The sequence below is a fragment of the Vibrio lentus genome (assembly GCF_002875945.1).
Lineage (GTDB): Bacteria > Pseudomonadota > Gammaproteobacteria > Enterobacterales > Vibrionaceae > Vibrio > Vibrio apostichopi.
Genome location: NZ_MCZK01000002.1, coordinates 1 through 44,415 on the forward strand (window position 1 = coordinate 1; position 44,415 = coordinate 44,415).

Annotated in this window: 59 protein-coding genes; 43 read left to right on the forward strand and 16 right to left on the reverse strand. The window is 46.3% G+C overall.

Features of this window, described 5'->3' with window-relative positions; translation table 11 throughout:
• Positions 1-400 precede the first annotated feature (400 nt).
• The 4 genes from BCT49_RS00030 to BCT49_RS00045 form a co-directional block, all read right to left on the reverse strand.
• A complete protein-coding gene (locus BCT49_RS00030; RefSeq protein ID WP_076653013.1) occupies positions 401-559 on the reverse strand; it encodes a Hok/Gef family protein in 159 nt (52 codons plus the stop codon).
• 179 nt (positions 560-738) lie between these two features.
• Positions 739-1,155 carry a PH domain-containing protein gene (locus BCT49_RS00035; RefSeq protein ID WP_102433649.1) on the reverse strand — a complete coding sequence of 139 codons (417 nt, stop codon included), beginning with the start codon at positions 1,153-1,155 and terminating at the stop codon, positions 739-741.
• A gap of 644 nt (positions 1,156-1,799) precedes the next feature.
• Positions 1,800-2,318, reverse strand: coding sequence for a hypothetical protein (locus BCT49_RS00040; protein WP_102433650.1), 519 nt, complete (start codon positions 2,316-2,318; stop codon positions 1,800-1,802).
• Between the two features lie 409 nt (positions 2,319-2,727).
• Positions 2,728-3,357 (reverse strand): XRE family transcriptional regulator, encoded by a 630-nt coding sequence (locus BCT49_RS00045; RefSeq protein ID WP_102433651.1) that lies wholly within the window; start codon positions 3,355-3,357, stop codon positions 2,728-2,730.
• Positions 3,358-3,506: 149 nt separating this feature from the next.
• Here BCT49_RS00045 and BCT49_RS00050 point away from each other — a divergent pair, with 149 nt between their 5' ends.
• From BCT49_RS00050 to BCT49_RS00075, 7 genes are all read left to right on the forward strand, one after another.
• Positions 3,507-3,689, forward strand: a complete 183-nt coding sequence (locus tag BCT49_RS00050; protein ID WP_102433652.1) for a TraY domain-containing protein — start codon at positions 3,507-3,509, stop codon at positions 3,687-3,689.
• 363 nt (positions 3,690-4,052) lie between these two features.
• A complete protein-coding gene (locus BCT49_RS25740) occupies positions 4,053-4,196 on the forward strand; it encodes a hypothetical protein (protein ID WP_198595795.1) in 144 nt (47 codons plus the stop codon).
• A complete protein-coding gene (locus BCT49_RS00055; protein WP_102433653.1) occupies positions 4,189-4,536 on the forward strand; it encodes a hypothetical protein in 348 nt (115 codons plus the stop codon). Before BCT49_RS25740 ends, BCT49_RS00055 begins: the two co-directional genes overlap by 8 nt.
• 128 nt (positions 4,537-4,664) lie before the next feature.
• Positions 4,665-4,850: a hypothetical protein gene (locus tag BCT49_RS00060; protein WP_241907995.1), complete on the forward strand. Its 186-nt coding sequence runs from the start codon at positions 4,665-4,667 to the stop codon at positions 4,848-4,850.
• A 1-nt stretch (position 4,851) separates the two neighbouring features.
• A complete protein-coding gene (locus BCT49_RS00065) occupies positions 4,852-7,356 on the forward strand; it encodes a VirB4 family type IV secretion system protein (RefSeq protein ID WP_102433654.1) in 2,505 nt (834 codons plus the stop codon).
• A gap of 55 nt (positions 7,357-7,411) precedes the next feature.
• On the forward strand, positions 7,412-7,870 hold the full coding sequence (locus tag BCT49_RS00070) for a hypothetical protein (protein ID WP_102433655.1): 459 nt from the start codon (positions 7,412-7,414) through the stop codon (positions 7,868-7,870).
• 20 nt (positions 7,871-7,890) lie between these two features.
• A complete protein-coding gene (locus tag BCT49_RS00075) occupies positions 7,891-8,379 on the forward strand; it encodes a hypothetical protein (RefSeq protein ID WP_102433656.1) in 489 nt (162 codons plus the stop codon).
• On the opposite strand, the gene BCT49_RS25585 is transcribed toward BCT49_RS00075, so the two are convergent.
• Positions 8,321-8,839: a hypothetical protein gene (locus tag BCT49_RS25585; RefSeq protein WP_133151620.1), complete on the reverse strand. Its 519-nt coding sequence runs from the start codon at positions 8,837-8,839 to the stop codon at positions 8,321-8,323. The two genes, BCT49_RS00075 and BCT49_RS25585, sit on opposite strands and share 59 nt — an antisense overlap.
• Positions 8,840-8,892: 53 nt before the next feature.
• Here BCT49_RS25585 and BCT49_RS00080 point away from each other — a divergent pair, with 53 nt between their 5' ends.
• The 19 genes from BCT49_RS00080 (at position 8,893) to BCT49_RS00170 (ending at position 24,418) form a co-directional block, all read left to right on the forward strand.
• Positions 8,893-9,687 (forward strand): hypothetical protein, encoded by a 795-nt coding sequence (locus BCT49_RS00080; protein ID WP_102433657.1) that lies wholly within the window; start codon positions 8,893-8,895, stop codon positions 9,685-9,687.
• The gene (locus tag BCT49_RS00085) at positions 9,684-10,679 is read left to right on the forward strand and encodes a type IV secretion system protein (RefSeq protein ID WP_102433658.1); all 996 of its coding nucleotides are present in this window, start codon (positions 9,684-9,686) and stop codon (positions 10,677-10,679) included. The genes BCT49_RS00080 and BCT49_RS00085 overlap by 4 nt, the downstream gene beginning before the upstream one ends.
• Before the next feature lie 13 nt (positions 10,680-10,692).
• Complete coding sequence (locus tag BCT49_RS00090) at positions 10,693-11,409, forward strand: VirB8/TrbF family protein (protein WP_102433659.1); 717 nt, start codon at positions 10,693-10,695, stop codon at positions 11,407-11,409.
• Positions 11,402-12,247: a hypothetical protein gene (locus BCT49_RS00095; RefSeq protein ID WP_241907996.1), complete on the forward strand. Its 846-nt coding sequence runs from the start codon at positions 11,402-11,404 to the stop codon at positions 12,245-12,247. Before BCT49_RS00090 ends, BCT49_RS00095 begins: the two co-directional genes overlap by 8 nt.
• 9 nt (positions 12,248-12,256) lie before the next feature.
• Complete coding sequence (locus BCT49_RS00100; RefSeq protein ID WP_102433660.1) at positions 12,257-13,474, forward strand: TrbI/VirB10 family protein; 1,218 nt, start codon at positions 12,257-12,259, stop codon at positions 13,472-13,474.
• Positions 13,471-13,836, forward strand: coding sequence for a hypothetical protein (locus tag BCT49_RS00105; protein ID WP_102433661.1), 366 nt, complete (start codon positions 13,471-13,473; stop codon positions 13,834-13,836). The genes BCT49_RS00100 and BCT49_RS00105 overlap by 4 nt, the downstream gene beginning before the upstream one ends.
• Positions 13,833-14,573 (forward strand): hypothetical protein, encoded by a 741-nt coding sequence (locus BCT49_RS00110; RefSeq protein WP_133151621.1) that lies wholly within the window; start codon positions 13,833-13,835, stop codon positions 14,571-14,573. Before BCT49_RS00105 ends, BCT49_RS00110 begins: the two co-directional genes overlap by 4 nt.
• Positions 14,573-16,021 (forward strand): type II secretion system protein GspD, encoded by a 1,449-nt coding sequence (locus tag BCT49_RS00115; RefSeq protein ID WP_339375358.1) that lies wholly within the window; start codon positions 14,573-14,575, stop codon positions 16,019-16,021. The genes BCT49_RS00110 and BCT49_RS00115 overlap by 1 nt, the downstream gene beginning before the upstream one ends.
• 9 nt (positions 16,022-16,030) lie before the next feature.
• On the forward strand, positions 16,031-17,236 hold the full coding sequence (locus BCT49_RS00120) for a hypothetical protein (protein WP_102433663.1): 1,206 nt from the start codon (positions 16,031-16,033) through the stop codon (positions 17,234-17,236).
• A complete protein-coding gene (locus BCT49_RS00125; RefSeq protein WP_102433664.1) occupies positions 17,229-18,011 on the forward strand; it encodes a hypothetical protein in 783 nt (260 codons plus the stop codon). The genes BCT49_RS00120 and BCT49_RS00125 overlap by 8 nt, the downstream gene beginning before the upstream one ends.
• A complete protein-coding gene (locus BCT49_RS00130) occupies positions 17,995-19,551 on the forward strand; it encodes a GspE/PulE family protein (RefSeq protein ID WP_102433665.1) in 1,557 nt (518 codons plus the stop codon). The genes BCT49_RS00125 and BCT49_RS00130 overlap by 17 nt, the downstream gene beginning before the upstream one ends.
• Positions 19,532-20,542 (forward strand): hypothetical protein, encoded by a 1,011-nt coding sequence (locus BCT49_RS00135; protein WP_102433666.1) that lies wholly within the window; start codon positions 19,532-19,534, stop codon positions 20,540-20,542. The genes BCT49_RS00130 and BCT49_RS00135 overlap by 20 nt, the downstream gene beginning before the upstream one ends.
• A 98-nt stretch (positions 20,543-20,640) precedes the next feature.
• A complete protein-coding gene (locus BCT49_RS00140) occupies positions 20,641-21,090 on the forward strand; it encodes a hypothetical protein (RefSeq protein WP_241907997.1) in 450 nt (149 codons plus the stop codon).
• 22 nt (positions 21,091-21,112) lie between these two features.
• On the forward strand, positions 21,113-21,580 hold the full coding sequence (locus BCT49_RS00145) for a hypothetical protein (RefSeq protein ID WP_102433667.1): 468 nt from the start codon (positions 21,113-21,115) through the stop codon (positions 21,578-21,580).
• Complete coding sequence (locus tag BCT49_RS00150; protein ID WP_102433668.1) at positions 21,580-22,545, forward strand: hypothetical protein; 966 nt, start codon at positions 21,580-21,582, stop codon at positions 22,543-22,545. The genes BCT49_RS00145 and BCT49_RS00150 overlap by 1 nt, the downstream gene beginning before the upstream one ends.
• Before the next feature lie 12 nt (positions 22,546-22,557).
• Positions 22,558-22,962 carry a hypothetical protein gene (locus BCT49_RS00155; protein WP_102433669.1) on the forward strand — a complete coding sequence of 135 codons (405 nt, stop codon included), beginning with the start codon at positions 22,558-22,560 and terminating at the stop codon, positions 22,960-22,962.
• Positions 22,963-23,065: 103 nt separating this feature from the next.
• On the forward strand, positions 23,066-23,251 hold the full coding sequence (locus BCT49_RS25630; RefSeq protein WP_102433670.1) for a hypothetical protein: 186 nt from the start codon (positions 23,066-23,068) through the stop codon (positions 23,249-23,251).
• Between the two features lie 10 nt (positions 23,252-23,261).
• On the forward strand, positions 23,262-24,239 hold the full coding sequence (locus BCT49_RS00165) for a trypsin-like serine peptidase (RefSeq protein WP_102433671.1): 978 nt from the start codon (positions 23,262-23,264) through the stop codon (positions 24,237-24,239).
• The gene (locus BCT49_RS00170; protein WP_102433672.1) at positions 24,239-24,418 is read left to right on the forward strand and encodes a hypothetical protein; all 180 of its coding nucleotides are present in this window, start codon (positions 24,239-24,241) and stop codon (positions 24,416-24,418) included. The genes BCT49_RS00165 and BCT49_RS00170 overlap by 1 nt, the downstream gene beginning before the upstream one ends.
• 3 nt (positions 24,419-24,421) lie before the next feature.
• Here BCT49_RS00170 and BCT49_RS00175 read toward each other — a convergent pair whose 3' ends face one another.
• Entirely contained in the window at positions 24,422-24,751 is a 330-nt protein-coding gene (locus BCT49_RS00175; protein ID WP_102433673.1) for a hypothetical protein, read from the reverse strand.
• A 197-nt stretch (positions 24,752-24,948) separates the two neighbouring features.
• Entirely contained in the window at positions 24,949-25,080 is a 132-nt protein-coding gene (locus tag BCT49_RS26235) for a hypothetical protein (RefSeq protein WP_277869400.1), read from the reverse strand.
• 568 nt (positions 25,081-25,648) lie between these two features.
• On the opposite strand from BCT49_RS26235, the gene BCT49_RS25590 reads away from it, so the two are divergent.
• Positions 25,649-25,858, forward strand: a complete 210-nt coding sequence (locus tag BCT49_RS25590; RefSeq protein ID WP_133151622.1) for a hypothetical protein — start codon at positions 25,649-25,651, stop codon at positions 25,856-25,858.
• Positions 25,858-26,094 carry a hypothetical protein gene (locus tag BCT49_RS00185; protein ID WP_102433674.1) on the forward strand — a complete coding sequence of 79 codons (237 nt, stop codon included), beginning with the start codon at positions 25,858-25,860 and terminating at the stop codon, positions 26,092-26,094. Before BCT49_RS25590 ends, BCT49_RS00185 begins: the two co-directional genes overlap by 1 nt.
• 54 nt (positions 26,095-26,148) lie before the next feature.
• On the opposite strand, the gene BCT49_RS00190 is transcribed toward BCT49_RS00185, so the two are convergent.
• Positions 26,149-26,754 (reverse strand): DUF2913 family protein, encoded by a 606-nt coding sequence (locus BCT49_RS00190; protein ID WP_102433675.1) that lies wholly within the window; start codon positions 26,752-26,754, stop codon positions 26,149-26,151.
• A 74-nt stretch (positions 26,755-26,828) separates the two neighbouring features.
• On the opposite strand from BCT49_RS00190, the gene BCT49_RS00195 reads away from it, so the two are divergent.
• The gene (locus BCT49_RS00195) at positions 26,829-27,311 is read left to right on the forward strand and encodes a lytic transglycosylase domain-containing protein (protein WP_241907998.1); all 483 of its coding nucleotides are present in this window, start codon (positions 26,829-26,831) and stop codon (positions 27,309-27,311) included.
• A gap of 348 nt (positions 27,312-27,659) precedes the next feature.
• Here BCT49_RS00195 and BCT49_RS00200 read toward each other — a convergent pair whose 3' ends face one another.
• Positions 27,660-27,884, reverse strand: coding sequence for a hypothetical protein (locus BCT49_RS00200; protein WP_102433677.1), 225 nt, complete (start codon positions 27,882-27,884; stop codon positions 27,660-27,662).
• 77 nt (positions 27,885-27,961) lie between these two features.
• On the opposite strand from BCT49_RS00200, the gene BCT49_RS00205 reads away from it, so the two are divergent.
• Positions 27,962-28,501 carry a hypothetical protein gene (locus BCT49_RS00205; protein ID WP_102433678.1) on the forward strand — a complete coding sequence of 180 codons (540 nt, stop codon included), beginning with the start codon at positions 27,962-27,964 and terminating at the stop codon, positions 28,499-28,501.
• A 90-nt stretch (positions 28,502-28,591) separates the two neighbouring features.
• On the opposite strand, the gene BCT49_RS00210 is transcribed toward BCT49_RS00205, so the two are convergent.
• Positions 28,592-28,936 carry a hypothetical protein gene (locus BCT49_RS00210; protein ID WP_102433679.1) on the reverse strand — a complete coding sequence of 115 codons (345 nt, stop codon included), beginning with the start codon at positions 28,934-28,936 and terminating at the stop codon, positions 28,592-28,594.
• A gap of 29 nt (positions 28,937-28,965) precedes the next feature.
• Between BCT49_RS00210 and BCT49_RS00215 the strand changes: the two genes are divergently transcribed.
• From BCT49_RS00215 to mobC, 9 genes are all read left to right on the forward strand, one after another.
• Positions 28,966-29,997 carry a CpaF family protein gene (locus BCT49_RS00215; RefSeq protein ID WP_102433680.1) on the forward strand — a complete coding sequence of 344 codons (1,032 nt, stop codon included), beginning with the start codon at positions 28,966-28,968 and terminating at the stop codon, positions 29,995-29,997.
• A gap of 10 nt (positions 29,998-30,007) precedes the next feature.
• Positions 30,008-30,307: a hypothetical protein gene (locus BCT49_RS00220; protein WP_102433681.1), complete on the forward strand. Its 300-nt coding sequence runs from the start codon at positions 30,008-30,010 to the stop codon at positions 30,305-30,307.
• On the forward strand, positions 30,304-31,059 hold the full coding sequence (locus tag BCT49_RS00225) for a hypothetical protein (protein ID WP_241907999.1): 756 nt from the start codon (positions 30,304-30,306) through the stop codon (positions 31,057-31,059). Before BCT49_RS00220 ends, BCT49_RS00225 begins: the two co-directional genes overlap by 4 nt.
• Complete coding sequence (locus BCT49_RS00230) at positions 31,052-31,699, forward strand: hypothetical protein (RefSeq protein WP_102433682.1); 648 nt, start codon at positions 31,052-31,054, stop codon at positions 31,697-31,699. The genes BCT49_RS00225 and BCT49_RS00230 overlap by 8 nt, the downstream gene beginning before the upstream one ends.
• A complete protein-coding gene (locus tag BCT49_RS00235; RefSeq protein WP_102433683.1) occupies positions 31,689-31,937 on the forward strand; it encodes a hypothetical protein in 249 nt (82 codons plus the stop codon). Before BCT49_RS00230 ends, BCT49_RS00235 begins: the two co-directional genes overlap by 11 nt.
• A gap of 26 nt (positions 31,938-31,963) precedes the next feature.
• The gene (locus tag BCT49_RS00240; protein ID WP_102433684.1) at positions 31,964-32,371 is read left to right on the forward strand and encodes an H-NS family nucleoid-associated regulatory protein; all 408 of its coding nucleotides are present in this window, start codon (positions 31,964-31,966) and stop codon (positions 32,369-32,371) included.
• 979 nt (positions 32,372-33,350) lie between these two features.
• Positions 33,351-35,378, forward strand: a complete 2,028-nt coding sequence (locus BCT49_RS00245; RefSeq protein ID WP_102433685.1) for a type IV secretory system conjugative DNA transfer family protein — start codon at positions 33,351-33,353, stop codon at positions 35,376-35,378.
• An 11-nt stretch (positions 35,379-35,389) separates the two neighbouring features.
• On the forward strand, positions 35,390-35,929 hold the full coding sequence (locus tag BCT49_RS00250) for a hypothetical protein (RefSeq protein ID WP_102433686.1): 540 nt from the start codon (positions 35,390-35,392) through the stop codon (positions 35,927-35,929).
• Positions 35,926-36,657, forward strand: a complete 732-nt coding sequence (gene mobC / locus BCT49_RS00255) for a MobC family replication-relaxation protein (RefSeq protein WP_102433687.1) — start codon at positions 35,926-35,928, stop codon at positions 36,655-36,657. Before BCT49_RS00250 ends, mobC begins: the two co-directional genes overlap by 4 nt.
• Before the next feature lie 7 nt (positions 36,658-36,664).
• On the opposite strand, the gene BCT49_RS00260 is transcribed toward mobC, so the two are convergent.
• Positions 36,665-36,889 carry a hypothetical protein gene (locus BCT49_RS00260; protein WP_102433688.1) on the reverse strand — a complete coding sequence of 75 codons (225 nt, stop codon included), beginning with the start codon at positions 36,887-36,889 and terminating at the stop codon, positions 36,665-36,667.
• A 146-nt stretch (positions 36,890-37,035) separates the two neighbouring features.
• On the opposite strand from BCT49_RS00260, the gene BCT49_RS00265 reads away from it, so the two are divergent.
• Complete coding sequence (locus tag BCT49_RS00265) at positions 37,036-39,213, forward strand: DNA topoisomerase (RefSeq protein ID WP_241908001.1); 2,178 nt, start codon at positions 37,036-37,038, stop codon at positions 39,211-39,213.
• A 202-nt stretch (positions 39,214-39,415) separates the two neighbouring features.
• Positions 39,416-39,742, forward strand: a complete 327-nt coding sequence (locus BCT49_RS00270) for an HU family DNA-binding protein (protein ID WP_157938592.1) — start codon at positions 39,416-39,418, stop codon at positions 39,740-39,742.
• A 54-nt stretch (positions 39,743-39,796) separates the two neighbouring features.
• Here BCT49_RS00270 and BCT49_RS00275 read toward each other — a convergent pair whose 3' ends face one another.
• From BCT49_RS00275 to BCT49_RS00295, 5 genes are all read right to left on the reverse strand, one after another.
• The gene (locus BCT49_RS00275) at positions 39,797-40,048 is read right to left on the reverse strand and encodes a hypothetical protein (protein ID WP_102433689.1); all 252 of its coding nucleotides are present in this window, start codon (positions 40,046-40,048) and stop codon (positions 39,797-39,799) included.
• On the reverse strand, positions 40,038-40,961 hold the full coding sequence (gene parM, locus BCT49_RS00280; protein ID WP_102433690.1) for a plasmid segregation protein ParM domain-containing protein: 924 nt from the start codon (positions 40,959-40,961) through the stop codon (positions 40,038-40,040). Before parM ends, BCT49_RS00275 begins: the two co-directional genes overlap by 11 nt.
• A gap of 306 nt (positions 40,962-41,267) precedes the next feature.
• Positions 41,268-42,179, reverse strand: coding sequence for an ArdC family protein (locus BCT49_RS00285; protein ID WP_102433691.1), 912 nt, complete (start codon positions 42,177-42,179; stop codon positions 41,268-41,270).
• A gap of 114 nt (positions 42,180-42,293) precedes the next feature.
• Positions 42,294-42,506 carry a hypothetical protein gene (locus BCT49_RS00290; protein WP_102433692.1) on the reverse strand — a complete coding sequence of 71 codons (213 nt, stop codon included), beginning with the start codon at positions 42,504-42,506 and terminating at the stop codon, positions 42,294-42,296.
• A 79-nt stretch (positions 42,507-42,585) separates the two neighbouring features.
• Positions 42,586-42,975, reverse strand: a complete 390-nt coding sequence (locus BCT49_RS00295; protein ID WP_102433693.1) for a hypothetical protein — start codon at positions 42,973-42,975, stop codon at positions 42,586-42,588.
• A 528-nt stretch (positions 42,976-43,503) separates the two neighbouring features.
• On the opposite strand from BCT49_RS00295, the gene BCT49_RS00300 reads away from it, so the two are divergent.
• Both BCT49_RS00300 and BCT49_RS00305 read left to right on the forward strand, forming a co-directional pair.
• Positions 43,504-43,824: a hypothetical protein gene (locus tag BCT49_RS00300; protein WP_198595796.1), complete on the forward strand. Its 321-nt coding sequence runs from the start codon at positions 43,504-43,506 to the stop codon at positions 43,822-43,824.
• A 9-nt stretch (positions 43,825-43,833) separates the two neighbouring features.
• A partial coding sequence (locus BCT49_RS00305; protein ID WP_133151623.1) for an Rpn family recombination-promoting nuclease/putative transposase occupies positions 43,834-44,415 on the forward strand: 582 nt, incomplete at its 3' end.

A 44,415-nucleotide genomic window follows, 5' to 3' on the forward strand; every position in this document is an offset into this window, starting at 1 on the left:
ACAAGGTGAGCAGCGTGGACGCCAAGAAGCCCTAAAGGAGATGGCGATTAAAATGATGCTAAATGGCATCGAACCACAATCCATTGCCGACGTTACAGGCCTGACTAAAGACGAAATAGCCCAGCTTTCTCATTAGTCCGCAAAATTAAGATATCAGTCTTTTCAGTTTGATGGGAAGGCTGATTCATCCCCCCACTCCTTGTTACTCCTGTCACAACCACTCATCAGCTTAACCATACACAGCAAGAGCTAATAGGTCTATTTAACATATGATACATAACACGCCGTGAAAATAGACATGAAGAAAAAGATTTGAGTGTTCAGAAGGAAGGATTTGGGTGCGCCTTGGCATGAATCACAACACTGAATCAGGAAGAGGCTTACGCCTCTTCCTGCTCAGCTACCTTACCATTTCGTAGACAACAAAGCGTGCTAGGAAATCTGTACTTCCATCTTTATATCGAACCTCGCAGAGCGAGTCTCGAACAATAAAAAGTCCACACAGAACGGTGAAACAAATCACCACCAAGCCCATCAGGGCTATTTTACTCTTGGGCATTTTTTGTTGCCTCCTAGTGATAAAGAGGCTAATATTTGTAGTGTTTGGATACATACATTGCCTCGTAAGTTTTAATTAACTTTCGGGGCTTTTGTCTATCTGCCACAAACAAAAATGTTTAAATGATTGCTCATGGCAAACAGCCAAGAGCACCCGTAAACACTATATCACGACTCAGGTTAAGTTAAGCTATCTTCCTGAATTTTTAAGAATTCATTCCTAAATACCAAAGGCTGAGAAATCCCTGGAATAGGTGCTTGAGCATTACCAGCACCTCCAACAACAATACTTCCAAAATTAAAAATACGACCGATAATTCCCTGCTCTACCTGTACACTCTCCGTTTTTACTAGGCTAAGTTCAATTGTACTACGCCTGATAAGACCAAATTTAGCAATAACCCGCTTATCAGTAATAGCTAACTCTGTTGTGTAATATTTAACTAATCCAGATAGCCAAAAAATCAAGCCAAAACCATAAAATTGAAGTAAGAGTAACCCAATGACAAAGTTAGGTAGTAAGCTCCAAATGCTTACTCTCCCTTCATACTTAATATTTTCATTATTGATTAGGTTTGCTTTTACAAAAGACCCCATAAAAATTCAAATCCTGTTTAATTAAAGTTAATAGTGAGTCATCAATCATACCCCATCGATGGCATAATCACTAAATCCGCATACCCAAAGTTTTTACTGGGAAATACCAAGTAAGCTTTCCAATTCAACCGCTCGGCGCAATCCCGTAGCTGGCGTAGCCAGTCGGAGGGTGAGCAAGCGGAATATCGCTCTAACCTGAACTATGGCACGGTCACTGAAAAACCTAATTTGAGAGCTAAAGAGGGGATCGATCAAGTTAGCCGTGGGGGATGAGACTGACGCGCTTCGCTTGTCGGATTTGGGCGATGGATAACTATTCGCTCGTTCCTCACGAAAGTTACCCACACCCAAATCAGGAATGAATCACTCTAATGTTTATTTATTCTAATGTTATTTAATTCTTTTGTTTTGCTTACCTGAATATCTTTAGGAAGACCTAAAGGTCTACCTTTAGGATTGCCTACACGAATTTCTTTAGGGGGTAGGCCTATTATGGCTTTTTAGGGAGAATTGGGCGTATTTGATGGGGATTTTGATGGGTTAGGTGTTTGGGGATGAGGTTGATTTGTGATAGGTGTCACATTTACTTTTCTTGAGATGTAAAAAAGCCTACCGAGCTAACGGCATTCTAAAAATTTGAGGGGTTATTTGGGAGGTTCGTATTCTTCCCACTCGTAAGTGTCGATATCAGGTTGCTCTGACACTGAGGCTTCGTCTAATTGTTGAGTGATGTAATCAACTCTAGCGGCTGATGCTTGTTGAGTGGCTTCTTTTTTCTTGTTTTTCTTTCTGAGATGTCGATTAAAAAGCGTTTTGGCTTTTTTGTAATATAACCCGAACATCTCAAGAGCAAATTCGTACTTGTTTGCAACTTGTCTTGGGGCGGAGTCAATGGCGGTTTTGGTGAATTGAGCTGTGACTTTAATTCGACCGGTCTTTTTGGCTTTGGCTATCAGCTCTGTAACGTAGTTAACACAACACCCCATTCTCGCAGCGATTTTTTTTCGGCTTGGGAATGCGCATTGTTTTTGAGTATTAAAGAACGTTGAGATACAAACCAACAAGGATTTGATGTCCGCAGAAATGCTTTCATCCCGAGCGATAGCATCCGTCAGTTGATTGTGGTGTTCGAGAAGAGTGAGTTCTTTTTTAGCGGTAGTCATCGTAACCACCTTTCATCTCAAATGAGAAAGTCAAACGGCAAGTTTGAGGTTCATTTGGTGAATAGGCTGGTTCTGATGATTTTATGAGCTGTAGATAAGGAGAGTTTTTCATTTTAAATTCCAGAGAGGTTTGAATGTTTTTAGTTGGTTGCTAAAAACAAAGATGACTCAGAGTACACAAGATGAATGGAAGAGGCAAATAATAATTTTTTATACAAAAAAGCCGCCTACTCTCTGGGTAAGGCGGCTTTTTTGCAAATGCTTAACGTTAAGGTACCACCCCTAACACATTCAATTCAAAAATACACTACATATAACTCTATGTAGTAATGTGCTATGTGGTGCACTCTGTTTGAACAACATAACTATCGCATTTTTAGTTTTATTTATCAAAGATATTTTTGTTTACTTAGCTGGCTAAATACGATGAATGCCAAACAACCCGACCAACTATGGTTAAATTTTCATCAAGCCTAGCATCTTTTGATATGACTTCATCATCAAAGTCCTGATTATAGCTTCGGATGATAATATTATCTGGTGTTTCTATTAATACTTTTACCCTAAGTAAATCTCCTTGTCGTATGACATACATCATCCCATCTCTGAGTTCTTTTTTGTTGATATTGAGAGCAATAATAGACCCATCCTGTAAAACAGGAGTCATAGAGTTTCCTTTTGCCCTGATGCAACAAATATTTTCCTCACCTTCATTTTCTACAATACTTTTAGGTATGGGGTACATCTCAGGAGCTTCGTTATTACAGAGATTCCCATCTCCAGCACTAGCAAAGATCTCATGGTAAAAGTCTACGAAGATAACATGTTCTCTGTGACCCTCCAGATCTCCAGTTAATAACCATTTAGGTTCAACTTCTAATAGTTTGGCTAGATCATTTAGGGTTTCTCCTGCCGGAATACTATCCCCTTTTTCCCATCGAGATACTGCCATTTTTGAGAGAGATACATGCTCTGCTATCTCTAATTGCGTTATTCCTTTTAATTTTCTTTGGATCTTTAACCTATCGCCAAATCTCATTGCGTTCCCGTGAATTAACTTGAGTTATCGACTCTGGCTATTTCACGTTTTATTTGTTGAAACCCCAAATACATCCTTGTTTTTTTTGTTTACTTTGTTGTTTTTTTTTGTTTACTGTTTGTTTGATCAGGTATGCAATTGAGTTTTCTATGACTTCTGAAACTAAAAAATGCACGAATGTGACGGCAACTCTCGACTATGAGACGAACCAGCACCTTACGCGCTCAGCATCGGCTCATGGCCGAAGTAAACGAATTGAAGCGCTGTTTGTGCTGCGAGCGTTTTATCGCTTGCCTGTAAAACAGCAAAAAGAAATTTTGTCACCAGAGTAAGACTCGACAAGATTTGATTTTTTTTGTCCGTTTCCTGTGTGGAATTGGATCTTAAACACCGCTCTTTAACAATGTGTGCCATGAACGACTTAACGCGGGGTTTACTCTGCGTGGTCACTCCGAGCAAACCAGTGACGGAGGACAGAAATTCACTGAAATCAACCTTATTTACCGCTACGGCGACCGGGTGTGCGACCTATAGATAATGGAAGTGCATAGGCTGGTATGGCTGAACTGTGAGAATGACCCGAAATGTAAATAAGCGCCGCCTTGGTCTTGGCGGTTCGGTTAAGACCCTTTGCAAATCACATTCTTTGAGTGTGATTTGCAAAATCAATCAAACTCAAATAAGAGAGAGTGTGGATGAGTAAGAAAAAAGAATCCTCTGAGCGTCTAGCTAGGCAGGCTGAGGCTAGGCGACGTATTGAGTTGCGTGAAGAACTCAAATCCTCCGGACTTGATTGGGAAGATTGGCCGTTGGTGCTCGGGCTGGAGCGTCATGAATAACCCCCAACTCAAGCGATTTCAGCACCTCTCAGCGGTCACGCTGCTTTTCGGTATTCCACTCAAACTCTTCGCGTTAGCTGGGCTCTTTGCGGGCTTTGGCTTCATTGTGTTCATTGATTGGTTTGGCTGGTTATTTGGGTTGCCAATAGGTGCGCTGTGGTGCGCTCTCATTATGATGCCGCTTCGCTGGGCGCATGAAGATGACCCACACGCGTGGGTATTTTGGCTAGCGAGGCGGAAGACAACGGATTTGACGTCGGATGACGTCAATATCAAGCGCCTCTCTATCATCAAAGAGCAGGGCGTTTATTCATATCAACAATGGAAACAACAACGATGACAACTCTTACTCGCCCCTCTTTGGGGCTTTTTTTGTACTGTATGTTGGCCACTCAAGCTCATGCGTCAGTCTCACTCGGCTCTAGTTCGGGCGGATTTGCGAAGATAGCGGCCTTCTTTCAGGAAATTGTGGACTTTCTAGGGGGCACGGGCACCTTGTTTGTCGTGTTCATCTCTGCGGCCGCCGCGATTATGTTGTGGATTATTGCACCACAATCCGGTAGTGCGGTGATGGCGTGGATTTTCAGAGTTTGTGTAGGCGCGATTTCTTTGTTTAGTTTGGCGACCGTCATGACTTGGCTACAGAGTTTTTAATATGAGCGCCCTAAACCAAGCCATTCAAACGTACGCTGCTCTTGATGAAGGGCAGGTATTGACTTATCACGGCTCGGTTTTGGGCGTGATTTCGTTATCCGGCGTTGAGCCCAATTTGTTGTCACCCGAAGAAAAAGCGTGGGTGTCATTACTGCTGCGCCATGTGATACAAAGGCTTCCGTTTGAAGCCACATTAACTCAGCATTACTTTCATTATGACAGCCCAGACATTGAATTTACGCGTCGCGATAACGCGCGAGCGCAACTGGTATCTTCGAGACGCGCGGCATTTTTAAACCATAAGCGTGAGCTCTATCAATCGTCGCTGTTTTGGACGGTTGAAGTGAAAAGTGTGGCCAATTACGCCTCTCTGGGCAGTGAGATGGTGCGTCTTTGTATGACCGCTTTGTTTGATGTCAGCGCAAGGCAGCAATTGAAAATTGCACTGTCCAATCGCGCTTCTGTGTTGTTTGATGAAAGAGAGCTCTTTGAGCAGTGTGAGTTGCTGGATGAGGCGCTCGATAACACGATGCTCGGCCTCTCTTTTCGCTCTCTGTTTAATGAAAAGCTCACGTCCCCTCAAATTTTTGCCCTGCAAAAGGCATTGGTCACGTTACAGCCTCAAGCGCTCTCTGCCCCTTACCTGTCCGCTCCCAATCAAGATTGGGACAGGCTGCTTTCCAGTGGTCACGTCAGTGTTGTGGTGTTGGAGGGGCAGCACTACTTAAAAATTGAGCATGACAGCGTGGTGTATGCTCGCATTGCTGCCGTGAATGGCATTGGTATGAGTTACACCCCAGAGTGCGCATGGGCAAGTGATGCTAACCCCGCACTGGAAAAGGGCAACTATCTTTTCTTTACCCGTTTTCAGTCCTATTCCAAGCAAGGTAAGCGAGGCGTCGTGAAAGACCGCGAAGCGGAATTGCACCGCTCTCAGCTCTCGCTGATGGACTTGGCGAAGGGGGAGGCTGACCAAGGCTCGATTCGTATGAAAATCGAGAGCAACCATGCGTTAAGTGCCGTCATGCGTGATTTGGAGCGAATGAGCGAAGATGAAGACAAGTACGGTGAGTGGCTTTCGTTTGTGGTGGTCTTTGATGAAGATTGGCAGAAAGTAAAAAAATGCACAAAGCGCATGAAGTCAGTGTTGGACAACTCGGATTTTCATCTACTGTGGGAAAAGGCAGGATTGCTGGATGCGTATGAGTTGTTGCTGCTCGGCTCAAACAAGAAAAGCGTCCGGTCGAGCGTGATTAACAGCAGTCAAGCTGGGGCGCTCTCGCTGTTCTTTCGCAGTCATGAAGGGTTTCCCACATGGCTTCGTAATGATAAGCCCGAAGAGGCGTTGTACGTTTTTGAAAGTGATGATGGTGTGCCGTTTCACTACACGCCCTTTGTCGGGGATAAGTGTTTGGTGATTGGTGTCGGTCCGACCCGAAGCGGTAAGACTTTTTTAAAACAATGTGTCTCTAATCACTTCTTAAAGCTCGGTGGCATGTATTGCGCCATGGATATTGATGCGGGGAGCGAGCCATTAGCTCGATTCTTTAAAGACGATGCGGCGTTGTTCTGCTTGAAGGACACGCAGCAATCGAAAGGGTTTAATCCTTTCTTCATGAGTCGCGGTCAAGGGGATGACGGTTTTGTGCGTCATATGTTGGAGTTGGTTCGTCTGATGCTACTGATGAACGACGCGCAAGAGTTGCAAACACTGACCGCAACAGAGCAAGACGAGTTGGAAAGCGCCATTGTTCATGTGATGTCACAAGACGGAAAGCTACGCTCTTTCTCCTCGATGCTCGGCAAGTGCAAACCCTCTCTCAACCAGAAGCTCAAGAACTTCAAGCGTGGCGGTATCTACGGCAATTTGTTTGACAATGAAGTGGACGCCATTGGTGTGTTGAATAAACCGTTTTCGGTTTATAACACGGAAGGGGTGAAAGACACCCCAGCATTAGCGCAGTTGGTGAATACGGAAATATTCTTTCGCAGCGTTCGGTTGTTTGAAGACCCTCAATACCGCACTCGGGCTAAGTTCTTTGAAGTGGATGAAGCACAATACGTTTTATCGCAAAAAGGCGCAGCGGAGTTTGTGATAGCGAAAGCGCGAACATGGTTTAAACACGGCGGTGGCATGGGGTTTTGGACGCAATCGCCTAAGCATTACTCTGACTTGTCGGAGTGGGGCACTTTAATGAGCGCCGCCACGACCTTCATCTTCATGGCGGATGCGGAAATGAAGCGAGAAGACTACCTGCACGCCTTTCCTTTTTTAACTCAAGCTGAGCTAGACGTGATTGGCTCACTTAAACCTAAGCAGCAAGCCTTCATCAAGCAGCCTGATGCGGGCATTGCCAAGGTGATTAATCTTCATGTTGAGCCTGAGCAGTATGTGGTGGCGACGTCACGCCCTCATGAAGCGGCCTTGGCTCAGCGCATTTTCAATGAAGAGCCGGATGTCGATGTCGCTGTCGATAGAATCGTGGCTGAGTTAAATCTTGGATGAGCCTATCGGGACTCGTCGAGAAAAACACATTAACAAAAACAGAAGGACAATAGAGATGAAAAATAGAATTTTGGGGTTAACTCTTGCATTGACCATGACACCGGCGATGGCTGAAGGTGTCCATAATGAGCTTACCATTCCTCAGCCTGTTGCCGATATGAGCTCATATTTGCTTGAAATCAAAGAGGAGAGTCGCGTTGTGTCTACGTTCCACTTTGTTGCTATTGATGGTGAAAAAACCAACATTTCAAGCACAAAAACAATCGAGAGTGAAGGTGGTGTGCTTACGCAATCTGGGATTGAGCTGGAGCTCAGTCCACGGTCAAAAGCGGCAGACTTCATGGCGGTTGATTTTGTCTATAAAAAGGCGCTGGAAGGCATAATGAATTTGCAGGATGAACAGCAGGTTATCTATGCGCTTGATACATCCATCTCCTTGTCTAGGGGGGAGGTGTCTTGCAATAACCTCAGCATGAGTGGGGAGCCGGTCGAGTTGTGCTTAACTCGACATTAATCATTTTGCAGGGTCATTCCATGAAAAAAATACTATTAGCATTGGTGGTCGCTAGCGCCTTATCTACACCAACTCTGGCGCAAGTATCGGACTTGTCGGATTACCATTGGGCTCTGGCGGACTCTAGCTTGCCGCCACCGAATTTCTCGCTTGATGATGTGTCGAAAGAGATGGTTGAAATTACTGTGCAATTTAAGGGGGGGCAGTTTCCTTCTAGTGGTATATTTGATTCCCGCCATCAAGGACAAAGAAGGTCGATGTACCTTATCACCAAAGAACGAGCGTTTGATGGTGGCATGAAGGAGATCCCTAATGGCTGGTCATATGTCCTTGATGAAATCAATGCTGATAAGGTCAAACTCTCCATCACTTTCACTGAGCAGGAAGTCAGTGAAACGTTTTTGTTTGAAGTTGTGCCGAGTGATGACGTCCAGTGTCAATCCTTTCCATTTAATAAAGAGATTGTTCAATCTCCGCGGGTTTGTTTGTCGAAGGCGAGGGGTAGTTGACTCTCAAGATGACTTGCATACCTAGGGCGTTACTGATGGTCTTGGTTGTGCTACCTGTCAAATGAAGCTGAAACGGGGTTCGGTCTATGGTGGTCGTCGTTATGGTGCCTTCGGTTAATAGAGTCCCCTCCATATCGTAGGCCTCCCCATTTTTTTTGATTTCATAATCCAAAAACAAAGTGATAGGTATTATTCGGCAATGGTTTGAGTCTGGACAGTACGTCAAAGAATAGTTCTCTATGGATTGTTGAATGCGAGGTTGCCAGTCATCGTCTTTAAAAGGCGTGTTTGTGATTTTGAAGGGGAGTTTCTGTTGTTTCCATTCGCCTGAACTATTGAGGTGATAGTCCACGGTAAGTTGAATGTCTTCCGTTTTGATGCCCCCATTTGAGCTACACCCTGTTAATGTCAGTAATAGCAAGGTGGCAGAGAGTGCCTTTTTCTTTTTTGATAATTTCATTGTTTTCATCTCTTTACGTTAACCGAGCGTATTCTAGCGCATAAGGTCATCCCATGAAAAAAACACTATTAGCTCTGGTGATAGCCAGTGCCTTATCCACGCCAATGGTGGTGCGAGCCTCTGGTTTTCCTACGTTTGATGCGGCCAATCTTTTGCAGTCCATTACGGAGTACGAGCAACTGATTAGTGAGTATGAACAAATCTTGCAGCAAACCGGCCTCAATACTCAGCAACTGCTGGTTGCGATAGACGAATACCAACAAATGCTGCGTGAGTATAACGTCTTACTGAATCAAGTGACCCAACTTGAAGATAAGATTGACCGCCGTGATTACGAAGCCATCGCGAGGCAGGTGAATCGCGCCTATGAGCAACGCGCGGGCAATGAGCACGTGTACAGTTCGCCTCATATGGACAATCGATATGGGGCATTACCAGACCGTGATACTTCCTATCGACATGTCGAGTCTACGTTAGGGGCGGTGCCTTCGAGTTACCAACGCAGCTATCAACTGGCCGCAGACAGCCACATTCAAGGTGAAGAGGCGCAGCAATTTGCTGCCCGTAATGCTCAAATCAAAACCAATCAAGACGCCTTAGATGCCACGCGCTTGACGCTGGGCAATGAAACTGAGCTTGCTACGCTGCAACTCTTGGTTGAACAGAACCAAGTGTTGATTGACCAGCTTGACTTGCAAAATGACATGACCTTGTCGTCTTACTCGAATTCCAATCAAATGGAACATCGAACTTCAGCCGCCATTTTACGCGCAGAGCAAGCGCAGATTGAGCGCATTGAAGAAACCAAGGCGCAAGGTGTGGTGGAAGACACGAGGCCGATACGATGAGCGCCGATACGGTTTTTCGGCAAAGCTTTTTAGCCGATGTGACGCAATTCATCACCCAAGTGATGAGCGACCCTGTGATTGAGCAAGCTTCTTTTGGCTTGCTCATTTTTTTGTGCGGCCTTTTGTATTTCCAAGAAGTCGCTCGCTTCATGTTGTTTGGCTTTGAGCCTGAAAAGATAGCCCAATCCACGCTCATGGTGCTGATTGTCTTATCGGCTTACCCTTTTTACAGCTCAGCCTTTGATGTGCTTTTTGAAGGCTTTGATGACCTAGGTTTACGTCTCTTGGAGCTAGGAATCGGGTCAAGAGACCCGATGTTTTTGTTTAAGTGGGTGGGTTATGCGTTGGACGGTATTTACAGCGAAGAGATTTCATTTTGGGATATGGCCGTAGGCGATATTTTGATGTACATGTTGTGGATTGGCATCAGCTTTTTATTGGTATTAGCCATGTACTTTATTGGCGCATGGGCGGTCTGGAGTCTACTGCTGGCTAAAATTTTGGGTGTCTTCTTTTTCCCTATGTTGGTTCATCCCGCGACTCGTAGCCTGTTTGATGGTTGGATGCGGTTCACGTTCGGAAGTTTATTGCTACTCGTTGTTGTAAGGGCTGCCGGCGTTTTAGCCGCGATTGCGATTAAAGCGCAGTTTACAGCGTCGGGTGTTTTGCAGTGTCCAAGCGGTTTGGTGGCTCAATGTACAGAGATTGGTGGTCGTGAGGGGCTGATGGGTGCCAACGATTATATGGATTTGTTGATCACCATGATTTTAGCGGTGGCGATTGTGGTATCGAGTATGGGGCTGGTTGCTTCTATTTCGGGCGGAGTGTCCTCTCCGAGCGCTGCGGTTGGTAAAGGTGTAGGAAGTCTGGTTCAAGGCGCAGGGAAAGCCTTGTCAAAAGGCGCTTCCTCCGCAGGGGCTGGGGTAGCCAAAGCCAATGCGGCAGGCGCGGCGCAACTTGCTAAAGTTATCTCAAAAATCAAACCGGTGTAAAGGAGCGGCTTAAATGGAACCTATTCTTATGGAGCCTGTTGCGCCTGAAAAGCGCGAAGATAAACCCTTGTTGCGCGTGGAGCGTAACCGGTGGTTTGTCGCGGTGTTGGCCTTGTGTGGTGTCATGGCACTGCTGCTCTTGCTGTTGTGGTTTGCGTTTGTGAAAGCGCAAAACAACAAAGAGGTGGTATATGTGAAGCTCGAACCCAACGGTGGGTGGTCGATGGTGGATTATCAACCTGACGATGCGCAGCTTTTCTACAAGACGACCATTGATGCGTTATTGCAACGATTTGCTCTGTCCCGTTACGCGGTCACGCCGGAAACCATTGAAACCGATTGGGGCGAAGCCAGCGTGTTCATGTCGCCCGACTTAAACGCGCAGTTTTTGAGCCCTCAAGGGTTCAATGCGCTGGAGAAAATCGAGGCGTTGAGAAAAAACGGCCAACGGGCGGTGATTACCATCGAACGCGGGGTGGAGCATTACGACCAAGTGGCGTGGAAAGAGGGGGAGGCCTCAGCGTCGGTGGTGCGAAGCAATGTTTATTTAACGCGTCAAATTGAAGGCAGCGGGCGACAGCCTCAGCCGGAACATTTGGTGCTGAATCTGCAATGGCGCTTGGCTGATAAATCGGAATTGGCGCAGCGCAGTATGGAGTCGCTGCGTCTAAACCCACTCGGACTGACTGTATTGTCTTACCAATTAACCAAGGAGCGACGTCGTGAATAGAGCGATAGTGGCGTTAGGGTTGATGAGCGTGTCGTTGTCGGCTTGGGCGACGACCTGTCAACCGCTTTACCATCAATCAGGGGAAATCATTCCCATCTCTTCGGCGCGATATTTGGGCGGGCGAGTGCAACTGCCCTCCAACTTAATTGCCAAGCCAACCGTGTCAAACCCACATTTATGGGATGTGGATGGGCTGGAAGGCACCAACCAAATCCTCATTAAACCCAACAGTGACCAACCCGAAGGGAAAAGCACCATGATTTTTGCTTTTACGGAGGACGGTCAGGTGTTTGATATTTTGGCGACCCGAACCAAGGCGAAGAGCAATCAAGCGTGCGTGTTGGTTAATGATGATTCATCTTTAATGTCGAAAGAGCAAAAGGCGAAAATATCGGCGTTCATGACGCAAAAACAAGAAGCGGCCATGCCGGATAGGTCTCGTCAAACCATCGCGCGGTTAAGAAAGGAGTTGGCCGCTACCACGAAAGAAGCCAAGGAAACCCAAGCCAAAGCCGTGGTGGACGCGCTTCGTAAATATCGATACCGCATCTATACCCGTTATGTCTGGGATGACGGCGACCAATTCATTGGTCGAGACGCCATTTCTGACGTGTACGACGATGGGCAATTCACCTATTTACGTTTATCGAATCCTAACCGTGGGGTGTTGAGTGTCGAGACGGAGATTGGCGGCAAAGCCGCTATCGCACCGACAAAATACGATGATGCGTATGGGATTTACAAAATTACGGGCATTTACCCGAGCTTTCGCTTACGCATTGATGACATCACGGTGGAGGTGCAGCGCACCGATAACGTGACGCGCTCCAATATCTAAGAGGGCGCCATGGACAATATAAAAAATTGGGTGCAGACGCATCTGGCGCTGGTCTTTTTTGGGTTTGCGGGGGCACTTTTTTTGGTGGGGCTCGCGGCTTTTTTCAATCGAGATTCACCTAAGGAGGCGTTGCCCACGCCGACCACCGTTGAAACCATGCCCGTATCGGCGGAGCCTACGGACTTTGCCAATATTGTCAAAGAGCGTGACCAAGCCAAAGACTCCGTGGAGGCGTTCAGCAATCGTCGTCCTGAGCCAGCACCTCGTCTTGAGGTGCCTGTGGTGAGCGTCATTGACCAAGAGCGGGAGAAAATCAAACTGGCGGAGTTTCGGCGGGCAAAAATGGCGTCAATGAGCGCGTGGGGACAAGCCCCAAGAGCACCCAGCGCCCCTCAAAACTCGATACGCGTCCCTGCCAATGAAGATACCCCTGACCATTTGCTGTCCAGTGAAGCGCAGCGATTGGACATCAGCCGCAAGCTCAGCAAGCTCAATGAGCTGAAAGCAAAAATCAAAGCAGGAAACTACTCGGTTGGAGAAGAGGTGCCAGAAACTCAAGCGGTGGCGAGATTGGAGTCCAGTTTTTCCAAACCGCCGGAGACCATTGTGGGCTTTACTCAAGAGAACACCTATAACGCCTCAACCGAAGGGTTGGAGAAATTACCGATTGGGACGGTAATACCGGCGGTCACGGTGATGAAAGCCAACAGCGACCGTGCTGGCACGTTTAAGGCGGTGGTGTCGCAGTCGGTGTTTGATGTGACCGAGCAGTACGTGCTTATTCCGAAAGGCTCTGAGGTCATCATCAAAAGCGTCAAGATGAGCACCACCAATGAGGCGATTAACGCGGTGTTGGGGATGAGCGTCCCGTGGATAATTTTGCCGGACGGTAAAAAAATCGACACGTCTAAATCATCAGGCATGGACAGAGAAGGCATGACCGGAATTAGTGACCAAGTTGACCACCACTGGATTGAGCAGTTCATGGGTGTGGCGGCCTATGCGCTGGTTGCGGATAACACCAGTTATGACGGCACCGGCGAATCGGAAGGCTCTTATTCTGGTGAGGTTTCTCAGGGTCTACGCGACCAAGTGGCGCCTCACGCCCAAAAATATCTGCAATTGGTGCCGACGACAACGATTCGCGCTGGGCAAAGCATGAACATCATGATTGAAGACGACATCTACCTTGCGCCTTGGCGTAACCTTTACGAGGACTATCTGTGAAAAAAAGAACATTGAGCGCCTTACTCGCAGGGAGCCTTTTGGCTCCTTGCGCGTTTTCAGCGCCTCTGACCGACGTAGACACGCTGCAAGTGTCCGCTCGAACGCTCTTCCCACCGGAAATGAAAACGGTCGGAGAAGCCGCTAAGTGGCTGTTAGAGCCATTGGGCTACCACATTGTGACCGATTACCCCGCGCCGAAAAGCGCCAAGGCGATTTTGTCACATCCCATTCCGACCGCCGCGCGAATGCACCGAACCATGCCGGTGACGCACGCCTTGCAGTTGCTGATTGGGCAAGACAACACGCTCATCGTAGACCGAGAGCACAAACTCATTACCTTCAGCAAGGGAGTGATGCTATGAGGCGTTATTTACCCGTTTTAGGGATGGCTGTGGTGGTCGGTTTGGCTGGGTGTGCGACTGAGCCCCCTTATCAAGGGCAAGGCGAAGCGTTCAGGCTGGCCAACATTAATTTGATTGAGCGCGACCTTTCTTTGATATCCCCTGTCGATGTGGCCTTGACGCAAGGTCGCACCGCCGCTTCAACTCATCAGGCTGTCACGCCGCTCTCAACGTTTGTTGTGAAGAAGGGCGAAAGCTCAGAGCGAGCGTTGCGTCGCTGGTTTAAAGCGCAGGGCGTGGATGACATTGCTTGGTCAATGAGTCCCGACGTTCAAGAAAAACTCAATGAAAAGCACGACGCGGCGAAATCGTATCAAGGCAGCCTCAAAAAAGCGGTGGATGAGTTCGCCGAGGCGCTTGGGGTGTCCTTGCATTACATTGAAGCCGATTACCACGGCAAGCGTGTGGTGGGGGTGTTTGATTTTGATGGGCAAGCCCGTTTGACTCGCGTGTCTGGCGCTTCCCTGAAACAAGTGATGGGTCATGTGGTGACAAACTATGGCTTTGTGTGGAAGTCAGGGGAGGGCAATGACCGCAGTTGGGTATCGCCGAAAGATTATCAATTCAGTGCGGATTACTACCTGTTGACCCCGAAAGACGACATCGAAGGGGCGCTGACTTCGGTGCTGGACGGGTATCCGGTTAATGCACGTATTGTGGATTCCACCAATCAAGTCTTCATTGAAGGGGAATATTGATGCGAAAGATGAAAACCGCGCTGTGCAGCGCACTATTGGCACTGTTGGTTGGGTGTACCTCTCAAGCGTACGATGACAATGAGCGCTATAACGCGCAAGTTCAACAAGATATCGCTGAAAAAACCACGCACGTGACGCGAGACAAAGTGGTGCGCTCGCAAAAGCCGCCACAATTTTTTGCGCCCATTGAAGATGAAGTGCAGTACCCATGGCTTGATGAGGTGGTGACAGCCTCTGCCAGTGAGCTGCCTTTGTCGGTGGTGTTGGAAGAAATCATGGCGGGCGTTGATGTGCCGCTCTATTTTTCGGAAGGCACTAACCCGAATGCGATTGTGTCACTGAACTTTTCCAACACTCGTGAGCATGTACTCAATGCGCTGTCTCGGGATGTGGGCTATGGCATCGCAATGCGAGATGGGCGTCTTGAGGTGTCCAGCACGGTGACTCAGACGTTCTTCTTGAATATCCCAAGTGGCACGATGAACGGTCAGCTTGGCTCTCAAGGGGGCGGTGGTGAAGAGGATGAGGTCAGCATTGAAGGGCAATATTTGAACGCGGTGTACAATGACGTCAAAGTCGCGGATGAAATCCGCGATGCCATCATCAACATTCTCGGGAAGGATGAAGGTGAGCGAGTGGGCTCGGTGACGGCCTCCATCAACATGAGTACAGTGACGGTCACGACCAGCCCCGACCGCATGGTGCAAGTCGAGCGTTTGATTGAGCATTACCGTGAAGAGCTGTCCAAGCAAGTGTTGCTCGATGTGCGCGTGATTGAGTTTCGCTCCAACCTCGGTACGGAGCGGGGCGTCGATTGGAATCTGGCGTATGAATCGGGCGATGGTGTGTTGCAGTTTTTCATACCCGGCACCAATACCGTCTCTCAAGAAGCCGGTTACGGCTTTGCCTTCCAAGGTACTGGTAAATGGTCGGGCACCGAAGCGCTGATTAAAGTGCTGGAAAAGCAGGGCAGCGTATCAACCGAAACGCCCATTACCGCGATTTTGCTCAACAACCAACCTGCCCATATCTCGCAACAAAGCCTTGTGCCGTACGTGTATGAGACCAGCTCTGACAGTAGTGAGGGGGTCGTTAGCACCAGTGTGACCCGTCGTGAAGAGGTCGAAGGCGTGGATTTCATGGCGGTGGCGAATGTTCAAGCTGACCATGTGTATCTGCGCATGAGCGGCCAGCTTCAAAAGATTGCGTCGCAAGAGACCAAAACCGTGGCGAATGTGGAGCTCGGCTTTTTAACCAAGTCAAAAGCCGAAATCACCGTGCCGAACAAGCTTCGCTACGGGCAAACCTATGTCGTCGCCTCAGTCAAACAAACCTCTCGAACCAATGAGAAAACGAAAAGTTTTTGGACGACCTTCTTTGGTGGGACGGGAAGCAACAACACCACAGTGGAAACGCTGGTGCTGTTAACCCCAAGGCAGGTGCAATAAGGAGCGCGTATGCAAATCGCGAAGCGGTATGATTGCCGAACGCAAAAACAGTTAAAGGCTCACCAAAAGGCGCATTTTGCGCCTTTTGAACGTCTGGGCGGGAGCGAGTTGGGTGTGGTGCGATATTACTCGGACGCGCCGGCGTTTGCGCTGGGTGAAGCGGTGTTATCGGCGCTGAGTGTGGAGGGGGAAGCCTTACCGCGACTCTTGGTGCTTGTGCCTCATGAGCACAACGAACACCAATGGAGTGGTATTGAGTTGCGGGATGGTCTTGTCCACAAAGAGGTGGTCGGGACGCTTGCCGATTTTGCGCAAGACTTGGCGTACGAGTGCCACCATGCTGAGAAAGTCTTGGTGATGGGCGAGTCGGCGCCTGAAGTGCCGTTTTTCAAAAGCAAACAGGTGGCACTGCCGATGCTGACCAGCGAGCAGCAAGCCGCCTTTTCACTACCGCCGGTTAAACGCCCGCCTTACAAAGCCATATTGAGTGTGCTGGGTCTGATGGCGGTGTTGGGCGCGGTGGGGACTTACGCCCTGAAAGACACATCACAGTCCCTCGTTCAGCAAGTGGTTGAGGTCAAGAAAGCTGAAACGCTGTCCCCTCAAGCGCAATTTGAAGCGAATTTCCCCAATCAATATCGGGTATCGGATGCGATTGAGCAGATGATAGTGGGCATGGTGAACACGCAAATGATGCCAGAGCCCATTAAGGCTAATGAGGCTTCTTGGGCGGATGGTCTTGTGACGATATCACTGACGGGCAAAGTCACCCCGAAGATAGCGCGCTATTGGCGTGAGTTAAACCCGAACAAGTCCCCTTATTGGCATCATGGCAAGGTCGAGCTGGATGAAGATGGACACCCTAAAATTGGGGAGGACGGGAAGCCCAAGGTTGCCGCTGACACGATAGAGCGTCCGACGCGTTATGCGGGTGAGTTCGAGCTCTATGACTTAACGACGTTTTCAGAAGACTTGTTGTTTTATCTGATGTTGTTGGATGTACCTGATCCCGATGTGATGGTCTCGAAAATAGGCGAGCTTACGTTCATGAAGCTTCATTTTACCATGTCCGGAGAGGCTGGGAAATTGTTGCTTTTAGGGGATATTTTAAATCAGCCTTTCATCACTTTAAATTCGTTGAATATGGATTGGGAGAGTGATGCAGATATGGCTGCAACCATTGAACTAACTATGGTGGGACTAATCAATGAGTGACGATAAGACGCTCGATACGTCGAGTGAAAAAGCGCCCGAATCGGGCGTTGAACCAAAGAAAAAAAACAAGAACAAGCTGACGCCCTTAACGGGCGGGCTGTTGATAGCGGGGACGATAGCGGTGGGGTATAGCGTCTACGCATCCAATAAACCCACAGCCCCTCAAGTCAATCAAGTTGAGAGCGTGATGTTCGATGTGCCAGTGGAAGCCACCGCGTCAAAGCCTGATGCGGTGGTTGAGCCCATTCCTGAATCACCACCGTCATCCCTTGATGAGTTGCAAGCCATTGACTTTTCACCAACGGCGGGCGTCAGCCGCCCGTCTCTGCCGTCGGTCGATAAGGATTCCAAGCGAGCTTTGGATGGGCTGAAAGTGCGCTATTTCAGTCAGCAAAACACCAAGGTGCAAGAGGCCAAGTTAGGCGAAGTGGTGGCAACGAAGGCGTATCAAGCCGAAGTGATCCCCGCGCCGGTCGCTAAGCCCACACCGAAAAAGGTCAGTGTTGAGGCGGTTTCACAGTCTCAATACCAACAGATGCAGCTCAAGAGCGTTATTTTAACGCCCAGCACCGCCAGAGCGTGGGTGGAATATCAAGGTCGCCTAATCCCTGTTGAGCAGGGGGCGTGGATTGATGAGCTCAAAATTCACCGCATCGATAAAGGGTCGGTATTGATGATGAGTAAAACGGGAGAAGAGTTCACGCTGTATGTGCCTAAATCACTGCCGCCTGTAGTGCCCTCTGAAGAGGAGGTATTGAATGCCTCACGCTCATGATGTGGTGATATCGGACGGCTTAAAGTCCATCTACTACCAATACGGCGACGCTGTGTTGCTCTCTGATGGGGTGATTTTGACGTCGAACTTTGACAGTGAAGCGATTGAAGCGATTCAATCTTTACTTAAAAAAGATGAGAGCCAATTTGCACCAGTAAACACGATACGCCACTGTGAACTCCCGCAACTGAAACATCTACTCAAAGGCATCACAGAGCACTCATCGTCAGAGAAGAGTGAGTTGATGCAAACCGAAACGGCGACCCGCGCCCGTCAAATCTTCGAGCTCTCAACCGAACAGGGGGCGTCTGACATTCATATTGAGCTGTTTGAGGCGCAAACTCGGTTTGAAGCGCGAGTCGATGGGCGAATGACGCCGCTTCTTGCGCCTATTGATGAGCGTGAATACGGTGAGTTGTTGATTGGTTACTTGTTCAATGAACTCGCCGAAGATAAAGACGGGGATTTCTACCTCAATCGCCCAAACAACGGGCGCGTGAGTCTCCCGCTCGACACCCCAGAAGGGCGTCGGGTGACGCACTGGCGCTTGAGTTACATTCCCGCTAAAGGCAAAGGTGGGCAATGTACGCTGCGCTGGACGAACAAGCAGACTCACATCCCTGAGCTGGATTCGCTCGGCTGGAGTCAAGGTCAGACGCGCATCATGCGCGATTTTATGGCCTCCCCATCGGGGATTTGCTTGATTGCGGGTCAAACCTCATCGGGAAAATCGACGGTCATTGCCAGTGCGCTCAATGAAATGAAGCGGCAAGGCCGCTCCATTAACACGCTGGAAGACCCTGTTGAGTTTGATTTGGGCGTGATTCAAACCTCGGTGCCCAAAGAGATGGGCTCGGACGGCTTTTTCGAGTACAGCAAGCTGTTACTGCGTCACGACATTGATATCGAGATGCACGGTGAGGTGCGTGACAAGAACGGCGCGATGAGCGTGTGCCGAAAAGGAGAGACAGGGCAAATCATGTTCTCCACCTTGCACACGTCCAGCGCGTTAGGTATCGCCCACACGCTCAACGAGCAAATGGGCGTGCCGACCGCGTTAATTGCCGCGCCGAACTTAATGAAGCTGTGGATTTATCAAACCCTCGTGCGCACCTTGTGTCTGCATTGCAGCCAACCTTTTAAAAAAGCGAAGCTCACCAAGTTTCAGCGTCAGCAGTACAAAGCGTGGCGACAAGGCTTTGAAGATGGTGTGGATTTCTCCAAAGTGACATTCAAACACCCAGAAGGTTGTGAGCACTGCCATCAAGGCGAGAAAGGGCGTACGGCGCTCATCGAGATGATTGTGCTCGATGACGAAGACCGCGCCTTCATTCTTGAGCGTAACTATCTTGGCTGGCGTGAAGCGCTAGAGCGAAAGGGCTTTCAAAGCGTGGTTGACCATGCCAATCACAAGATAGCGCAAGGGAGCGTGGATTTGTTCACAGCTGCCGCGTCCGTCAATGACATGTTACCGAAAGACACGCACACCGTTTATCACTCAATTTGGGAGCACCCACAGCATGAAGCGACTGCCGAATAAGCAGCAAATCCGGTTACTGGAAAGCATCGAGCGACTCAGTGAAGCCGGTATCCACCAAAAAGGCATTGTGATGCAGCTTGAAAAGTACGGCGGAAAAGCCTTTTCCCCCGTCGCTTTGCACTGTCAGCAAACCTTAGCGCAGGGCAAAAGTCTCACCGATGGGCTCGCCCCATTTGTCAGCGAGGGGGCGCTCTTAGCGCTTCGAGCAGCAGACAACAGTGGGCATTTCTCGAAAGGCATCAAAGAGGCCATCAAGGTGGTCAGTCTTGGAGAGGCCAGTGCCTCTCTCATGATTAAAGCGTTTGCCAAGCCCGCCCTCGGCATGGTGGGGATGTTGACTGCCAGCGCGTTTATTAGTCATTTCATGTTTGAGTTATTAGCGGTGCAATACCCAAGAGCCCGGTGGGGCATCGTGAGCGCTCTTGCCGATGGGTTCGGTCAGTTTTGGTGGTCAAGCGGCCCCTTGCTATTGCTGGTCGCGACGCTCGTCTTGATAGGGGTAGGCGTCTCGCTGCGCCGTTGGACGGGCGCGGCTCGCGCTCGTGTTGATGGATTGCCGGTCTACAAACAATACCGTCAAATCCAAAGTACCAACTTGCTCACCTCGATTGCTAACCAACTCAGTGCTGGGGTCGGTATTCGTGAAGCGCTGGATGTGGCTCAGTCTTCGGCATCCCCTTACTTGCAGTCGCACATCTATGTGATGCGCGAGCGTATTCGTCAAGGTAAGACGAACGTTGGCTTGGTGTTCGATACCGGCCTCTTACTTGGTGAAGAGTTGGATTCACTCAAGCTCCTTGGAGAGTCAACGGACGCGGCCATCACATTAGGTAAATCCGCCATGATGCACGAGCGCTCGTTAACCCAAGAGATGGTCATGATAAACAGCGTTGCCATGGTCACGTTTAAGTTGATGCTGGCCAGTGTGATGACCCTGATGTTAACCGGTGGCCTCTTCCTGATTTTTGGTATGGCGACCTCTTCATTTTAATTGTTAATAACTAAGGAGCTTTTGTGAAAAAGCCAAACAGAAACACAGAGACTCAATCGACTCATTTTATGCGCAACAAGCAGCGCGGCGCGGCCATCATGGACAATCTCATCGCGGTGGGCTTCATGGCGCTTGGGTTGATTTTCATTATGGGGCAAGTGCCCACTATGCAATATCAATGGAATAAAATTCAGTTCCAAACGCAAACCTCTGAAATTGTGCGAAGTGTCGGCGCGTGGAAAAAAGCCCGCCCGAACTTTGAGGGCATCGACATAACGAAGGTGTGTGAAGATGGTGAGTTGTCCGACAGCATTTGTGGTACCAGTAATGACGGTAAGGCCACCAACCCGTTTGGTGGCGATTGGAGCGTAACGGTCAACAGTGGCTCAAAAGGCCTGTTTGATTTAACCGGTACATTGCCGTCCGACCCAGACCGCGTCGTGAGCCTATCGAATACCATGGCACCAGCTACGCGTGAAGGCTGTATCGAAGCCTCCGGTTGTTCCACTATCTCAACGACTGGCAATTCCATCACCATGACCTATTAAGGTCACTCAATGGCAGCGAGGGATGAGCACGCTCAGCCTCTCGCTGTCACTGTCCTTAACGGGTGCGATGGTGATAGGGGTGGTATTGCCGATCCAAAAAGCGCATCAGGACTACCAGCGCGCTATGGTGGTTCAACGAGCCATCACACACTTAAAAGAAGAGAGCGTCGCTTTCTATCATAAGTCCGTGTTACTCAGTCGCTGCTTACCTCAAACCGCCTTATCGATGTCGAATATCACACCGCCCGCCAGTGATGGACTGGCGAGCTATCAAGTGCGTTATCGGCAAGATTCACTATCGAACACCCAACCCAGAGATATCGAGATTGAAGTGACGATGAAGGCGTCTTTGAATCTGGATACGTTTTCTTATTATTTAGCCCCTGACGAAACCCAAGCCCCCTCAACCTTGCGCTTTTATGAGCCTATTGTAATGGATCAGCCCGACTGGGATGGATGGAATCGTTCAACGGGGTGCTTTGAGTATTAATGATGAATTATCGAAAAAAACAGGGCGGCTTTGTGGCCGCCATTTCAATGCTGCTTATCATGGGGATTGCGACCATGGCGGCGCTGGAGTTCTCTACTTTCATGACGACGCAGCGCATCAAAAGCGATGTGAACTCTTTCTATAACCGCATTCTGTACCTTGAGCAGCAAATGCACGCGTACGCTACTACGCAATATCAAACGGGGGTAAGTATTAACTCTTATGCTCTGTATCCACGAATGCTTTCAGACTTGGAAGGCGATTACATTCCCGAATGTTCTGAAGCTGACAGTCGAGCTGGTACGTGTTGGCGTTATGACGAAACGCCGTGGGGGGAAGTTCAAGGCTATCAGAGAATAGGCGTGCCGATTGGTGCCGCTTACCCTGATTTCTATCGCGCAGAGCTGACTATCCCACTGCAAGACACCGGATTGGAGAGCTACCACTTAGAGCGTAACGTCACACTGCAAATGTTCAGTCAGTTGCCGAACGTGATATTTGATGAGGCAAAAAACACCCTCACACTTCGTATTGAAAGACCGGATAAGGCGTTTGCGTATGACGGGTTAGTCAAACGCAGCGGTGATGACTCGACCTTGCTTGGGGATTGGGATTTGGGTGGTTTGTTTGGTATCACCAATGCTAGAGACTACATGATAGCAGGAGTGGGCGGCGGTCAGATATCCGTCTCGAAACGCCTTGTGACAATTGAGGCTGTATCGCATGGTCAGATAGTCAAAAAACCAACATGCAGCAAAGACTTATTACCAAACCTAACGCTTAGCTTTAGTGAGTCACCGACTTATGTAGGTTATGATTATGTTGCTGGTTTTAAGTCTTACATTCAAAGTCAAAACAGCAACGCTTGGACTGTCGGGGTTGATACGACATTAAGAAATTCGAATACAAAAAAACTTGAACGAACGCATTATGGTAAAGCAACGGCTTCTGTTCAGTGTATTTAATTAGGAGAAATCATGAAGAGAATGATGATTGTCATCGCTGCGTTCAGTGGTGTATTAAGCCATTCTGCGCTATCTAAAGTTACGATTGACGATGGCTATGCTAGCGAAGCTGAATATTACGAGAGTGTGAAACAAAACCGCGCTGAATATGAAAAAGATTTGTACGATGGACTAGAGCCGCCACAATCAGGCTCAGGTTCAGTCGTATCGAAAGATGGCACATGCCAAGCTCCCAACCAAGGCTCGACAGTTTGCACATTAGCGGACACGTCATATAGCTGCTTTATGAGCGGTGGTGCTGCGATTGGTGAGAGTGAATTTGGCCAAATATATCGATCCGGAAATCATTGGAAGATGAGTGTTTCGCGTGGGAAATGGGGAGGAGTTTTTTACTGGACTTGTACGAAACCTAGCTAGGCGCTAATTAAAACGCAAAAAACAACTAGTGGTATTGACTTACCGCTAGTTGTTTGTTATTGTATCTTTACCGGAAAGATTAGATTGATAAGGTTAATTAATAATGCCAAAGACTAACGATTATAGAAAAGGTAAGGTTCTAATCCCTCAGATGTACTTGAGCGAAAGTGAAGCAAAAGTCGTTCTTACTGCTATAGAGAAAGCTACTAAAAAAACAGGCGTTACAAACAATAGAAAACAGAGAGTGTCTATTTTAGAGATTTCTCGATTCTACAACGAAAAACACTAGGTATACGGATATGAAAAAAACACTACTTGCGCTAGGATTAAGCGCACTATCAAGCTCTTCTTTTGCGATTACGAACGGTACGACTGTCGATTGGCAAAATAATTTTGATGATTATGTCTCAGGTAATTGTACTGGCTTAATTGTAGGTGGTGACAAGATTCTAACTGCTGCCCACTGTGGTATCACTGATGACGTGATTGTCACGCATGACGGTAGTCGCCTTACTTTCCTTTCAAAAGTTGATCATCCTGATTACTCTGAAATTGATAATGATTACGATGTTTCAATACTAAGTGTAGATAAGCAACCGACACAGAACATTCGATTCTTTGCAAACTTGAACAATCCAACTGCAACTGTCGGCGATGCAGTTCACGCTTACGGCTTCTCTGGTAGTCTTACCGAGTTAAAACGTGGGGAATTTGTTGTGGATAGAATAAGTGATATTTCGCAATATCGGACTAATCATGAAGCAGCGTTAGGCAGCACTTTGACCGAGCCGGGTGATAGTGGTAGTGCGTGGTTTAACTCTAGCGACGAAGTGATTGGTGTCACTCGCGGAGGCAATGTTTTTGGAGACCTCTTTTACTCAAAAGATTTTATTCTTGAAACCATCAACGGTTGGCATTATCCAACCGTACGAAACGGCATGGGCATTCAAACCATCAAGGTTCAATCGCTTCATGTAAACAATGCCTTAAATAGTGCCAATGTAGATGGTGACGTTACTCTTATTGGCGGTACTTGCTTATCAATGCCAAGTATTGGTATCGACGCTTTTCAGACTTGCACTTATGAGTTAGATGTACAGGGGACGGGTCTGTTATGGTTAAGTGCTGATGAAGTCATCAACATAAATCCAGTAGAAGAGAAGGAAGAAAGCACAACATTACCCGTATCAACGGGCGGTAGCAGCGGTGGATCTCTAGGCTTCCTCTCTTTATTCGGTCTGGCTTTCCTTGGTCGCTTGAGAAAAGCGCAGAAGTAATGAGATACGATTCAAAAGACCGAGTGGTGTTGGAGATGCTGGATGGTAACGACTGGCGTGTTATCAAAACCACCTACAGCAATGCCCTCTGGTTATTAAGAAAAACGCATCATCGTGGTTACTTGATTTACGGTGAGCATGAGAATTGGGACGGGACACCTCGCCGCAGAAGGCGGTGAGGGCTATTTCAAGATTTGCAGGGCTAAGGTGGCACAAACCCCCACAAGGGATGTCACCAATAGCCAATTCATTCGGTCGAATTTCTTATCGAACTTGGCTTCAATGTTATCCACTTTTTCGCACAGCTTATCTATCCGAACATCAAGTTTATCCGTTTTTTCGTCAACCTGATTAAACCGCCCACTCATCTCTTGCTTCATGCTTTCCATTTGGTGGTTAAGCCTACCTTCAAGCGCATTGAGTTCTTCTCGCGTCGCATTATGCTGCGCTTGGTCGAACAGCAGCTTAAGTAAGTCTTTTTGAGTAATGTTGTCTGCTGAATGATTGTCCATAGTCTTTCTCATTATTGGTCAGTCTTTTCTATACTGTATCACAAACCCCTGACGCTTTCGCTTCGCTCTATTGTCGGCTTGATTTTGCCACAACAAGCAAGCTTATTGCTGTCAAACTCAACCTTAGGATAGAACATAATGAGCGCTCTTTTCTATTTGCTATTACTCTCTCTGTTTTTGAAGTGGCTTTTACGCATTCAGCACAACCCTTCATCTTGGGTAAATGCGATTCGACTGGTGAAGAGTCTCGTGGTGATGGTGACGATGACGGGATATTTGATGCTCATCGATGCACCGCCATTCGCGTGGTTTGTCACTCTACCCTTCATTCTTGTCGTTACCTTTTGTCACAGTGTCACAATTAGGCCGCGAGAATTAACCCATCTTACACTGACGCCAGCGCTGCAAAATGGTACTTACCACGTTCATTTGAAAAGCGTTCTCCAGCCTTTTACAAGAGATGCGTATCGAGACTTGGCCTTACTGATTGATTTACTCCCCAAGTACCAAGGGCATACTCTCATGCTCACTTCGCCATTACTGGCAAAGAATGGCGACTTTAGGGGAATTGAAACGCTATCAAGCCTGCCCGTATCGATAGAAAGACGAACGGTGTCATATTGGTGCTCTCCTTTTGTTTTTCTAGTGTTATGTTATTACAAGTACCTGAGACGAGTACCCGTGCTACGCACCGCCGATTTAACTCGGCAATATCAGTTGCGATTAACCTTGCGCTCTTAATGAAAGTGGATGGGAGAGGGAAATAAGCGAAGCATTTTCTTCTCCTATCTGCTTTGCAGGTAGGGCGAAGCCCGTAGGACGGCATAGAGTCCTTATCTTTTGCTTTTTGTGGGTTGCTGCCCTATTATTCAGCCTCTCAAATGAAAGCGAACGAATATGAACAGATTTCCTTCAAAAACGGGTTACAAACGATTGCTCACGAGTTTTGAAACACGAGTAACTTCTGCGACTCACCTTGAGGATTTGCTGGGGCGATACCGCTTTGGCGGTCAACACCACCAAAGCCGGCAATCCATAAAGGTAGCCAATGGCCTTTTGGTTGAGCGAACCTATCGAGAGTGCCACACCAAGAAAGAGGATGAGTAATGAAAGAGACGCACCTTGCCTCGATACAATCTCTTAAAAATGCCAATCTCACTCGATTTATGTCACGTCACGAAGCTCGCATCCAGCAAGCGATAAGCCTCGAGGAGCTCGCAAAGCGAAGACGCTTTGGTATGCCTTATCGCGCCCCACAGGTGACCTACCAGTTAAAAGATGGCTTCCTAACGGAGGTGAAATACCGCACGGAGCCTCAGAAGAAAAACGCAAAGCAAGGTTGAGTAAGTCTGCCTATTATTTAATTTCTGAGTTCATAGTCCTGAAATGTAACAGGCTTAACTCGCCTTGTTTTGCCCCTCTGCATCCACTTTCTTGTGAAGCAACAACGAAACCACCTCACTGTCAGTATGGGTCACCTCTATCGTGTAAGAGCCTTGGCTCTCCACGTAAGCCATCAGCGCTTCCAAGCGCTGTGTTTTGACGGTGACAGATAAAGGTTTGATTTGGTTATTGCGCTCATCAAACCCTTCTTCAATCTCAGACTGATTCATATAGAGCGTATCTTCCTCTATTTCTGTGTCGGGTTTCGTCAATTGCGAGGTGAAGTTTAACGCTTCAAAAAGGTGATTAAACAAAATGTAGAGTTCGTCTGCGTGAGTGAGCTTCGCCTTGTACTCTAGGTTCAGTCGGTTGATGTCATGCAGCCTTTCTTCGAGGTTGCCTTTGGGGTTTCGACCAATGGCCAGCATGGTTTTTATCTCTTTTTTCAGCGTGCTGTATACCGCTTTCTTTTGCTGCCCTTTGATGAATTTCACCAAGATTTCATTGCGCCTCTTGATAGGGGTGTACCCCTTATTGCCTTGTATTTGAAAATACAAGGCAAACAAGGCGTGAGTCACCAGTTGAGTGGTGGCTTGGTAATGCTTTAGATTTTTACTCATAATGACCTAATGGGATGATTCAGCCTGTGATTTTACCAAAGACAAGGCGCGTTCGGGGATTAATCCTATCTTTGGTGGTGTTAATAACCTCCACATACGCCCACAGCGCCCCTAGAAGCTATTCAGGGTGGCAATCTCAAGGATGGACAACATCCACCACAACAAACGCACTGCCACAACGTTGTCAGCGATATTGCAGAGCAATCCAAGAGGCCAGCCAAAGGCACGGTGTCCCCGCCAACTTAATCGTTGCCGTCATTACTCAAGAGAGTCGCTTTAAGCCTGAAGCCGTTAGCCCCAAAGGGGCGAAAGGCTTAATGCAGCTCATGCCGGTGAACTATCAAGGCATTAACCCTTTTGAGCCCCAAGCAAACATTGAGCGAGGTACGCGATTACTGGCTCGATTATTAAAAAAGTATCGAGATACCGCACTGGCTCTTGCGGCCTACAACGCAGGTGAGGGCAATGTGAGGAAATACGGTGGCATTCCCCCCTTTAAAGAAACGCAGCACTACGTAAAGCGAGTGATGGCGCACTACAACCAACTGACGGGGTAACACCCCGTCAAACCACACCAACAAAACAAATGAGAGGCAAACAGAATGCACAATACCCCCAATGACTTTTCCGAGCGCGACGATGAGAGCCTGAAAGCGTGGGCATTGTCATTTAACGCCGCCTATTGATTCAGATTGGTGGCTAGATATCGTTAGGCGCTATCACGTAGAGGTTAACTTGGGTGGGCGCATTCAAGTTAAGAATGATTGAGTAGACGGTAGAAAAAAGCCCTCAGAGGAGAGGGCGGTAGCAAATATCATCCTTGATGATGCTCTACCAACTTGGGGTAGATTCTTACCATGGGGATATTGCCACAAAGCGGTTTAAATGGCGATAACAACCCGCGCTTACGCTTCAATGATGAAGTCATCAAGGTTGATAATGACGCCATTGGTAAACGATATCTGCTTCATCTTTTTTTGGCTGGCTTTTAGAAAGTACGTATTCAGCCATTTGTCTTCATTATCCAAAGCAAAGGTGCAGTGGATACTGACCCCTTCCAAATGAAATACATCCGTTTCAATCGTATCAATCAAGCTGTCCACATGGCGACAGATGTGTGTTTGTGTCATACGCAATTCCCTTTGTTTAGGTTGGTTTCTTACCGCCCATTCTATCGACTATCGTTATCAATAAGGAAGTAATTTTAATGATGAACAACACAAGGCGAGCTGTCCTACTCTCGCTGCTATCAGGCGCACTTTTAGGCACACCCGCTCTGGCCTACAGCGATGCTGAATGTGGTATTTGGATGTGTATGCCGACAGGCTTCACAACCGGCTGTGGCGAAGCTAAAAAAGCCTTTAAAGACCGCGTAAAACACTTCAAGTCACCTTTACCTAGCTTCATGGGCTGCATGGTGGACTCGGGTACCGATTCCAGTCAGGCAAGCGAAATCACCTCACGAGAGGGGCGAGCGGCTTACTCACCGCGCTATGAAGAGTGTGTGAGTTGGGGGCATTCATTTAAAGGTGAGAAAGTGTGCAGCGCTTGGAGGCCAGTGCCTTCAAAGTTGTACAAAGACCAATCTTGCGTAACGTCACGCGACACATCCCACCGAACCCCCACTCAATGCACAGCGACGTACGAATACACTGAAATGTGGATGGACGGTCAAAGATATGGTGAGCCTTACTTTTACAATCACAATGGCGACACCATAACGGCGGACGTCATCATTGAAAATTAAAGCATTGACACTTTGTTATCGAGTTATCCACCGAAACGGTGGGTAAGCCCAAAAAGCGCAACAAAATCAACGACCAATGCACTGAGTTGCTTACTTCATTCTCATGTCGAAGTTGGGGTAATGCTGAAGCACCCAGCGCTGCTGCTCATTGATTCGCGCTATTGGGATATTTTTAAGCAACTTAACAATGATGCTCTTTCCTTTGATGAAGATGATGTAGCCATGCACTTCATCTTGATTACCATTTGGGTAGGTTATCACTCCGCTCACCATAGCCCCCATCCGGCTCTTTGATACCCCTTTAGTTAACACCACCAGTGCACTTTCAGATAAGACCGTTACCGGTCTTGAGCGCCCTCGAATAGAAACTATCGGGCGCGACTCATCGGGATATTGCATTTTAAAGTATCGCTTGCCTTCACTTTTAACTTCCATGAGTTCCCCCTTATTTTGAGGTAATCCTTATGACCACAGAAAAGTCCCCGTCGTCCTTCATCCCCACGATATTTGGTGATGTGCCATCGGATAAAGAATACGAATGGCGGTGGGTAGAGGAGCATTTTGCTCCTCTTAAATCCCTGTATGAAGACCCAAAAACCACCGAAATCTTCGTAGACCGTTTTGATGCTATCTCAGTTGAGCAAGACGGCCAAATAACCCGTACCGACATTCAGTTTGAATCTAATCAATCATTTCAGGACTTCATTGTTCAGCTTAGCACAGCGTTAAACCAGACCTTAACGCGAGACTCTCCAATATTAGATGCACGTCTACCTGATTGCTCTCGCGTGTGTGCCACGCTTCCCGAAGTGACACCTAAAGGGGCAGCGATGACCCTTCGCATTGCTCCCAAAGAAACCTTAACGGCTGAACAGTTGGTTGAGTTTGGGGCAATGAGTCAATCGATGTTGGATTACTTAACCGATGCTATTAAGCAAGGTAAGAACATCATCACATCGGGCAACACCGGCAGTGGAAAAACCACATTGTTGCGAGCGTTAGCTCGCTACATTCCTAACGATGAAGTCGTGATTACTTGCGAAGACACGCAAGAGCTGGAGTTTGATTGGTTGCCTCATCATCGCGCTTTGGAGTCTCCAAAGCGGGAAGGCAGTGACATCACTATGAGGACGCTGATAGAAACAGCACTGCGCCTTCGCCCAGACCGAATATTGGTGGGGGAGATACGAAAAGCGGATGCGGCTGACACGTTTCTACAGGCGATTAACACCGGTCACAGTGGTTGTATGACCACCCTTCACGCAAACAGTTGCCGAGATGCTCTCGCTCGCTTGCAGTATCTCATTGCTTCTCACGGCAACCTGAACTTTGACTTAGCTCGCCATCAAATCACGGGGAATGTGGACATTTTCATCCACGCGAGCCGGCATAAATCTTACGGCCGTAAGGTCGTAGAGATTTGTGAGGTAGAGGGTGATGAATTGGTGAGTCGGTTTGTGTTTGATGGCCATTCTCATAAAGAGCCCAACCAATAGGAGTTTAATTATGCCCCTAGATACGCCCAGTTATTCGACACTCATCGAGCGTTTAGCGCAGGAAGCCCATCAAGGCTGCGGGCTCAGTTATGCGCTCTATAGCCAACGCTTTCAATCCTCTATTGATGCGCTTTTAGAGCGCCTGCCTAGTGACGAAAAGAATAACGTCATTGCTCTGGCTCAAAAGCATGGCTACGAGCATGAACCCCAAAATAGTCCTCACACCTCAGCACTGTCCAATACTGATGACACTCAATATTGCCCTCACGGTATTGATATTGATTGCTGCCCCGCAGGGTGTGGAGGATGAGCACCATGACAAACAAAGAGACCAACATGAACGAAGCATTACTATCAAAATCCGAAGAAGAAGCACTAGAGCAAGAGTGGAAAGAGCACCAAGCCAAGCTTGATAAACTGAATCAAACCGCCTACCAAAGAATGGCAGGGCATGACTTTTTAAAATACTGCCGTATGCCTTTGTATTTCCGCGCCAGAATAAGAGAGATGCGGGTGGGTGACACTTTCATTATGGGGCAGATACGCCACACCTATGAAGAGTTGAATGACTTTGAGGGCGTGCTTGAGATTTACATCGAGAAAGAAAAGAATCAAGTATACCGTGCTCGCTCTAGCTTCAATCTCATCACCAAACCATCGCGTCCTCATGTTTTTACGGAGTTTACATTTAAATTTGAAAAGGGCGGTGACTTTGCGTTTACCGGTGACAAAGAGAAAGGGTTATACAATCAAAAGGGATTTGCCCTGACCTGTCGTTACTTTAATCGATTGATTCAGTCCGCATCAAAAGAGAATAGAGACACCTACTTTGAACAAGGGGTACCTCCTTACTTTCGCGGCATCACATTGGATAAGAAGGGTTTAACTCGCAGTTTTCACTACAATCGTGGGGGGTCTTGGAATCGCCGAGTGCAATATCAACTGACTGACGAACAAATGCCAAAACCGATGATGACGTGTCTCGTTGACTATGCAATGTGCGCTGGATTTATCGACTTTAACGAAGGCAAAGACAGACTGCCGGAGGATGCCTATGAATAAGTTGTCCATCCAAAAATTCGCTCTAAAGCTGCTTCAAAAGTTTCATATTGTCGAGCCAGATTTAATCTCAAGTTCACACTTTGATTACCAAATACCTCTAGAAAAGCACCTCGATGAATACAGAGAGTTGCTTTTTGAGATAGAGCACCAAACCCAGTTTTTCACGAAAGTGGCACCTCATTGGTCGAAGAATCATGCCTTACTGCATGATGATTTTCTTGAAAATCTTCTCAAAAAAAGAACCAAAACATCGCCAGTCCAACAGTACCGAACACGCCCCAAACCACCCTTCATATACACAAAGGTAAGCGCAGCTTTTAACAGCAAATCTCAAACTAACCATACTTCCATTATGACACACAAAAACAACTCCGATGTCGCTTTAAACATACCAACTCTTCACCCTGATTCGCTACTCGACCTAAGGGTCAATGCGAAGCTATTAACTCCTCCTTGTGCCGAAATTACCTTTCAATTTAATCAAATTGATTGGCAGTCCTACAATTGTGAGCCCAATGGAATATTGATCAACGATCATTACCCAGCAAACCATCAATCTCAATTTGGTAACTCAGCCTTAGTAGAGTATCGCTCAATGGAAATCACAAACATAAGCAGAAAGGAAAACTATGAAAAATGAAAAAGCTATTGGTATTGTTTTTAATGATTCCCTTGAAAACATCCATAATGAGTTTGAAAATCAAGGGCTGAGTAAACCATTTGTTATCACTGTACCTGATGATATTAACCCAGACATGCTCAGTAAAATGGTCTGCACTGAACTCCCCAAAGGACGGCCAATAGTTATCTATAGCAACAGTTTGTTTCCAGATAACACTCCCAAACTCACTCACATTGCTCCTCTCTCAATTCAATAGATCAATACACGATAAAGGAATGTTCAATGCAAGACATTATCAAGAAACTCAGCAACAAAAGACAAGCGAACGTGTTTTTTAAAGACACCGAGTTAACACAACTCACTCGCATTATAGAGACACTGCAAAGTGTCAAAGAAGAGAAAGAACTGAACGCTCAAATAGAAGCGGAAGCCGAAGAAAAAGAACGCCAAGAGTTGGAACTCATCCGCACTCAAATTCTGGAAAAGGGACTCAACTTTGACAAGTTAGCTTCGCTAATGAAGCCCACCAAGAAACCTCGAAAAGCCCAGAAAAGCCACAACAAGAAGCCTCAAACTTGCTACATTTTCGGTGACAACCAACACTGGAATGGCAAAGGAGAAACACCGCAAGAGTTGCAAGAATTACTGGATGAAGGATTCGAGTTATCGGATTTTTTACAATCGGAATAACTCTGCTTTTCATCATTTTGCTTCCACAGAAAACCGCAAAACACCCCAACATTCCTGCTTAACAGAATCATCACCACTCGACTTTGACCTTGCGTCAAAGTGCTTCCTTGCGTAACCGTTTAATGCCGACTTTCTGACTCTTTCAATCCCTTAGGATTGTTAAAGAAAGAAGAAAGTCAGACGCATTAAGAGGGCGCATAAAAAACCAAAGACGAACCATTGAAAGAGAACGACGAAGTGGGCATTCCGGGCATTCCATGCCCCCACGTAGGCGTTTGATTGAGAGGGTGAAGGTGGCGGTTTTTTGCTACGTGAAGAGTCTCAAGCTCCGCTTGAAGCGAATCCGTAGCCCTAGTTCAAAAATCATTCCCGCGCCCCCTTTAGGGGAAACGAGCGCCCCCTCTGCGGGGAGGCCATCAGGACTCGGGAATGACTTTTTTTTGAATGCAAAGGCGTTCAGCCGGAGCACTTCAAGCAAGGGAGCCCCGACCGAAGATTGAAGCGGGGGAGCCGAAACAAAACGCCCGCGTCCAGCGGAATAGCGAGACCTCCCCAGAGGTCGGTTTTTGTTTTGGGGGCTTGCCCCCGAAAACCGTTGAGCAGGCGAGACCAAGCTCGTCAGGTTAGTTGAAAAGGAGGAATTTGAGCACAGGAGCTTGCGACCGCCAAATGAGGACTATTTCACCTTCCTGAGGGGCTTGGTCGCGCGTAGCGCTACGGTTTTCGGCTTCTTTTGCTCTTAGATTAGAAATTAAAGTTTGAGGACGTTCAGGACGAGGGCTTTATTTTCTAATCCATTGAAAAAACGCAGTTTTTTTGATGATTATCCCTTTAGGGATAACCCTTTGAGTTTTCGTTCAGAAAACGATTTAAGGGAGCTTATGTGAAACCGTTATGTGAAACCGTTATGTGCAACACCTGTTTCACAAAGTGGTTTCACATAACGGTTTCACATAATAACTAAAAAAGGAAAATTATTGTGCTAGATAGACTTGCCTATCATTTTTACGTTTTAGCGCTAGAGGTGCTCTCTACGCTGTATCTTTTTACTTACTCTTGGGCGGGAGTAATGAGCTTCTTCTCAGGGCTGATTCTCCCCATACTGCATTTTGATAAGCCTGAAAAAGAGCAAGATGACTCTCAACTTAGGCGGGGGCTATTGGTGTTCAGTGTCATCCTTTTTGTTTTTGGAACACTGTCTGAGTTCAGCGTACCTTGGCTCGTCAATACCGTCCAAGAAATGGCGGGGATGTCACCACAATCTTTGTCATTTAAGTCTTGGCATTGGGCGGTGTATGTCACATTCGTGGTTGGTTTGGTGACTCATATTATCCTTCGCAGACAACTCACCCCCATACTAAATCAGATCAAATTACACCTCACCAAAAAGTCAAAAGCAGTGCGTGAAGAGCGCACTGATGTGCGCCGAGTCAAAGACTTATTACCAAGCACAGTGAAGTATGACCCTGAAGACTACATCAACTTAAAGAAAGGCGTTTTTGTCGGTTTGGATGTCAACAAAAAAGCGCAATACCTGCCTTTAGAAGACATCCAAAAACAACACATGGACATTCTTGGAACGACAGGGGCGGGCAAAGGTGTAGCCTCCAGTTTGATCTTGTATCAACTGATACAAGCAGGGGAAGGGGTCTTTGTACTCGATCCAAAAAACGACGAGTGGGCGCCACACTTGTTACGCAAAGCGTGTGAAGATGCGGGTAAACCTTTCCACCTAATCAACCTCAATGAGCCGCAAGCACAACTGGACTTGCTCGCCAATGCAACACCCGAACAAATTGAAGAATTGTTAGTCGCTGGCTTTGGTTTTGCAGAGAAAGGAGACGTCGCTGACTTCTACCGAATCGACGACCGAAAGGCCGCAAGAAAATCCCCTCAAAAAGCCACAGAAGAAGAGCGAAAAACCTTCAAAGGGCTCTTTGAATCCAAACACGTACAGGGGTTGAAAGACACGGTAAAAGCGTTCTTTGGGAAAATGGAAGAGCTCTCAGAAGTGGCCTCCATCAACGCACCTGAAGGTCTCAACATGCAATCTATTTTTGATGAAGGTGGGTGTTGCTATGTGATCGGCTCTCTGCGTAATGCGAAGATCATCATGGCGCAAAAAATGATTTTGATACGCTTGTTTCAACTCGCGGAAATGCGTGACCGCGTGCAAGGCGCACCAAAACCCATTGCGATTTTTTTGGATGAATTGAAGTACCACATTTCCAAAGCAGCAATGGAAGGGTTGGGTGCCGCGCGAGACAAAGGCATCCACATGCTGCTCGCTCACCAGTCGGTTGCCGATTTGCGAGATTGCCCCGCAGACCTTAATGGTGACGCCGTGGTGGGCGCCGTGGTTGAGAACACGAAATTGAAACTGGTGTACCGAATACAGGATCCCGAAACAGCAGAGTGGGTGGCCAAAATGTCAGGCACCATTTTGGTAGATGACGAAACACGAAGCATCGAAACGGACGCCGCCCTTGCCGAAGTTGTGGAGACAAGACGCACTGTCAAACTCGCTGAACGACACTTTGTTGATACCAACATGCTGCTCAATCTTCCGCCTTTTGTGAGTTACATCTTCACCACAACAGACACCCCGAAGCCTTCATTAATATCACCCATCAAGGTGGATAAAGAGACATTGGAAAACTTTGAAGTAGCTCGCCAACGACAGAAGGCCGAAGAAAAGAAAAAACAAAAAACACTAGAAACTCAACCTCAAAAAACCACCGACACCTCCCTTTCAGAAAATCAAGAGGAGCCTCACGAGCCAGAAGAAAAAATTGAAAATCAGGAGATCGTGGCACCACAAGACAGCACCAGTAACGATGAAGAAGAGGTAGGTTTTGAGGTTGCGGGGAATGAAGAAGAGCTCAAAGCAACACCACAAGAAACCACAGTGAACACCAATGACAACACCCCAAAAAACACAAAAACGCTATCAAAAAGTGCCTCTGACGCTGACCAAGAAGACAGACTCAGCGTACTAAACTTTTAAAGGAAATACACATGCACGAATTGCAATTCAAATCCCTTATTCGTTTATGGGACAAATCAATTGAACAATCATCAACACACAAATCGCTGGCTTATGATGGACAATTTGCCATTAAATCGCTGTTCTCTATTGAAGCATTTTCTACCAACCCCAAAGTCGCCAATCCCCTATTTTGCCGAGAGGCGCTTGGGATATTTTTAAACGACATTCGTCAAGTTCGTTCCCACATCACATCAATCCACAAACAACAAAAAACCTCATGGGGTGACATCACGCTCGTGCCTTTTAAAGCAGAGAAACATCGCCTTGCCATGACAATTAATGATGGTCATCTCTGCCGCAGTACAGGGTTGTTATTGAAAACTTTTGACACAGCCAATGACTATCTTTTGGATTTGCATCGAGCACAACACAATGAAGAGCTGTCAGATGCCGAGTTCTTAGAAAGCAGAAATGCGCTACTCAAAACGATGTCGGATTTACTTCATAAGGTGGCGACCAAAAGCCGTATCTTTCATGTGGAACGAAAAAAACTAGAGACAAATTCATGAACCACCTTCCTCACGTAAATGAAGCTAGGGTAAGAGCGAGAGAAAAAGAAATGATTGTTCTGCGCTTTCTTCATCAAGAAATATATACAGACTTTGAAAACATAAGAATGTTATTGCGCCTAACAAAAGGAACAATATCAAAGCTACTTAAAAGAATGGTCGGTAATAAATTGCTTGAGAAGCACACTCTTACTCTTGATACCGGTGACGTGTCGCTTTGGGGGATCACTGATGAGGGCATTCATGCTGTAGGGGATAATGATCACGCTCCATTACATTGCTTTTATCCTAGTCGCATAAGCTTAGTGACTCTCAATCATACTCTGATGAATCAGCGGGTTTATATTGCACTTAAACACCTTAACTGGACAGAATGGATTAACGCCGACCGCAAAGTATTTAAACAGCAATTTCCAGTACCACATCGTCCTGATGCAATTGTTCGCACCCCCAAAGGGACTATCACAGCGATTGAAACCGAGCTCACACTCAAAACGCCACTTCGCTATCGAGCAATCATGAAAAGCCATATTCAAGCCAAAGAGAAAGGCTTTTGGAAACATGTGATTTATGTAGTTCGAGATGAAGAGTACAAAAAAATGCTGAAACGACGATTCGATCATATTGAGTACATTCAATTTGATGAATCGCGTCACCCATTTGAAAAGTATCGAAAAATGGTGTCGATTTTCACTTTAGACGAAGTCAGCAAACTGACTCAGAGCTGATCGCCCATCAAGCATAGATAGGTGGATGCTCTTCTATCTCAACGTAAATATCGGATAAGCGCTCTTGCTTTTTCTTGACCACTTTCTTTCTCCGTACAGGCAAGTCCGGTGAGGAAAGTTCGTGTGCAATAGCCACTTCATGCTCATGCGCTTCCTCAAGAAAATGAGCGCTGCTCATCGCTTGCTTTCTCAAACAATTAATTTCGTCCAGCCGTGCTTTCAATGAATCCATAACCACCTCTTCATATCGCCACTTTCTTTAAATATAGATGGCTTTAGTTACCGTGGCAAAGTTTGGCTGAACACCCAAAACCCTCCATAATAAGGACACAAATCATGCGCGTATTCATCGCAGAAAAACCGTAACTCGCTACCGCTATTTTTAAAGGGTTAGGAGGCAATCCAGCCACTGATAAGAAAGTCGGTTATTACGAAAAGGGCGGTGACATTGTCACTTGGTGTTTTGGTCACTTGTTATCTCTTAAAGATCCCGAAGACTATGACGCCAGTCTCAAGCGCTGGACGCTAGACAGCCTGCCAATCCAAACTCGATTTCCTCCCCAATACAAACCTCGTCCAGACTCAAAAAAACAACTCGATACGGTGATTGGTTTCATCAAGAAAGCCGACAGAATCGTTCACGCGGGCGACCCCGACCCAGAAGGGTGTTTATTGATTGATGAAATTCTCGACCATGTAGGGAATACAAAGCCCGTAGAGCGCCTGTTAATCGCAGACTTAAATGACAAGCCGGTCAAGAAAGCATTAGCCAACATGCAGCCTAACGCCAACTTTCGCCCTCAGACCAACAAAGCTTTGGCTCGTTCGATTGCCGACCAATCGTTTGGTTATAACTTAACGCGCTCTTATACCTTAAAGGCACGAGAAAAAGGGTTTGATAACGTCTTAAATATCGGACGCGTGATCAGCTCTTTAATCGGCATGGTCAACCAGCGCACTTTGGCCAACCAAAACCACACCATGAGTCATTACTACGAGTTTTGGGGGACATTTAACATTGAAGGGCGCCAAATCAAAGGCAAACTTCAAGCCGACGACAATCTAGCCTCTGATGAAAAAGGGCGATTGACTGATAAGGAGCAACTGGAAGTCATCAAAGAGGCGGAATTAGGTGAGTTAGGCACCATTCAGAGCGTCGAAACCAAAGAAGAAAAGCGCCAACCGCCTATGCCTTTTAACTTGTCGAAGCTGCAAATTACTGCTTCCAAAAAATGGGGCTACAAACCGAAAGAAACGCTCGATATCGTTCAAAAGCTGTATGAAACCCATAAGCTCTTGACGTATCCGCGAAGTGATAGCCAATACCTATCAGATGCGCACCTTGAAAACGCGCCAGACATTCTCAGCGCCATCAAGAAAACCCTACCAAGCCTTGCGAGTGATATTGAGCAAACTCAACCCACTTCCACACACAAGGCGTTTGATGCGTCCAAAATTGAAGCGCACCACGCCATCGTACCGACAGAGAAGAGCGGGGAAGGCATCAATCTGACGGATAAAGAGAAGAACATTTACGAATTGGTCTCTAAACACTTTGTTGGGCTGTTTTTCCCTGAATCGGTGCGAGAAAAAACCACGGTCAACGTCACCTGTTGCTTAGACCGCATCTATCGAGCAACGCAAACCTCACTACTGACGCAAGGATGGGAGCGATTATTTAAAGGCGAGGGGAATAGTGACCATAAGAACGAAAGTGTCGGAGATTTAAGCTCACTCGCTCAAGGGCAGCAAGGGGCTTGTGAGCACACGGAACTGGTCACGAAAGAAACCCAGCCACCGAAATACTTTGATGATGCGAGCTTACTCAAAGCCATGACCGAAGCGGCGAAATTTGTTCAAGACCCAGCGTTACGAAAGCAGCTTGAGGCCAAAGACAAAAACACCAAAGGTGAGAACGGCTCCATTGGTACCGAAGCCACACGAAGTGGCCACATCGAAAAACTAGGTAGCCTCAAACACCTTATCAGCGTCGGCAAAGAAAAGGGGTATAAGAACCCCGTTTACAAAACCACTGAAGCAGGGCAAGAGTTTTGCGCTTTATTACCCCCAGAAATCATCATGCCGGACATTTCTGCCATTTGGGAAGGAGACCTAGACAAAATAGGTAAAGGGCAACACAGCGTCGCAGAGTTCGTTAAGCGAGTCGATAGCTACATTCAGGAGCGCGTCGAGCACGTCAAAGTGGAAGGGGTACCTTTAACGATGAAAGGCAGCATCACCTGTCCAAGCTGCAATACGGGGCTTTTACTGAAAAGAAAGGGGAAAAATGGCGCATTTCATGCCTGTAACCGCTATCCTGATTGCAAAACCACATTCCCTGATGATAATGGGAAGCCTAATTTAACCCCGAAACCTAAAGCCCCTCAACCGAAGGCCAGCAGCACAGAGTGCTGCCCAGAATGCAACAAAGGATTAATTCGTCGAGCCGGTAAGCGAGAAGGGTCATTTTGGTGGGGGTGCAGTGGATTCCCAACGTGTAAAGTGCGATTCTTTGATAAGGATGGGAAACCAGACCGAGACAAAGGCGCCCTATAATTTCATTATTTAAAGAGGCTTTGATATGGCAGTCTATAATCTACGTTACTTTGATAAAGACAATGAACTTATCAAAGCCGAAACCGTGTACATGCGCTCATTAGGAAACGCAAGAAAAAGTGCAACCGTCAACGCCACTCCACTCACCTATAAAATCGTCATAGGGGACATTGTCGATAAGCCTTTAACGTTTCGATACGCCATGGGTAAGTGGGATGAAGAGTTGCAATACCAAAGAAAAAAAGGACAAGAAATGAACAAGAAAGACCTTGTAAATCACATTGCAAAGCAAGTGGACATCAATAAAGAGCAAGCAACATCCGCACTTAATGCGATCGTAGAAGGCATCACAACGACACTGGCTGATGGTGACGACGTGACTTTAGTTGGTTTTGGAACCTTCAAAATCACGCACCGTGCAGCGCGTGAAGGTCGTAACCCGAAAACTGGCGAAGTGATTCAGATTGCAGCATCGAAAAACCCAACATTTAAGGCTGGAAAAGAGTTAAAAGCACTCTGTAACGCATAATGGCAACGGCAAGAAAGCCAGCTTAAAGCTGGCTTTTCACTATATAGATAAAGATCAGCCCATTAGTGAATCAAATCCTGTCGGGGTGCTTTTAACCTCATCCTGCTGAGTATCAAGCTCTGCCTCTTCTGAATTTTGATCGAATAAATATAGAAGATAAGCCCCCTCTTTAGGATCTTTATTCATCAATTGATAACCAATTTTAGCTAACCGTACTAGCTCCTTACTTGATGATAATCTAGAATCTTCAAGTGCTTTTGATAACTTGGGTTCTTTAGTTAAGTAGACTTGAACTTTATTTGTCATTTTCATTCACCATATTTGCGATTGACTCAACCAAAGCAAACTCTTTCGATGTGCACATTTCCACCTGAAAGCCTTTCACTTTCAATTCCTTAAACAGCAGATCACATGCCCCACCTAAAACAATAATCTTAGATACTTCTTTTTCTCTATCCCCAAGAAATGTACAGATAGCATTAACTGATTTATTGATTACTTCTTTTGTTACAGCATCACGATCAATGGTAATTTCTCCTCGACGAGCCTTCCCTGTTTCTAGAAGTCGAAATACAACAGAATCGCTTAAATTTTTATTACCTATAAAATCTCGAACATTAGAGAAAGCATCAAACATACCGATATTTGACGTATCAGCCTTCACAATTTTTGTGGCTTCACCTTCTAATAAGCATAGATCAAGCGTTGTTCCGCCTAAGTCAGCGACAAGTGTCAACTCATCTTCTTCAACATTTCCCACAACGAACGGCTTTGCTGCTGGAATACCTTCAGGCAGAACAGTTACACTTTTTATTGTGACTGCACTCCCATCTTCCCTTTCCACTTTTTGCATAAACTTTTGCTTAACGAGCTCAATTTGCTCTACGTCTTTACGTCCATTTTTAAAAAACATCGATACGGGTAAGGTTGTAAATATATCAAACTCATCCGAGTCTAACTCAAGGCTGTGAATAGCAAAATGAATCGCAGACAAACAATGGTTTGACGTCTGATACTGAATATTATTTGTAGGAGCGGTCTTAGCCGTATTAAAGAATGTAAACTGCTCACCTTCTTGCGTGATAAATGTATCTTGATCATCCTCACCGTAACCAATCCCAAACTCACATCGATTATGTGTTTTTTTTAAAATTAGCTCACCATCTTTAAAAAATGCTGATTTTGTTGAAGTAGAGCCATTATCAATAAACAATTTCATGTCACAATCCAAATACAAAAGAAAACAATGAGATTCAATCTAACAACTAAACAATCTAAAATCAACACAAATAACACACCAAACAAACACCAAACGACACCTAACACACCAACAAAAGACACCTAAAAACCACAAATAAAACCAAATAGAAAACAACAAAACCCTAATTGAACTTAAAATACATCCAAAAAAAACCTAATAACCAGCAAAGGGATACAAATTGACACTAAAATAGCACGTACAAAAAACCCGATAACATAAGCTATCGGGCAGTTAGTGAAAAAATGGATTTCGTGTTGTTTGTATTTATGCGGCTTTTAATTGATTTTCGCTTTCATCTACAACGTATTCTTTTAAATAAGTAAACGCTTTTGATGCCTGACTTGCTGCCTTAAAAATGAATCGTTTATCACTTTTTAAAACCTCAAGCCAATTCGCAATGTAAGATTCGTGTTGAATATCGCCTACAATCCCAAAATCAGCCATTAAAAACGCCGACCCTAGTTCTGCTACGAGCTCCTCAAACGCATAATCTTTATCACCGAACTTACTTCCCTTTGTGCGATTAAGTCGAGATTTGTGTCCCGTCCAATGCGTCAGTTCGTGCATCACGGTAGCGTAAAGATTTGCGGTCGATTCAAAGCGTTCACGCTCTGGGATAACAATCTCATCCGTCGATGGTCGAAAGAAAGCCTTTTGGCCAACGTAGTTGATGGTTGCTCCCGTCGCTTTAAAGAAAACCTCCACATCCTCCCTCAAATCAAGCTCACTTCTCAGAGCCGTTTTAGGCTCTGGGTTGGTGATCCCCTCAATCTGGTCTAAATTGAAAACAACAAACGTTTTCAACATAGGAATCGTTTCGATTGTCTCTTTGCCATTCACTGTCTTCTCTTTTTCCAAAGACTTGTAAAAAGTAATATGCGTCCCCTTTTCACCTTTAATAACATTACCTCCAAGCTCTAATGCTTGCTTGAAAGTTAGCCATTGATTCGAGCCAAATTGATTCATTTGAGCACTCATCCAAAGCAACATCACATTCATTCCTGAATACGTGTTACCTGTTGAAAAGTTAGAAGGTAGACCGTCAGACTGAGTTACATCCCAAGGACAAACCCAAGGTTTCACTCCAGCCTCTAGCGCTTCGATAATTTGATTAGTCACCTCTTGATGAAAATCGTGTGGGACTTTGTTTGTAGCTTGTTTAGTAAATGTTGCCATGATTCTTCTCTCTAATCTGAGAAAAACTACCCCCACACGGGAGTAATTTCCCGTATGGTTGGACGTGCCATTAAAAAGCACTAAATGCTTTTATCTGAACAAGTTATTTGATTTTTAACGTAGTTTAGGTACAAGGAAGTGAACCTTGACAACAGGCTTATAACCCGAATGATAGCTATCACCAAAAATTGAACACCCCATGAAGGTACTCACTTTGATGTCACGACGACAAACAGTCGTTAGTCTCTCATTATGAAAGATTGTATCTCCGGCTTTAATCGTGCTGATGTGTACTTTTTCTAAATACGTATTGGTTGGTATTGACATAACTGCTCCTGAATTATTAATCGAATAATTCGTTGGCTAATGCCAAACGAATGACATTAGCGCGGAGTAGCCCGCTAGGTTAAAAAATGGACGGTTGCTCTCTCAATTGCATTAACACACTTGAGATGGCTTTTTGTTCATCACAACAGGGTAAATGGTCTTCGATACATTTCGCGCAATTTTCACACAAACGCATCGTGAACTTATCACCCCGCTTTTTCGCATGATGAGCATATAAGCCGCATACGTATAACGTAAAAGCCAGTGTCGCATTTTTTGTTTTGATTGGTGTATTAAACGCTTTTACTTTCTCTTCATCGCTAGAAGCAACGCAAATAGCACTACTTGTGTATCGAGTGAAAAGTAAGTCAATAGCACGAGTGAAATGGATGTAAGTCTGCGATATGGTCGCAAAGTACATCTCTTTCAATACGTGTTCTATATCGGCATTTTTAATTGATTGGTGCATCGAAGACCTCTATTAGGCAAGCCTAATTCGCTGGCTAATGCCATCGAAATGGCGTTAGCAGCGGTGGATCCGCTATTTGGTTGGTGAACCAGAACACTGGTTGTCGCTATCGAAATAGCCCACTACATGCGATATGCAGTAAGCATAGTATTACAAATGTTTACTTGCTAGGCAACAAGAAGGAAAACCGATCATTTTGAGGGTTAGGGCTTCATTTCCAACCGAAACAAAAACCAACAACAAACGCTTAACATTTGGCAGTATTCTGTAATTAACTTACAGGCGGAATTGTTGAGTATATCGAGAGGAAAGCTCTTACTTTTGCCACCTTATGACAAAGCGGTTCCCCAACACTGCAAAAGCAAGAGCTAATAGGGCTATTTAACATATGATACACAATATACACCGAAAATTAGCGCTGACAGAAAATTAGCGCCAACTGAGAAAACGAACCTTCAAAGTATAGAGCTCAAAAGCAATACTATTCGTTATAATGACGCTTGCGATTATTCAAGGAATCTACACACAATGAAAAAGATAAAGCTAGGTTTTTGTGCGACTGATGGCGATTACGCATTTTGCTTCGGAAAGTCTTTGGTGGTGAGTAATGATAAGAACACTCTCAGGAACCTAGCGGAGGTTAAACATGGATATATTTATCAGAATGTTTACTTACACGATACGCTTGAAGGATTAGCTCTAGGCGGAGAGTACGCATTAGATGCGACGGCATTTGACTTGATTAGCCAGCATATAACGCTTAATGACTATGAAGTTACGGATATGGATATTCTGATATATCCTTTTCGGAGCATTAGGTTGAAAGTTAGTCCTACCAGACAGCCATAAGATGATGAAATGAAAAAGACAACGCCAACCCCACATGATGCGCTCTTTAAGCAGTTCCTGACTAACCCAGAAACCGCTAAGGATTTGCTGGATATTCACCTGCCTACAGAGCTGCGTGATATCTGTGATTTGACCACATTAAAACTTGAGCCAGGCAGCTTCATAGAAGAAAGCCTACGTCCTTATTACTCAGATGTACTCTACTCTCTCAACACCTCTCAGGGAGAAGGATACATCTACGCGTTAATCGAACATCAAAGTCGCCCTGAAAAACACATGGCATTTAGGCTGATGCGCTACGCTATTGCTACCATGCAGCAACATATTGAAGCAGGCCATGAGCACTTGCCACTGGTCATTCCAATACAGTTTTACCATGGTAAGGTCTCGCCTTATCCCTATGAGATGAATTGGCTGTCTGGGTTTACGAACCCAGACCAAGCTAAAGGACTTTATACTCAAGACTTTCCTTTGGTCGATGTTACCATCATCTCAGATGATGAAATAATGCAGCATCGCCGTATCGCTTTACTTGAGCTTGTACAGAAACACGCGAGACATCGCGATATCATGGATTTTTTAGAGCCACTG

What these genes read in the sequence shown, in the direction of transcription:
- BCT49_RS00135 (WP_102433666.1), top strand. Translation starts at nt 19,532, where the DNA reads ATGAAGCGACTGCCGAATAAGCAGCAAATCCGGTTACTGGAAAGCATC.
- BCT49_RS00110 (WP_133151621.1), top strand. Translation starts at nt 13,833, where the DNA reads ATGAGGCGTTATTTACCCGTTTTAGGGATGGCTGTGGTGGTCGGTTTG.
- BCT49_RS00045 (WP_102433651.1), bottom strand. Translation starts at nt 3,357, where the DNA reads ATGAGATTTGGCGATAGGTTAAAGATCCAAAGAAAATTAAAAGGAATA.
- BCT49_RS00230 (WP_102433682.1), top strand. Translation starts at nt 31,052, where the DNA reads ATGAATAAGTTGTCCATCCAAAAATTCGCTCTAAAGCTGCTTCAAAAG.
- BCT49_RS00250 (WP_102433686.1), top strand. Translation starts at nt 35,390, where the DNA reads ATGCACGAATTGCAATTCAAATCCCTTATTCGTTTATGGGACAAATCA.
- BCT49_RS00205 (WP_102433678.1), top strand. Translation starts at nt 27,962, where the DNA reads ATGATGAACAACACAAGGCGAGCTGTCCTACTCTCGCTGCTATCAGGC.
- BCT49_RS00165 (WP_102433671.1), top strand. Translation starts at nt 23,262, where the DNA reads ATGAAAAAAACACTACTTGCGCTAGGATTAAGCGCACTATCAAGCTCT.
- parM (WP_102433690.1), bottom strand. Translation starts at nt 40,961, where the DNA reads ATGAAATTGTTTATTGATAATGGCTCTACTTCAACAAAATCAGCATTT.
- BCT49_RS26235 (WP_277869400.1), bottom strand. Translation starts at nt 25,080, where the DNA reads ATGAAGGGTAGAGTGACAAACCACGCGAATGGCGGTGCATCGATGAGC.
- BCT49_RS00210 (WP_102433679.1), bottom strand. Translation starts at nt 28,936, where the DNA reads ATGGAAGTTAAAAGTGAAGGCAAGCGATACTTTAAAATGCAATATCCC.
- BCT49_RS00090 (WP_102433659.1), top strand. Translation starts at nt 10,693, where the DNA reads ATGGAACCTATTCTTATGGAGCCTGTTGCGCCTGAAAAGCGCGAAGAT.
- BCT49_RS25585 (WP_133151620.1), bottom strand. Translation starts at nt 8,839, where the DNA reads ATGAAATTATCAAAAAAGAAAAAGGCACTCTCTGCCACCTTGCTATTA.
- BCT49_RS00130 (WP_102433665.1), top strand. Translation starts at nt 17,995, where the DNA reads ATGCCTCACGCTCATGATGTGGTGATATCGGACGGCTTAAAGTCCATC.
- BCT49_RS00120 (WP_102433663.1), top strand. Translation starts at nt 16,031, where the DNA reads ATGCAAATCGCGAAGCGGTATGATTGCCGAACGCAAAAACAGTTAAAG.
- BCT49_RS25630 (WP_102433670.1), top strand. Translation starts at nt 23,066, where the DNA reads ATGCCAAAGACTAACGATTATAGAAAAGGTAAGGTTCTAATCCCTCAG.
- BCT49_RS00055 (WP_102433653.1), top strand. Translation starts at nt 4,189, where the DNA reads ATGAATAACCCCCAACTCAAGCGATTTCAGCACCTCTCAGCGGTCACG.
- BCT49_RS00190 (WP_102433675.1), bottom strand. Translation starts at nt 26,754, where the DNA reads ATGAGTAAAAATCTAAAGCATTACCAAGCCACCACTCAACTGGTGACT.
- BCT49_RS00175 (WP_102433673.1), bottom strand. Translation starts at nt 24,751, where the DNA reads ATGGACAATCATTCAGCAGACAACATTACTCAAAAAGACTTACTTAAG.
- BCT49_RS00260 (WP_102433688.1), bottom strand. Translation starts at nt 36,889, where the DNA reads ATGGATTCATTGAAAGCACGGCTGGACGAAATTAATTGTTTGAGAAAG.
- BCT49_RS00050 (WP_102433652.1), top strand. Translation starts at nt 3,507, where the DNA reads ATGACTTCTGAAACTAAAAAATGCACGAATGTGACGGCAACTCTCGAC.
- BCT49_RS25740 (WP_198595795.1), top strand. Translation starts at nt 4,053, where the DNA reads ATGAGTAAGAAAAAAGAATCCTCTGAGCGTCTAGCTAGGCAGGCTGAG.
- BCT49_RS00040 (WP_102433650.1), bottom strand. Translation starts at nt 2,318, where the DNA reads ATGACTACCGCTAAAAAAGAACTCACTCTTCTCGAACACCACAATCAA.
- BCT49_RS00125 (WP_102433664.1), top strand. Translation starts at nt 17,229, where the DNA reads ATGAGTGACGATAAGACGCTCGATACGTCGAGTGAAAAAGCGCCCGAA.
- BCT49_RS00275 (WP_102433689.1), bottom strand. Translation starts at nt 40,048, where the DNA reads ATGACAAATAAAGTTCAAGTCTACTTAACTAAAGAACCCAAGTTATCA.
- BCT49_RS00030 (WP_076653013.1), bottom strand. Translation starts at nt 559, where the DNA reads ATGCCCAAGAGTAAAATAGCCCTGATGGGCTTGGTGGTGATTTGTTTC.
- BCT49_RS00155 (WP_102433669.1), top strand. Translation starts at nt 22,558, where the DNA reads ATGAAGAGAATGATGATTGTCATCGCTGCGTTCAGTGGTGTATTAAGC.
- BCT49_RS00285 (WP_102433691.1), bottom strand. Translation starts at nt 42,179, where the DNA reads ATGGCAACATTTACTAAACAAGCTACAAACAAAGTCCCACACGATTTT.
- BCT49_RS00200 (WP_102433677.1), bottom strand. Translation starts at nt 27,884, where the DNA reads ATGACACAAACACACATCTGTCGCCATGTGGACAGCTTGATTGATACG.
- BCT49_RS00235 (WP_102433683.1), top strand. Translation starts at nt 31,689, where the DNA reads ATGAAAAATGAAAAAGCTATTGGTATTGTTTTTAATGATTCCCTTGAA.
- BCT49_RS00290 (WP_102433692.1), bottom strand. Translation starts at nt 42,506, where the DNA reads ATGTCAATACCAACCAATACGTATTTAGAAAAAGTACACATCAGCACG.
- BCT49_RS25590 (WP_133151622.1), top strand. Translation starts at nt 25,649, where the DNA reads ATGAACAGATTTCCTTCAAAAACGGGTTACAAACGATTGCTCACGAGT.
- BCT49_RS00145 (WP_102433667.1), top strand. Translation starts at nt 21,113, where the DNA reads ATGAGCACGCTCAGCCTCTCGCTGTCACTGTCCTTAACGGGTGCGATG.
- BCT49_RS00080 (WP_102433657.1), top strand. Translation starts at nt 8,893, where the DNA reads ATGAAAAAAACACTATTAGCTCTGGTGATAGCCAGTGCCTTATCCACG.
- BCT49_RS00115 (WP_339375358.1), top strand. Translation starts at nt 14,573, where the DNA reads ATGCGAAAGATGAAAACCGCGCTGTGCAGCGCACTATTGGCACTGTTG.
- BCT49_RS00035 (WP_102433649.1), bottom strand. Translation starts at nt 1,155, where the DNA reads ATGGGGTCTTTTGTAAAAGCAAACCTAATCAATAATGAAAATATTAAG.
- BCT49_RS00225 (WP_241907999.1), top strand. Translation starts at nt 30,304, where the DNA reads ATGAGCACCATGACAAACAAAGAGACCAACATGAACGAAGCATTACTA.
- BCT49_RS00070 (WP_102433655.1), top strand. Translation starts at nt 7,412, where the DNA reads ATGAAAAATAGAATTTTGGGGTTAACTCTTGCATTGACCATGACACCG.
- BCT49_RS00085 (WP_102433658.1), top strand. Translation starts at nt 9,684, where the DNA reads ATGAGCGCCGATACGGTTTTTCGGCAAAGCTTTTTAGCCGATGTGACG.
- BCT49_RS00240 (WP_102433684.1), top strand. Translation starts at nt 31,964, where the DNA reads ATGCAAGACATTATCAAGAAACTCAGCAACAAAAGACAAGCGAACGTG.
- BCT49_RS00270 (WP_157938592.1), top strand. Translation starts at nt 39,416, where the DNA reads ATGGGTAAGTGGGATGAAGAGTTGCAATACCAAAGAAAAAAAGGACAA.
- BCT49_RS00215 (WP_102433680.1), top strand. Translation starts at nt 28,966, where the DNA reads ATGACCACAGAAAAGTCCCCGTCGTCCTTCATCCCCACGATATTTGGT.
- BCT49_RS00220 (WP_102433681.1), top strand. Translation starts at nt 30,008, where the DNA reads ATGCCCCTAGATACGCCCAGTTATTCGACACTCATCGAGCGTTTAGCG.
- BCT49_RS00300 (WP_198595796.1), top strand. Translation starts at nt 43,504, where the DNA reads ATGAAAAAGATAAAGCTAGGTTTTTGTGCGACTGATGGCGATTACGCA.
- BCT49_RS00140 (WP_241907997.1), top strand. Translation starts at nt 20,641, where the DNA reads ATGGACAATCTCATCGCGGTGGGCTTCATGGCGCTTGGGTTGATTTTC.
- BCT49_RS00150 (WP_102433668.1), top strand. Translation starts at nt 21,580, where the DNA reads ATGATGAATTATCGAAAAAAACAGGGCGGCTTTGTGGCCGCCATTTCA.
- BCT49_RS00185 (WP_102433674.1), top strand. Translation starts at nt 25,858, where the DNA reads ATGAAAGAGACGCACCTTGCCTCGATACAATCTCTTAAAAATGCCAAT.
- mobC (WP_102433687.1), top strand. Translation starts at nt 35,926, where the DNA reads ATGAACCACCTTCCTCACGTAAATGAAGCTAGGGTAAGAGCGAGAGAA.
- BCT49_RS00295 (WP_102433693.1), bottom strand. Translation starts at nt 42,975, where the DNA reads ATGCACCAATCAATTAAAAATGCCGATATAGAACACGTATTGAAAGAG.
- BCT49_RS00170 (WP_102433672.1), top strand. Translation starts at nt 24,239, where the DNA reads ATGAGATACGATTCAAAAGACCGAGTGGTGTTGGAGATGCTGGATGGT.
- BCT49_RS00065 (WP_102433654.1), top strand. Translation starts at nt 4,852, where the DNA reads ATGAGCGCCCTAAACCAAGCCATTCAAACGTACGCTGCTCTTGATGAA.
- BCT49_RS00075 (WP_102433656.1), top strand. Translation starts at nt 7,891, where the DNA reads ATGAAAAAAATACTATTAGCATTGGTGGTCGCTAGCGCCTTATCTACA.
- BCT49_RS00100 (WP_102433660.1), top strand. Translation starts at nt 12,257, where the DNA reads ATGGACAATATAAAAAATTGGGTGCAGACGCATCTGGCGCTGGTCTTT.